Origin of the sequence: uncultured Cocleimonas sp. (assembly GCF_947495625.1) — a bacterium.
GTDB lineage: Bacteria > Pseudomonadota > Gammaproteobacteria > Thiotrichales > Thiotrichaceae > Cocleimonas.
In genome coordinates this window covers 1-57,671 of sequence record NZ_CANLZW010000024.1, presented here as the reverse complement: position 1 = coordinate 57,671, position 57,671 = coordinate 1, and the positions used below count along the sequence as shown (strand labels likewise).

General features: G+C 40.1%; 54 protein-coding genes (1 of these 54 running past the window's edge). 34 read left to right on the top strand and 20 right to left on the bottom strand.

The window, feature by feature from the left end:
- A protein-coding gene (locus Q1A31_RS13950) for a hypothetical protein (RefSeq protein ID WP_299877803.1) crosses the window boundary here: on the bottom strand, positions 1-2,992 show its 5' portion. It extends 341 nt beyond the left edge of the window; 2,992 of the gene's 3,333 nt are visible here — the first part of the coding sequence; its start codon is at positions 2,990-2,992; its stop codon lies off the left edge, out of view.
- A 332-nt stretch (positions 2,993-3,324) separates the two neighbouring features.
- Here Q1A31_RS13950 and Q1A31_RS13945 point away from each other — a divergent pair, with 332 nt between their 5' ends.
- Complete coding sequence (locus Q1A31_RS13945) at positions 3,325-3,855, top strand: DsrE family protein (protein ID WP_299877802.1); 531 nt, start codon at positions 3,325-3,327, stop codon at positions 3,853-3,855.
- A gap of 104 nt (positions 3,856-3,959) precedes the next feature.
- Here Q1A31_RS13945 and Q1A31_RS13940 read toward each other — a convergent pair whose 3' ends face one another.
- The 5 genes from Q1A31_RS13940 to Q1A31_RS13920 form a co-directional block, all read right to left on the bottom strand.
- A complete protein-coding gene (locus Q1A31_RS13940; protein ID WP_299877799.1) occupies positions 3,960-4,808 on the bottom strand; it encodes a D-amino-acid transaminase in 849 nt (282 codons plus the stop codon).
- A 57-nt stretch (positions 4,809-4,865) separates the two neighbouring features.
- A complete protein-coding gene (gene dgcA / locus Q1A31_RS13935; RefSeq protein WP_299877797.1) occupies positions 4,866-5,858 on the bottom strand; it encodes an N-acetyl-D-Glu racemase DgcA in 993 nt (330 codons plus the stop codon).
- On the bottom strand, positions 5,858-6,856 hold the full coding sequence (gene dgcN / locus Q1A31_RS13930) for an N-acetyltransferase DgcN (RefSeq protein WP_299877794.1): 999 nt from the start codon (positions 6,854-6,856) through the stop codon (positions 5,858-5,860). Before dgcN ends, dgcA begins: the two co-directional genes overlap by 1 nt.
- A gap of 315 nt (positions 6,857-7,171) precedes the next feature.
- Positions 7,172-7,951 (bottom strand): peptidoglycan editing factor PgeF, encoded by a 780-nt coding sequence (gene pgeF / locus Q1A31_RS13925; protein WP_299877791.1) that lies wholly within the window; start codon positions 7,949-7,951, stop codon positions 7,172-7,174.
- Positions 7,952-7,990: 39 nt separating this feature from the next.
- Complete coding sequence (locus tag Q1A31_RS13920; protein WP_299877790.1) at positions 7,991-8,914, bottom strand: LysR family transcriptional regulator; 924 nt, start codon at positions 8,912-8,914, stop codon at positions 7,991-7,993.
- Positions 8,915-9,134: 220 nt separating this feature from the next.
- Between Q1A31_RS13920 and Q1A31_RS13915 the strand changes: the two genes are divergently transcribed.
- Both Q1A31_RS13915 and Q1A31_RS13910 read left to right on the top strand, forming a co-directional pair.
- The gene (locus Q1A31_RS13915; RefSeq protein ID WP_299877789.1) at positions 9,135-10,595 is read left to right on the top strand and encodes an NAD-dependent succinate-semialdehyde dehydrogenase; all 1,461 of its coding nucleotides are present in this window, start codon (positions 9,135-9,137) and stop codon (positions 10,593-10,595) included.
- A gap of 414 nt (positions 10,596-11,009) precedes the next feature.
- Positions 11,010-12,971: an EAL domain-containing protein gene (locus Q1A31_RS13910; protein ID WP_299877787.1), complete on the top strand. Its 1,962-nt coding sequence runs from the start codon at positions 11,010-11,012 to the stop codon at positions 12,969-12,971.
- A gap of 46 nt (positions 12,972-13,017) precedes the next feature.
- Here the strand turns inward: Q1A31_RS13910 and Q1A31_RS13905 are convergent, their stop codons facing one another.
- The 3 genes from Q1A31_RS13905 to Q1A31_RS13895 form a co-directional block, all read right to left on the bottom strand.
- Positions 13,018-13,785: an ABC transporter permease gene (locus Q1A31_RS13905; RefSeq protein ID WP_299877785.1), complete on the bottom strand. Its 768-nt coding sequence runs from the start codon at positions 13,783-13,785 to the stop codon at positions 13,018-13,020.
- The gene (locus tag Q1A31_RS13900; protein ID WP_299877783.1) at positions 13,775-14,761 is read right to left on the bottom strand and encodes an ABC transporter ATP-binding protein; all 987 of its coding nucleotides are present in this window, start codon (positions 14,759-14,761) and stop codon (positions 13,775-13,777) included. The genes Q1A31_RS13905 and Q1A31_RS13900 overlap by 11 nt, the downstream gene beginning before the upstream one ends.
- A 122-nt stretch (positions 14,762-14,883) precedes the next feature.
- Positions 14,884-15,267 (bottom strand): hypothetical protein, encoded by a 384-nt coding sequence (locus Q1A31_RS13895; RefSeq protein ID WP_299877781.1) that lies wholly within the window; start codon positions 15,265-15,267, stop codon positions 14,884-14,886.
- A 368-nt stretch (positions 15,268-15,635) separates the two neighbouring features.
- On the opposite strand from Q1A31_RS13895, the gene Q1A31_RS13890 reads away from it, so the two are divergent.
- On the top strand, positions 15,636-16,463 hold the full coding sequence (locus tag Q1A31_RS13890) for a universal stress protein (protein WP_299877779.1): 828 nt from the start codon (positions 15,636-15,638) through the stop codon (positions 16,461-16,463).
- A gap of 290 nt (positions 16,464-16,753) precedes the next feature.
- On the opposite strand, the gene lysS is transcribed toward Q1A31_RS13890, so the two are convergent.
- Positions 16,754-18,262, bottom strand: coding sequence for a lysine--tRNA ligase (lysS, locus tag Q1A31_RS13885; protein ID WP_299877777.1), 1,509 nt, complete (start codon positions 18,260-18,262; stop codon positions 16,754-16,756).
- A 76-nt stretch (positions 18,263-18,338) separates the two neighbouring features.
- Positions 18,339-19,434 (bottom strand): peptide chain release factor 2 gene (gene prfB, locus Q1A31_RS13880; protein ID WP_299877775.1). Its coding sequence is split into 2 segments (ribosomal slippage): positions 18,339-19,361 and positions 19,363-19,434, totalling 1,095 coding nucleotides; the frame shifts between segments, so codons are not numbered across the junction.
- Between the two features lie 223 nt (positions 19,435-19,657).
- On the opposite strand from prfB, the gene Q1A31_RS13875 reads away from it, so the two are divergent.
- Positions 19,658-19,948: a hypothetical protein gene (locus Q1A31_RS13875; RefSeq protein WP_299877772.1), complete on the top strand. Its 291-nt coding sequence runs from the start codon at positions 19,658-19,660 to the stop codon at positions 19,946-19,948.
- A 79-nt stretch (positions 19,949-20,027) separates the two neighbouring features.
- Complete coding sequence (locus Q1A31_RS13870; RefSeq protein WP_299877770.1) at positions 20,028-20,363, top strand: hypothetical protein; 336 nt, start codon at positions 20,028-20,030, stop codon at positions 20,361-20,363.
- A gap of 102 nt (positions 20,364-20,465) precedes the next feature.
- Here the strand turns inward: Q1A31_RS13870 and Q1A31_RS13865 are convergent, their stop codons facing one another.
- The 4 genes from Q1A31_RS13865 to Q1A31_RS13850 form a co-directional block, all read right to left on the bottom strand.
- Positions 20,466-21,323 carry a DUF2189 domain-containing protein gene (locus tag Q1A31_RS13865; protein WP_299877767.1) on the bottom strand — a complete coding sequence of 286 codons (858 nt, stop codon included), beginning with the start codon at positions 21,321-21,323 and terminating at the stop codon, positions 20,466-20,468.
- A gap of 347 nt (positions 21,324-21,670) precedes the next feature.
- On the bottom strand, positions 21,671-21,853 hold the full coding sequence (locus Q1A31_RS13860; protein ID WP_299877764.1) for a DUF2970 domain-containing protein: 183 nt from the start codon (positions 21,851-21,853) through the stop codon (positions 21,671-21,673).
- Between the two features lie 9 nt (positions 21,854-21,862).
- Complete coding sequence (cyoE, locus tag Q1A31_RS13855; protein ID WP_299877761.1) at positions 21,863-22,774, bottom strand: heme o synthase; 912 nt, start codon at positions 22,772-22,774, stop codon at positions 21,863-21,865.
- Between the two features lie 5 nt (positions 22,775-22,779).
- Entirely contained in the window at positions 22,780-23,361 is a 582-nt protein-coding gene (locus tag Q1A31_RS13850; protein WP_299877758.1) for a hypothetical protein, read from the bottom strand.
- Between the two features lie 644 nt (positions 23,362-24,005).
- Here Q1A31_RS13850 and coxB point away from each other — a divergent pair.
- From coxB to Q1A31_RS13810, 8 genes are all read left to right on the top strand, one after another.
- Positions 24,006-25,202, top strand: a complete 1,197-nt coding sequence (gene coxB, locus Q1A31_RS13845; protein ID WP_299877756.1) for a cytochrome c oxidase subunit II — start codon at positions 24,006-24,008, stop codon at positions 25,200-25,202.
- A gap of 11 nt (positions 25,203-25,213) precedes the next feature.
- Positions 25,214-26,875 (top strand): cytochrome c oxidase subunit I, encoded by a 1,662-nt coding sequence (ctaD, locus tag Q1A31_RS13840; RefSeq protein ID WP_366943025.1) that lies wholly within the window; start codon positions 25,214-25,216, stop codon positions 26,873-26,875.
- Positions 26,876-26,877: 2 nt separating this feature from the next.
- Positions 26,878-27,021, top strand: a complete 144-nt coding sequence (locus Q1A31_RS13835; protein WP_299877751.1) for a hypothetical protein — start codon at positions 26,878-26,880, stop codon at positions 27,019-27,021.
- Between the two features lie 16 nt (positions 27,022-27,037).
- Complete coding sequence (locus Q1A31_RS13830; protein WP_299877748.1) at positions 27,038-27,595, top strand: cytochrome c oxidase assembly protein; 558 nt, start codon at positions 27,038-27,040, stop codon at positions 27,593-27,595.
- 18 nt (positions 27,596-27,613) lie between these two features.
- Positions 27,614-28,486 (top strand): cytochrome c oxidase subunit 3, encoded by an 873-nt coding sequence (locus Q1A31_RS13825; protein WP_299877745.1) that lies wholly within the window; start codon positions 27,614-27,616, stop codon positions 28,484-28,486.
- 68 nt (positions 28,487-28,554) lie between these two features.
- A complete protein-coding gene (locus tag Q1A31_RS13820; RefSeq protein WP_299877743.1) occupies positions 28,555-28,755 on the top strand; it encodes a twin transmembrane helix small protein in 201 nt (66 codons plus the stop codon).
- 3 nt (positions 28,756-28,758) lie between these two features.
- The gene (locus Q1A31_RS13815; RefSeq protein ID WP_299877740.1) at positions 28,759-29,547 is read left to right on the top strand and encodes an SURF1 family protein; all 789 of its coding nucleotides are present in this window, start codon (positions 28,759-28,761) and stop codon (positions 29,545-29,547) included.
- Between the two features lie 24 nt (positions 29,548-29,571).
- Positions 29,572-30,708 carry a cytochrome c5 family protein gene (locus tag Q1A31_RS13810; RefSeq protein ID WP_299877737.1) on the top strand — a complete coding sequence of 379 codons (1,137 nt, stop codon included), beginning with the start codon at positions 29,572-29,574 and terminating at the stop codon, positions 30,706-30,708.
- 135 nt (positions 30,709-30,843) lie between these two features.
- Here Q1A31_RS13810 and Q1A31_RS13805 read toward each other — a convergent pair whose 3' ends face one another.
- Positions 30,844-31,176 carry a DUF1820 family protein gene (locus Q1A31_RS13805; protein ID WP_299877734.1) on the bottom strand — a complete coding sequence of 111 codons (333 nt, stop codon included), beginning with the start codon at positions 31,174-31,176 and terminating at the stop codon, positions 30,844-30,846.
- A gap of 589 nt (positions 31,177-31,765) precedes the next feature.
- Here Q1A31_RS13805 and Q1A31_RS13800 point away from each other — a divergent pair.
- Both Q1A31_RS13800 and Q1A31_RS13795 read left to right on the top strand, forming a co-directional pair.
- On the top strand, positions 31,766-33,067 hold the full coding sequence (locus tag Q1A31_RS13800; RefSeq protein ID WP_299877731.1) for a DUF1800 family protein: 1,302 nt from the start codon (positions 31,766-31,768) through the stop codon (positions 33,065-33,067).
- 161 nt (positions 33,068-33,228) lie between these two features.
- The gene (locus Q1A31_RS13795) at positions 33,229-34,395 is read left to right on the top strand and encodes a DUF1501 domain-containing protein (RefSeq protein ID WP_299877728.1); all 1,167 of its coding nucleotides are present in this window, start codon (positions 33,229-33,231) and stop codon (positions 34,393-34,395) included.
- Between the two features lie 25 nt (positions 34,396-34,420).
- Here Q1A31_RS13795 and Q1A31_RS13790 read toward each other — a convergent pair whose 3' ends face one another.
- Positions 34,421-35,836 (bottom strand): YiiX/YebB-like N1pC/P60 family cysteine hydrolase, encoded by a 1,416-nt coding sequence (locus Q1A31_RS13790; RefSeq protein ID WP_299877725.1) that lies wholly within the window; start codon positions 35,834-35,836, stop codon positions 34,421-34,423.
- A 174-nt stretch (positions 35,837-36,010) separates the two neighbouring features.
- A complete protein-coding gene (locus Q1A31_RS13785; protein ID WP_299877722.1) occupies positions 36,011-36,445 on the bottom strand; it encodes a Rap1a/Tai family immunity protein in 435 nt (144 codons plus the stop codon).
- A gap of 592 nt (positions 36,446-37,037) precedes the next feature.
- Between Q1A31_RS13785 and Q1A31_RS13780 the strand changes: the two genes are divergently transcribed.
- The 9 genes from Q1A31_RS13780 to Q1A31_RS13740 are packed head-to-tail and all read left to right on the top strand — an operon-like array spanning position 37,038 to position 44,440.
- Positions 37,038-37,523, top strand: coding sequence for a Na+/H+ antiporter subunit E (locus Q1A31_RS13780; protein ID WP_299877719.1), 486 nt, complete (start codon positions 37,038-37,040; stop codon positions 37,521-37,523).
- Between the two features lie 35 nt (positions 37,524-37,558).
- Entirely contained in the window at positions 37,559-37,795 is a 237-nt protein-coding gene (locus Q1A31_RS13775) for a monovalent cation/H+ antiporter complex subunit F (RefSeq protein WP_299877716.1), read from the top strand.
- Positions 37,796-37,801: 6 nt separating this feature from the next.
- Positions 37,802-38,140 (top strand): monovalent cation/H(+) antiporter subunit G, encoded by a 339-nt coding sequence (gene mnhG, locus Q1A31_RS13770; RefSeq protein WP_299877713.1) that lies wholly within the window; start codon positions 37,802-37,804, stop codon positions 38,138-38,140.
- Positions 38,137-39,120, top strand: a complete 984-nt coding sequence (locus tag Q1A31_RS13765) for a Na(+)/H(+) antiporter subunit B (protein WP_299877710.1) — start codon at positions 38,137-38,139, stop codon at positions 39,118-39,120. The genes mnhG and Q1A31_RS13765 overlap by 4 nt, the downstream gene beginning before the upstream one ends.
- Positions 39,117-39,491 (top strand): cation:proton antiporter subunit C, encoded by a 375-nt coding sequence (locus tag Q1A31_RS13760; protein ID WP_299877707.1) that lies wholly within the window; start codon positions 39,117-39,119, stop codon positions 39,489-39,491. Before Q1A31_RS13765 ends, Q1A31_RS13760 begins: the two co-directional genes overlap by 4 nt.
- Entirely contained in the window at positions 39,488-40,972 is a 1,485-nt protein-coding gene (locus Q1A31_RS13755; RefSeq protein ID WP_299877705.1) for a monovalent cation/H+ antiporter subunit D family protein, read from the top strand. The genes Q1A31_RS13760 and Q1A31_RS13755 overlap by 4 nt, the downstream gene beginning before the upstream one ends.
- Positions 40,969-42,453, top strand: a complete 1,485-nt coding sequence (locus Q1A31_RS13750; RefSeq protein ID WP_299877703.1) for a monovalent cation/H+ antiporter subunit D family protein — start codon at positions 40,969-40,971, stop codon at positions 42,451-42,453. Before Q1A31_RS13755 ends, Q1A31_RS13750 begins: the two co-directional genes overlap by 4 nt.
- Positions 42,453-42,743 carry a hypothetical protein gene (locus tag Q1A31_RS13745; protein WP_299877701.1) on the top strand — a complete coding sequence of 97 codons (291 nt, stop codon included), beginning with the start codon at positions 42,453-42,455 and terminating at the stop codon, positions 42,741-42,743. Before Q1A31_RS13750 ends, Q1A31_RS13745 begins: the two co-directional genes overlap by 1 nt.
- Positions 42,740-44,440: a Na(+)/H(+) antiporter subunit D gene (locus Q1A31_RS13740; RefSeq protein ID WP_299877699.1), complete on the top strand. Its 1,701-nt coding sequence runs from the start codon at positions 42,740-42,742 to the stop codon at positions 44,438-44,440. The genes Q1A31_RS13745 and Q1A31_RS13740 overlap by 4 nt, the downstream gene beginning before the upstream one ends.
- 124 nt (positions 44,441-44,564) lie before the next feature.
- Here the strand turns inward: Q1A31_RS13740 and Q1A31_RS13735 are convergent, their stop codons facing one another.
- Both Q1A31_RS13735 and Q1A31_RS13730 read right to left on the bottom strand, forming a co-directional pair.
- Positions 44,565-45,350 carry an ABC transporter substrate-binding protein gene (locus Q1A31_RS13735; RefSeq protein WP_299877696.1) on the bottom strand — a complete coding sequence of 262 codons (786 nt, stop codon included), beginning with the start codon at positions 45,348-45,350 and terminating at the stop codon, positions 44,565-44,567.
- A 166-nt stretch (positions 45,351-45,516) separates the two neighbouring features.
- On the bottom strand, positions 45,517-46,158 hold the full coding sequence (locus tag Q1A31_RS13730; protein ID WP_299877694.1) for a uracil-DNA glycosylase family protein: 642 nt from the start codon (positions 46,156-46,158) through the stop codon (positions 45,517-45,519).
- Positions 46,159-46,320: 162 nt separating this feature from the next.
- Between Q1A31_RS13730 and Q1A31_RS13725 the strand changes: the two genes are divergently transcribed.
- From Q1A31_RS13725 to Q1A31_RS13685, 9 genes are all read left to right on the top strand, one after another.
- Complete coding sequence (locus Q1A31_RS13725) at positions 46,321-46,887, top strand: peroxiredoxin (protein WP_299877691.1); 567 nt, start codon at positions 46,321-46,323, stop codon at positions 46,885-46,887.
- A gap of 225 nt (positions 46,888-47,112) precedes the next feature.
- Positions 47,113-47,841: a GntR family transcriptional regulator gene (locus tag Q1A31_RS13720; protein WP_299877688.1), complete on the top strand. Its 729-nt coding sequence runs from the start codon at positions 47,113-47,115 to the stop codon at positions 47,839-47,841.
- Between the two features lie 65 nt (positions 47,842-47,906).
- The gene (gene prpB, locus Q1A31_RS13715; RefSeq protein WP_299877685.1) at positions 47,907-48,782 is read left to right on the top strand and encodes a methylisocitrate lyase; all 876 of its coding nucleotides are present in this window, start codon (positions 47,907-47,909) and stop codon (positions 48,780-48,782) included.
- Complete coding sequence (gene prpC / locus Q1A31_RS13710) at positions 48,782-49,936, top strand: 2-methylcitrate synthase (protein WP_299877680.1); 1,155 nt, start codon at positions 48,782-48,784, stop codon at positions 49,934-49,936. Before prpB ends, prpC begins: the two co-directional genes overlap by 1 nt.
- Positions 49,937-50,030: 94 nt before the next feature.
- The gene (gene acnD / locus Q1A31_RS13705; protein ID WP_299877677.1) at positions 50,031-52,637 is read left to right on the top strand and encodes a Fe/S-dependent 2-methylisocitrate dehydratase AcnD; all 2,607 of its coding nucleotides are present in this window, start codon (positions 50,031-50,033) and stop codon (positions 52,635-52,637) included.
- A gap of 11 nt (positions 52,638-52,648) precedes the next feature.
- Entirely contained in the window at positions 52,649-53,875 is a 1,227-nt protein-coding gene (prpF, locus tag Q1A31_RS13700; RefSeq protein ID WP_299877674.1) for a 2-methylaconitate cis-trans isomerase PrpF, read from the top strand.
- Positions 53,875-54,540: a nitroreductase gene (locus tag Q1A31_RS13695; protein ID WP_299877671.1), complete on the top strand. Its 666-nt coding sequence runs from the start codon at positions 53,875-53,877 to the stop codon at positions 54,538-54,540. Before prpF ends, Q1A31_RS13695 begins: the two co-directional genes overlap by 1 nt.
- 145 nt (positions 54,541-54,685) lie before the next feature.
- Entirely contained in the window at positions 54,686-56,557 is a 1,872-nt protein-coding gene (locus Q1A31_RS13690) for a propionyl-CoA synthetase (protein ID WP_299877668.1), read from the top strand.
- A gap of 9 nt (positions 56,558-56,566) precedes the next feature.
- The gene (locus Q1A31_RS13685; protein WP_299877665.1) at positions 56,567-57,526 is read left to right on the top strand and encodes an MBL fold metallo-hydrolase; all 960 of its coding nucleotides are present in this window, start codon (positions 56,567-56,569) and stop codon (positions 57,524-57,526) included.
- Positions 57,527-57,671: the final 145 nt, after the last annotated feature.

Here is a 57,671-nt window from a genome sequence, read left to right as displayed (position 1 = left end):
GACGATCTTCGAAAGTTGTTTCAGAATTCTCAGGCTTCGGCATCTGTTGTAAACGTTGTGCCATTTTTACGTATATTTTTTCATTACTAATATTTGACGCTCTTTCTAATACAATTGAAATTGCTGTATTTGTGTCTTCATACCCTAAATCTTCGTAAAACATATCGAACATGGGCACCAGTAAATAACTCTTCTTCCAAGTATTTTTATTCATTTCAGCTTCTTTCACAAAAAGTGACTGCCACTTACTTTTATCGTTTTCTTTTGTCGTTAATATACGAAGAAATGAGAATCCAGGCTGATAAGGGTGATTATTTAGATAGTCATTTACCTTATCCCATTCCTTGTTTTTGTGAAGATCATTGATGAGCTCAAGCACTCTATCCGGCTGCTTTTCAAATTGTGACATCGTATATTCGACGTGATCATCTTCTGGCAACATCGCTTTTTTTATCTGTACTTTATGATGGATTATTCTTTGATTAAACAGTGTCGTGTTGTTTTTATTATCAATTTTAATTGGATAGGATTTTGTTTTTTGGAGTTCAGCAAAGAATAGCAGCGCACCCTTGATTAAGGGGTGATCACTATCCTTCATCAATGATTGTATCTCTTCAAACCGCGCATCTTCGAGCAACCCAAAATGCATTATCCAATACAAGGCTAAATGCGGATCGCCTTTGAAATACGGTTTACCATTGTTATAGCGGGTATCAATGGCTTCAACGTTTTTCCAATAATCCATGGGACCATCACTTCTGTGCTTCCAGTTTGAAAAAGTCCACATTATCCAGAAGAAACGATAGGCTAGGTCATTTGAAGCTACATGATCTCCAATTATTGGTTTATCTGCTTTTACTAACTCCAATGAATAGTCATCATGGCTCATAAGATACATCCCAGTGCCATGACGTTTGTCTTCAACTATCTGATCACTCTCAATGTAATGACCAAAGTGTTCTCCGAATTCAAGTTCCTGTAATTCAAAACCAGCGAAGTTATAGTAAAGTGAATGCCAGTTTCGTAAATACCCTTTAAAGGCAGTTAAGAGTAAGTCATCATCAATCTGATCTTGATTGAGGTTATCTTTTAGAAGACTTTTGTCCTGCTTCAATAGATTAAAAAGTGAATCTTCATCAACCCTATTTTTTTCATTTAAAACACCATCAACGAATACATTTTTATTCGTTGTACTGTATTCATAATTAAATATCATTTTTTCATCCAGGCCCTTAACACTATGATCTTTTGCATGAATCAGTACATCAGTCTGCAGATTACCTGCTACCTCTATAAACCATGATCTCGAAGCAGCCGGTAAATAGGTAAAATTATTAACCAGAAAATCCTGTGCGAACAGTATGAGTGCAAAACCTTTATTTTGAACATAATTATCTACACGTACATTTCCAGCAACAATTAGAAAAGTATTGCTTTGAAAAAACGTTTCAGTTTCTGCCATCAAAGTTCCATTGACGATTAAATCACCCGTAATAAATAGCGAGGTTTCATCGGCGTTTAAGCGCAAAGATTCATCAACAACTAAATTCCCCTCTATCACTTTTAAGGGTGAATACTTCATAAAGGATTTGTAGTTCTTATCGCTGAATTTTTCTTTCAATCCTGGGTGCTGTTTTAACAGCGCTTCCTTTTCAAATTTCTGCTCTTTATATTTTTTATTTAATGCATCTACAGATTTATAATGCTGTAAAAGCGCAGAACGCTCTTTTTTACTGCTAACGTCAAGATCATAGCTTTTCTGCTTTGCTAGTTCTTCCTTAAACCAGCTGTCTCGTTTTTCTTTCGAGTCAAAGAAAAGAGTGTGATAAGTGAAATCTTCTTTATCTGGACCTTCTGCCCAATGCTGCACCATATTTTCATATAAATCATAAACATGCTGATCCATATAAACCGAATTATCGATAGTTTGAGCATAAATTTCGTTTGTTTTTTTTGCTGTCAAAATTTCAATGATTTCTTCTTGAGATATTTCTACAAAGCCTTTACTCACTCTATTTCTTAAATGTTGAATTTCATCAGACATAGAATATGTCATCAGACTGTTGTCCCGATAATGACTTCTAAACCCGCCAAGTTTGCAAGACCCAACGACGTAACCGTTTATTTTACGATTCTGTAATACGAAGTAATTAATTTTTGATTTTGAAATTGATTCCGCGCTCTTTTTAATCCAGAAATATAGCCGCCCTTCTTCAATATCCGTTTCATCAAACGGTTTAAATTCACTTTGAGGTATCGGAAGCTTAAGCTCTGAAATGTCTTCAGAGAGGTATGATTCTGTTTTGACTAAATGCTCAAAAATAATGCCTTCTGGCTCGAACCTGATCTGCTCATGTTCATCAATCTTTCTAACTTCGCTGGCAAAAGATTCAAAAGTATATGATTTCGTTTCTTTAACCGCTAATACAGAACTCATAGCCTGTTCTGATGCTTCAAGATTGGGATACCACAAGGTATAAAAGTCTTCATAGATAAATGTATTATTTTTTATCTTATCTTTACTGGCCTTAATCGCTGTTTCATAAACTTCATAACGGATCGAATGATTTTTTGCTGTTTCAATAGTATAAATAGCTGTCGCACTTTCAGGATCATAATCCACATAAAGGACACCTGCTGTTATCTCTGATATATATTCATCTTCCTCATAATAATACTCATCTGTGCCTAAAAATATCTCCGAATATCCAGTCGAAAATGATATTTCAAAGAACTTGTCAAGTTCATCATATAGCTGTTCTTTAGAAGCTGACTTTATTAAAGTAATGGGATTAATTTTTTCAAAATCCAGAGGAGAAATCTGAAAAGGCACATTGGGTATCAACGTTACTATATAGCTTTCTTTCTTTTGTTTCTGTGACCTTGTGACAACAAGAACTTTGTATAAACGCTCTTTTTTATTAGTGAAAAAGTATTTTGTATTTGTTGAAATACTTTCTATAAAATCTAATTTTTTTTCTTCGTTGGTCATTTAGTACCTTTACAGTCAGCTTATAAAATTTGATAGATTACATTTGTGCCTTACTCTATCTCTTAACTAAATATAAAGTAACTTTTCATTTAGTTAACCTATTGAAATACCTTAATTAACTATCAATTTTTAAAAACGGCTTATAAGTGGGGGGGTGTATTTATTTAACTGAATGCAACAAAATCAAAGTTACTTAAACAAAATACATCTAAAATACTAATTCATACGTACAAAGTTCGAAGCTGTTGCTGAGTACTCAAAAACTATTAATCTCAACGGCTTCTTTATTCAAGTATATTTTGATAAATTTCAGGATAACTCAGGAAGATATAATGCTAAAAACTCATAAACTTAAAGTTATTTTCTTATTTACGTTCTCATTGTTAAGCGCACTTTTTATCGCATCTACGAATGTTTTTGCTAACAATGATAAGACAACGAGTGTTACTCAGGATAGCTTGCAAATTGCTGAAATACTCAGCCATACAAAATCACCAGACGGCATAGTCTTTGAATTGATTGGAAGTGAAAATAATGACTATCTTCCGAATGCATTAGAAAAAATTGAAACGTACAAAAAACAACTTCAAGCTAAATTTCCTGAACTTGATATTGCTGTTGTATCACATGGTGCAGAACAATTTAAACTAACCAAGAACAAAGCCAGCAAATCGATGAAATCACACACACTGGTTCAACGATTGGTCGCGGCAGACGTGCCAGTATACATTTGTGAAACTCATGCTAACTGGCGTGGCGTTACCCCAGAAGATTTTCCTGAATACATTACCACTACCCCACAAGGTCCAACGCAAATCAGACAGTATCAGGAACTGGGTTATACTTTAGTGGTCGTTGAATAGCTGAGTAGCTGACTGAGTAGTTGAGTAACTGAATAAGTAAATAACTGAGGCTACTGTTAAAAAGTAGCCTCAGTTATTGGTCAATTTCCGGTGTAAATATTAGACTAAGCTTTTGTCGCTTCGTCAATATAGATTGCACGCAGTTTCTTCGCTATCGGACCTGGCGTACCATCACCAATCTTCTGACCATCAATTGCTACTACTGGCGTTACAAAAGTGGTGGCAGACGTTACAAATGCTTCAGCAGCCGCCAAGGCTTCGTCGACAGTGAAAGATCTTTCTTCGATTTTAATGCCTTCTTCTTCAGCGAGTCTAAGTGCTGATTTACGCGTGATACCTGCAAGAATTTCATTACCCAAATGACGGGTAACAACAGTTCCCTCTTGAGTTACGATATAGGCATTATTAGAACTGCCTTCAGTCACAAAGCCATTTTCAACTAACCATGCATCATCAGCTCCAGCAGCTTTTGCCTGCATTTTAGCCATGCTCGCGGCTAATAACGATACGGTTTTAATATCTCGACGCTGCCAGCGAATATCCGGTGAAGTGATGACCGTTATACCCACTTTAGCCTGTGGACTCTCCAGCAAATTCTTTTTCTGAGTGAACATTACTAAAGAAGGTTTAGTGTTTTCAGGGTAAACAAAATCTCGATCCTGAGAACCACGTGACACTTGTAAATAAACCAAACCTTCAACAACATCATTTTTATCGATCAAGGTTTTTTGAATGGTCTCAATCTCTTCGGATGTGGCTGGATGTGGCATTTCCAGTTCATCCATAGAACGCTTTAAACGCCCCATATGGCCTTCGTTATCAATTAGTTTGCCATTGATTACTGATGAAACTTCGTAAACGGCGTCGGCGAATAGAAAGCCTCTATCAAATACAGATATTTTGGCATCTTCTTCTGGGACATACTCGCCATTTACATAAACGATTCTACTCATTTTTCATACTTCCTATGTTCTTATTGCCAGGTTCTTACTACTAGCGTATTTAATGTGTTATCCCCAGAGTTCTGGCTCTGGTGGGAATAATTCACTTTCATCAAAGCGTAATGCGTTCTCTCTATCACTGGCTAATAACAACGGACCATCTAAATCAACAATTGCCGTATCTTGTGCGACTAATATGGCAGGAGCCATTGCTAGAGATGTCGCTAACATACAGCCAACCATAATGCTTAAACCGTTAGCCTCAGCTTCTTCTTTTAAAGCTAACGCTTCAGTTAAACCACCGGTTTTATCCAGTTTGATATTGATCATGTCGTACTTGCCGATAATGTCTTTTAAAGATTCACGATCATGGCATGACTCATCTGCGCATAAGGCAATTGGGCGATCTAGCGTTTTAAGAATCTCATCATCACCCGCAGGAAATGGTTGCTCTATCATCTCAACACCCAGCTCATGTAACCTAGGGACTAGTTTTTGATAGGACTCAGCTGTCCATCCTTCATTGGCATCTACGATCAAACGTGAATTTGGAGCGCCAATACGAACGGCTTGCACACGCTGAATATCACCTTCTCCACCCAGTTTTAATTTTAATAATGGACGATGAGCATTCTTTTCTGCCGACTCCCGCATTTTCTCAGGTGTTTCTAGAGATAAGGTATATGCAGTCGTAAGCGTTTTCATATCCGCTATCCCAGCTAAATCATAGGCACGTGTATTTTTCTGCTTTGATTCAAGATCCCAAAAGGCGCAATCCAAGGCATTTCTTGCTGCACCGGAAGGTAATTTACGCTGTAAGCTTTCTCTATCTAAACCATTCTTCACATCATCTTCTAATGACATGATCAGTTCGATAACAGAATCAATCGATTCCCCATAACGAGCATAAGGAACACATTCGCCACGGCCTGTATGTTCGCCATCATTTATTTCAACGATGACAACATCCACTTTTGTCTTACTACCTCGTGAGATAGTAAAACGGCCTTCGATAGGAAAGGATTCAGATTTGGCAGATAATGTTACTGTCGATGCAGACATTAAACTAATTGCTCAACAATGCGTGATACACCTTGACGCACTGGGTCTACCGCGACCAAACCATGTTCTTTCTCAATTTTTGCCAAATACTCAGTAGCTTCTTCTTCAGATAATTTAGAGGTATTCACTGAGATACCCACAAACTTAGCATCTTTGTTTGTAAGTTTTGCTGCACGCAAACAGGCATCCATACACTCATCTAATTCAGGCAAACTGAATGTCGGTAATCCACGCATATGAGTACGTGTTGGCTCGTGACATAAAACCAATGCATCGGGTTGTGAACCGTGGATTAGACCCATTGTTACTCCAGAATATGAAGCATGGAATAAAGATCCCTGACCTTCGATAATGTCCCAATGATCTACATCATTCTCAGGTGATAATGTTTCTACTGCACCTGCGATAAAGTCTGCGATAACTGCATCAATAGAGACGCCCTCACCCGTAATTAAAATACCTGTCTGGCCTGTCGCTCTAAAATCTGCATTAGCTCCTTGTTGACGTAGTTCTTTTTCAATCGCTAATGCGGTATACATTTTTCCACAAGAACAATCAGTACCCACTGGCAACAATCTTTTTCCAGTACGTTTTACTCCAACAGCTATAGGGTAAGTTGCTACAGGGTGGCGTACATCGAATAAAGTACGACCATATTTTTCAGCATCGTTAACAAGTTCCTGGATGTCATTCAGTTTATTGTGCAAACCTGCAGCAACATCCAAACCTTTAGATAATGCCTCACGTAAGATTTCTATCCATAATTCAGAAATCACGCCACCACGATTGGCAACACCAATAACTAATGTTTTAACACCTGCTTCAACAGCTTCATCAATACTCATATCAGTCAAACCCAGATCAGCTTGACAGCCTTCCATTCTGAATTGTCCTAATGCATTTTCTGGACGCCAGTCACAAATACCTTGAGCTACTTTAGCTGCAAGTGGGTCAGCGGCATCGCCAAGGAATAATAAGTAAGGAGTTTGTATATGCATAGCTTGAATCTCATAGTAAATCGTTTAAGTGTAATAACTGCGTGTCTTAGAAAATCTGTATCCGGTTTGAAACTGGGTATCTTTTTAAGACTTTAATCAGAGTCATCATTTTTCAGTGTAAATATTAGTAAAATAATCACAGAATCTTCTTGTGTTTTTTATACTATAAACTGCGATAAACAGAATATATTTTTGCTTAAATATAATTTTGCGAAATATATTTCCAATATTTCATTTTAATGACACATATTTTAACAAGCTAATGCGCTATTTAAGTGAAGATCGAAAAACCCATGCAGTGTTAGCGAAAAACAATCAAGCGAGGCAAATTACCGAGATCTGTCGCCCATACTCAGTTAATCCCTGATGGGTATTTCGACGAAAGCTGAAAAAAGAATCGTCTAACTCGTAAGTATCTAAACCCAGGTTCTCACCCTGTATCTGGCTTCGTTTGCATTGTTCTAAAAGATACGCGGGTAAATCAAAGAAGAATTGTCCCTGCACTTCTTTCTCCCCTTTTTTGATAAATTGCTCTGTTGCAAAGCCACTTAATGATTCGAGTTGCTGAATAAAATCTTCACGTACTTCATAAGATTTCTGGTGAATAGTTGGGCCGATACAGGCGTGGATGTTTTCTCTACTCGCTCCAATGACGCACATACTCTCAACCATGCTTTCGATGATTCCAGAGACTGAGCCTTTCCAGCCAGAATGAGCTGCACCAATAACACCTGCAGTTTTATCTGCAAACAGAACAGGAGCGCAATCCGCACCCAGAACGCTCAATGCCATTCCTTTTTCTTTGGTGACTAAACCATCACCAGGGTGATAATCGTCCGAGCTTTTTTTATCGATGGTATGGACTTTTGTACTGTGAATTTGATTCAGTCCAAATAATTGAGATTCTTGTAAGCCCAGTGCAGAGATTGCTCGCCAGCGGTTTTCAATGACATTGTCTAAAGAATCGGCGGATGCTGGGCCACAATTCAAAGAATCATAAATACCTGATGACACCCCCCCACTTTTAGTGAAAAATCCGTGTCTAACTCCGCGAACAGCACTTAGTTCTATGCTTTGTTTATACTCAACGCCCATCGTAATCAATCCTGTTTAATTATCTTATTGTATGGTTTTTTAATCTTGTAACGCACTATATAAAGCCGCCACCAAATGAGCCTTGGGATCTGCCGTTCTCTCTATCAACCCCGTTGTCAGGCGCATTGGATTCTGTCCTAATTTATAGATTCGTATGTTTCGTGGTTTTTGTTTTTCGTGCGGGCTTTGGTTATCTTTCTTCTTATCCTTTTCAACGTTAGTACTCATAGTTGAAATCTCGTGTTCTGCAATATTTTGCGGAACAACAGCTGCACCCAAACCGCATGAAACCATTTCCCAGATAGAATCAATATGGTCAGTTTCCACCACTGTTTTCACTTTAATTCCCAAGTCTTTCAGCTCAGTGTTAATCAGCTCCCCCAGCCATGTAGATCTTTTAAAACGAATGTAGGGATTAGATTCCAACACCTCGATAGCATCCTTACCTTTTGCTTTGTTTTGCGCAATCACAACCAGTGCTTCTGATGCGAAAGGCTTCCAGCTCATTCCAGTGGGCAATTTAGTCGGTTCGCTGACGATGGCAGCATCTAATACGCCGCGATAAACACTTCGTGATAACTCATCAGATAAACCAGTCGTCACACTAATAAATAATTCTGGGTGATCTTTAAGTAAATGCTTCAAAGCCACGGGAACAAGCGTTCTTTGAACAGCCGGATGAGCACCCAGTTGTAACGACCCTGAAAGTTGCTCTTTATTAAATTCACCCAAATCATTACACAAACGTAAAATTTCGCGGGCTTTTTGTGCCAGTGCTATAGCTCTTGCCGTAGGTATCGGCGGCCTTTTACTGCGATCGAATAACTCTTCACCAAATTCTTGTTCGAGTGCTTTAATTTGCAAGCTTACCGCAGATTGCGTCAAACCCATTGAATCCCCTGCAGCAGCAAAGCCGCCGAAATCCAGAATGTTAACTAACGTTTTAAGTTGACGAATTTCCATAAGTGCTCAATTTAAAAATGTGTAGCACGTATTATAGTAAATAATTTTAATTATATATTTAAAAAACATTCGTTTGACTAATATTAATAGCGATACTACGCTTGTGTATTATCAATTTATGCATGCTTACTAGTGCATATTTTTTTAGTTCATAACAGTTTACTGCATGAGTATATTACTGAACTGCAACATTAAGCATAAACCCAACAACGAGACCACTATGAAATTAAACGATAACAGCTTATTTCGCCAACAAGCCTATGTAAACGGAAACTGGATTGATGCTGACGACGGTAAAACTTTTGAAGTCACTAACCCTGCAAATAATGAAGTCATCGGAACGGTTCCTGACCTCGGTGCTGCAGAGACTAAACGTGCCATTGAAGCGGCAAATGATGCATGGCCTGCATGGCGAGCAAAAACAGCCGCAGAGCGATCAGCCATTCTAGAAACATGGTTTGATCTCATCATGGAAAACCAGCAAGATCTAGCGGCGATAATGACCCTGGAGCAAGGCAAATCAATTGCAGAAGCAACAGGTGAAGTAGCATACGGCGCATCTTTTATTAAATGGTTCGCAGAAGAATGTAAACGCGTTTACGGCGACACGATTCCTTCAAAAAATAATGACCAACGTATCATTGTCACTAAAGAACCTATTGGTGTTTGTGCGGCAATTACACCGTGGAACTTCCCGAATGCAATGATTACGCGTAAAGCAGCCCCTGCTTTTGGTGCCGGTTGTCCGATGGTGGTAAAACCAGCTGAAGCAACACCATTCTCAGCGCTTGCACTTGCTGAATTAGCTGAGCGCGCAGGATTCCCTGCTGGTATTTTCAGTGTCGTTACAGCATCACAAGGTAAGGATGTTGGCGAAGAAATGACCACTAATCCTATTGTTAGAAAAGTCACATTTACGGGCTCAACAGCGGTTGGCAAAATATTGATGAAACAATGTTCCAGCACCTTGAAGAAAATGTCTCTTGAACTTGGTGGAAATGCTCCCTTTATTGTTTTTGAAGATGCAGATCTAGATGCCGCTGTAGAAGGCCTAATGGTTTCCAAATACCGTAACAGTGGTCAGACTTGTGTCTGTACTAATCGCACTTTGGTACACGAAAGTGTATATGACGAGTTTGCAGAAAAGCTAGCTGCAAAAATCGGTGATTTAAAGGTAGGCGATGGTTTTGAAGAAGGCGTTAATCAAGGCCCATTAATCAATATGGCGGCAGTAGAAAAAGTGGAAGACCATATAAGTGATGCCGTTGGAAAAGGCGCAAAAGTGCTCGTCGGCGGCAAACGCCACGCTTTGGGTAAAACATTCTTCGAACCAACATTACTTGCAAATGTGACTACAGACATGAAAGTCACTTATGAAGAAACGTTTGGTCCGGTTGCTCCACTATTCAGCTTTAAAACAGAAGCAGAAGCGATACAAATGGCTAATGATACCGAATTTGGTTTGGCAGCTTACTTCTTCTCTCGTGATATCGGACGCTCATGGCGCGTATCAGAAGCGCTTGAATACGGCATGGTAGGTGTTAACTCTGGCCTTATATCAACCGAAGTGGCGCCATTTGGTGGCGTAAAAGAATCTGGATTAGGTCGTGAAGGTTCTAAATTCGGACTAGATGAATACCTCGAAACCAAATACATCTGCATGGCGGGGGTTTCATCTTAGTAACATTAGATAAACACATGAAAAAGTAGTGTGTAAAGACATAAGTCACCCCCCTACTTATAAGCGCTTTTTTATCTGTTTTTAACAATATAAATTCATCAATGGGTTGCCGCAATGGCAACCTTTATTAAAAGTTGGTCCTTGCGCTTCTACTTTTAACGATATTTAGGCTAGATCAACTTAAATTTTCAATTGAGTTCTTTTAATATTTGTTTCTTATTTAAGCGATTAAAAACTCAGTTTTTTGTATTTAATATCTTTCCTTATAGCTAATCATATACAGTGATTAGACAATATAAATAGCCGTCTTTAGCATCTTATACCGTATGTCCTGTTTTTATATTGCATGCAATTTATTAGTGATAGTATTTAAACATTCTTAGCTAGTAAAACTAATAAAAAAATAAACCACTGATGCACAGAATTTTATCAAAACGATTTAAAGGCTTACTACCGTTAGGCTTCGCTATGATCATCGCAATGATGATCTTGACTTCGCTAGTGGCTGCTTCACAAATAAAGCAGGGCGCAGATTCAATGCTCAGTGCTATTCAACAACATTCAAAAAATAATAAGCAGTTAAGAAATATGTCTCATGCCGAGTCCTCCAGATCTACTATCCTAGTGAGCATGATTCAAACGCAGGACCCTTTCCTTTTGGATGAGTTGTATTTTGATTTAAATGCACAAACCACTAAATTTAATGCTGCACGAGAAATATTAATGATGCAGGAAATGGATGACAATTTGAAAGAGATGTTAGAGCAGCAACGCAAGCTTTCTCAAATCTATGAGCCCATGTTAAATGAGGTGTATAGCTTATTAGTGGAAGGAAAAAAAGTGCCTGCTACATTGCTATTAACTCAACAAACCTTGCCTAGACAAAAAGCTGTACTGGATCTGTTTAAAGACATGGCAGATTTTCAATATAATGTTGAATCAGAGGCTAATACTAAATCAAAAAGTGACAACCATAAGGTACTCACAAATGTCATAATTTTTGATATTGTCAGTGTTTTTATTAGTATCATCCTCACCAGATTTATTCTAAGAAGACAAAGAGAGCAGGATAAAGAACTGGCATATCTTGCAACTACTGACATTCTTACCGAATTACCAAATCGAACTAATCTGATATCAAACATATCCTTACATATTAAGAAAAAACCGGTAAAACCATTTGCCGTTATCTTTTTTGACATCGATTACTTTAAAAGTATTAATGACAATTACGGGCATGAAGTCGGTGATGAATTACTTAGACAATTTGCTAATAAAATTAACTGGTTTATCAAGCCACAGGATGTTTTATCGCGCTTTGGCGGAGATGAGTTTGTATTACTGTTGCGTAGTATTAAGAGTGAGCAGGAAGCAGTAGATCTAGTCAACAAGCTATCAAATGAATTAGACACATCAATTACGATTAATGAAAATGAAATTTTCATGTCAGCAAGTATTGGGGCTAGTTTATATCCTCTGGATGGTAAAGATGCAAAAACGCTGTTAACCAATGCCGATATAGCGATGTATTCCGCAAAAGAACTAGGAAGAAATTGTTTTCAATTTTTCTCTAAAGAAACCAGTGATCAACTTGAACGTGAACATGCCATGTGTCATGCACTTCATTCTGTACTTAAAAACCAGAATAAAGACAATCAATTATGCTTGCAGTACCAACCATTACTAAACATCAAAACAGGTGATACAACCGAATGTGAAGCGCTTCTTCGCTGGAAAAACCATAACGGAGAAAGCATTGCAGCAGATGAGTTTATCCCGTTAGCTGAGAAAACAAATTTAATCGAGAAACTGAATTTATTTGTTATTGATGAAGCATGTAAGCAACAGAGCTTGTGGCAAAACACAAGAAATAATGGCATGCGTATCAACATCAACTTATCCGGCAATAAGATTATTTTCCCTAAACTTTTAAAACGATTTATTGATAATGTGGAGTTCTATAATCTCGACCCAAAATTGTTTGGCATTGAGTTAACCGAAAGAACCATACACGAAGTCTCTAAAGGTACTATTAAACACCTTGAGAAAATGAGAGAGAAAGGCGTAAAAATATCTATCGATGACTTTGGAACGGGATATTCATCACTGAGTTACTTGAAGAAATTACCTATTACTACCTTAAAAATAGATAAGGAATTTATCGTCGGCTTACCTGATGACAGAGCGGATCATGCACTTGTAAAAGCAATAATTACACTCGGCCATTCATTGAATTTAGACGTAGTTGCAGAAGGCGTAGAAACCTATGAGCAATTCGTGTTCTTGAAGAAATATTCATGCGATATCGCACAAGGTTATTATTACCACCGCCCCCTCCCAGGCAACAAAATATCACATCTGCAACTGGCTGCTTGATAGTTGTAATAAAAATCTAATCACAGCTATTTGATAACTACAGTCATTATTCCTTCAATCGATAACCCGTTTTAAACATCCAGCTAATAACCAGTAAACAAGCGACCAGAAACACCACAATCATCCCTAAACTTAGCCCGACATTCACGTCTGATACTTCGAAAAAGCTCCAGCGAAAACCACTCACTAAATACAAAACGGGATTAAACAAGGTCACTGTCTGCCAGAATGGTGGCAACATGCTCACTGAATAAAAACTTCCGCCCAAAAAGACCAGAGGAGTGATGATCAACAAAGGAATAATCTGTAACTTTTCAAAATTATTCGCCCATAGCCCGATTATAAAACCAAACAAACTAAATGATATACACGTCAAAATCAGGAAGGTAGCCATCCACACAGGGTGAGCAATTTTTAAATCTACAAAAAAACTGGCTGTTATTAGAATCACCACACCTAAAATAAAGGACTTAGTCGCAGCCGCTCCGACGTAACCGACCATGATTTCGAAGAATGAAACAGGCGCCGATAGTACTTCATAAATACTCCCGGTAAATTTCGGGAAGAAAATTCCAAACGAAGCATTCGCAATACTCTGTGTTAATAATGACAGCATTGTTAAACCTGGCACTATGAACAATCCGTAGGAAACACCTTCAATAGTATCAATGCGTGATCCTATTGCTGAACCAAACACCACAAAATAGAGCGCAGTGGAGATTACCGGAGAAGCCAAACTCTGAAATAAAGTCTTCCATGCGCGCAGCATTTCATATTTATAGATGACCTTGATTGCCTGAAGATTAATGCGCATCAGGTTTCTCCTCTTTTGCAGTTTGGTCAATATTTTTTTCTTTCTGATCAAAACCATCATCGTGAACTAAATGTACGAAGATATCTTCCAGTGAACTTTGTGTGGTTTGCATATCTTTTAAAACAAGTCCTGACTCATTGATTGCCTGAAGTAATGACGTTATGCCTGTTCCATCGCCTCTGGTATCGTAGGTATAGGTAATTTTCGCGCCATCTTGGGATAAGCTAACATTGTATTTAGAAAGTAGATTTGGCAAATTCTCTGTCGGTTCTTTTAACTCTACAATTAACTGTTTTTGACCAAGCTTATGCATTAGCTCTTTTTTATCTTCTATCAGTAGCAGTTCGCCATTATTGATAACACCAATACGATCAGCAATCTCTTCAGCTTCTTCAATGTAATGCGTGGTTAAAATTATGGTAACGCCAGATTCTCTCAGCCTGCGCACGATATTCCACATATCTTTGCGTAGCTCTACATCCACTCCTGCGGTTGGCTCATCCAGAAACAGTATTTCAGGCTGATGAGACAATGCTTTGGCGATTAGAACGCGTCTTTTCATGCCGCCAGACAAGGTTCTAAGCTCGTTTGTTTTCTTATCCCACAGCGATAATTCTTTTAATAATTTTTCGAGATAAGCATCGTCTCTCTTTTTACCAAACAGTCCACGGCTGAAATTTATGGTATTCCAAACCGTTTCGAAGGCTCCCAGTGTCAGCTCCTGTGGAACCAGCCCTATCATTTGTCTGGAATCACGATAATTTTTAATTATATCGTGACCATTTACTTTAACTGTTCCGCTGCTGGGAGAAACAATACCGCAAATCGTCGAAATTAACGTTGTCTTGCCAGCACCATTCGGCCCCAGTAAAGCAAGGATTTCACCTTTTTTGATTTCCAGATTAATTTCTTTGAGGGCTTGATGACCGCCTTCATAGACTTTTGATAGGTTTTGTATTGATACTATTGAATTCATTGCGCGATAGTACGTGCTTTGTTAAATCGCTTCAATTAACTTATGTGTCTATTAATATGACCTTTTAGCAGGCATAAAAAAAGCGCTCTTTTGAGCGCTTCTTCAAAATATTTCTGTTTCAATTAATGAATAGATTCAGTACTCTTTATTTCAACTGACTTAAGCAAAGGACCTAATCGTACAGGTTTGTTTTGCATTTCACGTGCTAATTCTTCGATCGTTTTTTCAGCAGTATCTTGGTCATTACGAACAAACACATCGTTGTATTGCGTGAATTCAATATTGATGGTCTCATCAACATTGGTTATAAATAAACATTGAATTAGTGGGTGTTCTCTCTTTCTAGGCGTTGAAATGCTAATAGCATTCAAGTTTTCATCTAAGTGCGTAAAACCAGATACCTTTCTTTCGAATCCACTTTCATCCTTCAGATGAAATGTCATTTTTCCTTCTGTGTCAGAGAGTTGTTCTTCTTCTTTTCTAATTAGGGTAAATGTCTTAAACATAATAATTCCTATTTTTATTGTTTATTCGTTTTTATGCGAGTTTGTATACGATGTTTAAATGTATTGCAGATAAATTCTACAGATCATTTTTTATTATTGTAATTGGCATTTTAAGCATATAAATGCACTTATGGAAATCTATCCGACAAATGGAAAGATACACTTGAAAATCTCTGATGCACTTACATATAAGCTGATTGGTTAACCTAAATGTTTAGCCCACCTGATTTTCTCATGATTACTTAAAGTCAGTGGTTTACTGATAGATATCAAACTTAAGCGTTAAAACCTTGATACTCGAGAGTTAAATTATTTTTCTATTATAGAAAATGCTAGAATATTTGTGAAAATTATAATGGGAAAATAATATGCACTACAAAGATATTCTGGTTTACCTTGATGATGGCAAATCCAATGCGGAACGTATCACAACTGCCTTTTCACTGGCAGAATCACAAAATGCACGTTTAACAGGCGTGACGCTTGCCGCGTTAAAACCTTATCATATGCGTGCATCAGATAAGAAAATGCAACGTACTATCTGCATGCAAGAAGCTGAAAAAAGAATTGCCGAATTCAATGCTTTGGCAGCAGAAACGAGTCTGGAATTTGCGAGTAAAATAATTCCTGGTGGAAAAAAAGAAGCGCGTACAAGACTTTCTCAATATGCACGTAATTTTGATTTGGTCATTTTCAGACAAGCTAACCCTGAAAATAAGAATTTTGAATTAGTAGAGAAAATAGCCAGTAAAATAGTCGTACTGTGTGGACGCCCTGTATTTTTCATGCCTTACATTGGCGCACATCATATTCCCTGTAAAAACGCCATGATCGCATGGGATGGGACTCCTGCAGCTACTCGTGCAGTGCATGATGCTATACCATTATTAAGAGATATCAACAAAGTCATTATTACGGTTGTTAGGGAAGGAAAAAATAAAACCGCTAAAGGTGAATTGCTCGCTGATGATTTAGTCGCACATTTAAAACGACACGATGTGAATGCAACCGTAAACCGAATTAATGCGGGTACATTTGATGTAGCAACCGTTTTACTCAATGAAATTGCTGACCACAGCATAGATCTTTTAGTTATGGGCGGTTATGGAACACCTGGTCTTAAACAAAAGGTTTTTGGTGGCGTGACTGAAACAATGTTGAAGACGATGATTACGCCATTAATGATGTCTCACTAAGTTAATTATTTGTTTGGTTTTAGGAAAACTTCAAACTAAAGAAATGACTATAAATCATGGCTATAAGTAGGGGGGTGACTTTCCTAGGTTCTTTAAGAACTATAATAGTCACCCCCCTACTTTTAAGCGAATTTTGTATAAAATATATGTAATACGCCTCTGTGTATTTATATTTCGCGATAAATCAAGGCGCCCTCGCGCGCAGAGCGTGAGCATACATTAGTATGTGATCGCTCGAGCACGAAGGCAACGAAGAGTTAGCGTGTAAGATGAATACACAGTGGCGTTATTTATTCAGGTCGCATATGCGGGAATAAGATCACGTCTCTAATTGATGGCGAATCCGTCAGCAACATAACCAATCTATCGATTCCTATACCTTCTCCAGCCGTTGGTGGCATACCGTACTCTAGGGCACGAATATAATCAGCATCGTAATGCATCGCTTCATTATCACCCGCATCTTTCTCAGCTACTTGTTTTTGGAATCTCTCCGCTTGGTCTTCAGCATCATTAAGCTCAGAGAAACCGTTTCCTATCTCACGACCACCAATGAATAATTCAAAACGATCAGTAATAAAATCATTGTCGTCATTACGACGCGCTAATGGTGAAACCTCTGCTGGATACTCAGTAATAAATGTAGGATTCAAAAGCTTCTTCTCTACTGTTTCGTCGAAGATTTCCATTTGAATCTTTCCAAGACCCCAATACTCTTGTAGATGAATACCTAAATCTTTAGCTACTTTTTGAGCGCCAGATTCAGTATTGATATCATCTTCGGTTAGATTAGTGTTGTACTTAAGAATTGAATCCCTCACCGAGATACGATCAAAGGTTTTACCAAAGTCAAAAGTCTCACCTTGATAGGTCACTTGGGTATTACCAAGCACATGCTCAGCCAAACCTCTAAGCAACTCCTCTGTGATATCCATAAGGTCATGGAAAGTTGCATACGCTTGATAGAATTCAATCATCGTGAATTCAGGATTATGACGTGTTGATAACCCCTCGTTACGGAAGTTACGGTTAATTTCAAACACACGCTCAAAACCACCCACGACCAATCGCTTCAGGTAAAGCTCAGGCGCGATACGCATATACATATCAATACCTAATGCATTGTGATGTGTTTCGAATGGTCTTGCAGTAGCACCACCTGGAATCACTTGTAGCATCGGCGTTTCAACTTCCATGAAGTCTTTCGACTCAAAGTAGTTACGAATATAGCTAATCACTTTAGAACGAACCTTGAAGGTATCACGCGTTTCTTCGCTCATGATTAAATCAAGGTAGCGTTGTCTATAACGCTGTTCTTGATCACTCAAACCGTGGAATTTTTCTGGTAACGGGCGTAAAGATTTAGTCAGTAATTGAAGTTTGTCAGCTTTAACCGTTAACTCACCTTTCTGAGTCATGAATAACAAGCCTTCAACACCTACGATGTCACCGCTATCCCAGCCTTTGAAAGATTCGTAAAGGTCATCACCGAGTAATTTAATTTGAGCATAAACCTGAATACGTCCAGACATATCGGAGATCGTAATAAAGCTCGCCTTACCCATAACTCGCTTAAGCATAATACGGCCAGCAACAGATACGCGTACTTCGTTTTCATCGAACCACGGCTTCTCTTTATCCCCGTACTCATCTTGCAAATTTTGCGCATAATGATCACGTTTAAATGCATTAGGGAATGCGATTCCATCTTCACGCATTTGACCCAGTTTTTCACGGCGCAATGCGACCAACTGGTTTTCATCTTGTTCAGGGGCTGTTGTATTTTGTTCTTCGCTCATGTGACTTCTCTGTTATTTACTTCTGCAGTGTACTGCTGTTATTTCGGGTGTTATATACGATATTAATTCGTATTAATTAAAGACCAGATTTTAAGCTGGCGGTGATAAATTGATCGAGTGAACCGTCAAGTACGGCCTGCGTATTTCCTGTTTCTACGCCAGTGCGTAAATCTTTGATACGTGATGCATCTAATACGTAAGAACGTATCTGACTACCCCAACCAATATCAGATTTATTATCTTCCATCTGTTGGTTTTCAGCGTTACGCGCCTGCATTTCCTGCTCGTACAATTTCGCTTTCAATTGCTTCATTGCTGTCGCTTTATTTTGATGCTGCGAACGACCATTTTGACATTGCACAACGGTATTGGTTGGTAAGTGAGTTAAACGTACCGCAGATTCTGTTTTGTTAACGTGCTGACCACCTGCGCCTGAAGCACGGTAAACATCGACACGAACATCAGAAGGATCGATCTCTATTTCGATATCATCATCAATTTCAGGAGAAACGAATACAGCACAGAAGGATGTATGACGACGTCCGCCAGAATCGAATGGCGACTTACGCACCAGGCGATGTACACCAATTTCAGTACGCAACCAACCAAAAGCATATTCGCCTTCAAAGCGAATAGTGGCAGACTTGATACCCGCAACATCACCCGGAGATGCTTCCATCAATTCGACTTTGAAACCTTTTGCTTCACCCCAACGCAGATACATGCGCAGTACCATTTCCGCCCAGTCTTGGGCTTCTGTACCACCAGAACCTGATTGAATATCGAGGAAAGCATTATTCGGGTCCATTTCACCAGAGAACATCCGGCGGAATTCCAAACGTTCTACACCCTTAGTTGCAGCATCAAGATCTTGAGTGACTGCTTCAACGGTTTCTGCGTCATCTTCCATTTCAGCCATTTCGAGTAAATCATTGGCATCATCTAACTGAACGGTTATCTCATCGATGGCGAGAACCACATTCTCGTAGGTAGATTTATCTTTACCTAGCTTGCGTGCTTTTTCAGGATCATTCCAGACTTCAGGATCTTCTAATTCTCGTGACGTTTCCTCTAAAAGTTCTTTCTTGGTGTCGTAGTCAAAGGTACCCCCTCAACGCGTCAATGCGTTGCTGTAAATCTTTAATCTGCGTGTAGAGAGGATTGAGTTCCATAGAAATTCATTTATGCTAAAAAATGGCAATGATACAGGGATTGTCTAGAGAAAATAAGCCCTTAAACGAGTCAAAAGTATATTTGTTTTAGTTAATCACGAGCGTATTAGTTAAAGGTCACCCCCCTACTTTTAGGCCTTTTTTATTGATTGGATAGTACCGGCTGAACTTTAATGCGTCAGATCACTTCTTATAAATAAATATTCAAGGGTGAAACAAAATTATGCATGCATTCCTGATTAGCATATTATTGATTAACCGTTTGTTCTTCATCGTGATGATTATTGTAACGAAAGTTACGTTAGTAACCATAGCGGCGCCAGCATATGCAAAAACCACCAGTGCAGTCGCTGAGTTTACTCAAGCTGAACTTCAACAGTTTAAAGGCCATTATTCTACCAAGTTTGGTTATCTGTTTATTCAGGCGCATAAGAAATATGCTTCTGTGACCGTTGATGGGATATTTATTCGATTAATCAAAAAAAGCAAATGGTCGTATCTATCCACAGTGTAAATTTCTGGGTCTCTTTCCAGTCAAATTGGGTGAATTATCATTTTCCTTAGCGACACACAAAGGAAAGAGACAAGTTGTATTGCACTCCCAAAAACGCAGGCCAAAAACAATCGGACAACAATTTATATCAAAACCTATCCCACAAAACTGGAAAAACAGGCTGGGTCATTACAAAGCTAAATTAATTAAAGGTAAAGCCAAGATTAACAGCATACGCTTAGGTATCTTAAACGGGGTATTAGTGACTTATGTAAATAAGATAAAGTACCCCTACCCATTACTGGCAACGTCAAACACCAGCTTGTATTCACCTAGTGCTGGTCATAATTCAAACCAGCAGATCAAAGTGTCTAGCAATAAGAATAAACTGATTCTGGAATATGGCAGGAACAAACTCGAACTCACTAAAATTTAAAAACAGATCAGTAAAAGCTAAAAAAAGAAAAGTGAATAAGACATAAAAAAGGCCCTGATATCAGGGCCTTTTTTATAAACTAAGTTACTTCGAACTGAGTTGTTATTTAAGTTTTCCCCTCATGAAAGGAAATACTGGTAAATCACAATCGTCAACAGTCATGACTCTATCATCAACCACAAGCTCTCTATAAGCATGCCAACTTGCATGACCAACGATAGGTAGTGTAATTGCCACACCAACAAAAGCAAAAGCAAAGCCTAATCCAATTAATGCGACTATGGCGAATGCCCAGGTAAGCATCACAACAGGGTTCTTTTTAACGGCTCTAACGCTGGTTACCATGGCCGTAACAATATCTGCTTTTCTGTGCGTCATTAACGGAATTGAAATAGCACTCAATGAGAAACAAACTACCGCAAAAAACAAACCAATAATGCCAAGCAATGCAGCAAAAGGAACAATTTGTTTATTTGCCATCAAGGTTCCAAAGAAATCTCCAGTGATGGTCATACTCCCAAAGTATACGGCAAACAAAGCTGCAGTAATGACAGACCAAAATACGATAAGCATGCCAATAACGATGGAGAATCCAATAACCCCAACAGGGTTGTAACACATCGCCCTACAACCTTCATTAAAGGTAGGTTTGACCCCTGCTTCTATATGTCGACTCATACAATATAGACCTACAGCAATAACAGGGCCGGCGAGATAAAAAATTGTAACCATACCGAATGTATATATAGGATTATGATAGGTTAAATACATCAGCACTAATCCAATCGCTGCATATAACACACCGTACATTAAACTTAGCATTGGAGACACTTTAAAGTCGGCTACACCTTTGCTCAACCAACGCATTGGTGCACTGCTATCTACTTTTCTGATTTCTATTTTTTGAGAGTAATCAAACTCTTCTTCTTCATGAAGTATGTCTTGCTGAACTGCAGTCATATATTGGGTCTCCTAGAGCTTAATGAAATTATTATTTTTGCCGCTTTCCTTTTGGTCTTGTTGATAGCTTCATCTTCTTAACAGCGTAAGTTGACAGCTAAAGTTAAAAACATATAAAGAATATATTAGTATTTTTTAACTAGTGGTAAATATCTTTTCGCACATAGTTTGATAAATATCAAAAATCTACTTAACATCATTTATAGCAAATGCATTTATTTCGGTCTACTAATATATACAAATTATTAAAATAACTTGGGTATATTGATTTGTAATATTATTTGTTTCGTGTCATTAGAATTAATGTCACAGAGAATTCGACTGGAAAATCACAAAGAGACCAGGTTTTATGCATTAAGTGCCAGATTAACTACCGCATACACGGCAAGGATAAAAACAATCGTCATGATAATGCCTGCAATAATGAATGGCATTGCAGTTGTCTTGGAGAAGTCTTCTTCCAGGTTCTTTTTCTTTTGTACGCCAATCATGGCTGACATTACGCTTTTAATTGCTCGTAAAAATTCCATATTCAAACCTTACATTAAATTAAAGAGACTGATTGAGTAGTAATGATCGACCAACAGAACGACGAATAAAATCATCAGGTAATTAATTGAATAACCAAAAGTTTTCATCGGTAGTTTTTTATTATCTGGCTGTCTTACCAATTGAATAGCATAGTAAAGAAATCCTCCACCTAGTAATAAAGCACCTACCAGATATATCAAACCACTCATGCCTACCAGATAAGGCATAATGGTAACGATTACCAATAAAATGGTGTAAAGCAATATCTGAATTCTGGTGAAGTGATGTCCGTGGGTAACAGGCAACATCGGAATATTAACTTTTGCGTATTCCTTTTGACGATGAATAGCTAAGGCCCAAAAGTGGGGGGGTGTCCAAATGAAGATAATAGCGAATAAAAGCAATGCACCTAGTTCGATTGAATTAGTTATCGCAGCCCAACCTAGTAATGGTGGCGCAGCACCTGCAGCTCCACCAATGACGATATTTTGTGGTGTGGCACGTTTTAGATACATGGTATAAAAAACAGCATAACCAATCAGGGCAAGCAAAGTAAGAACGGCAGTTAGTACATTAACCCCAATCAATAAAATACCTATACCAACCACACCCAATATGATGCCGAAAGTCAAAGCTGTTTGAGTTGAGATCTTACCCTCAGGCAAAGGTCTGTTCTCCGTACGGCTCATCTCATTATCTATTTTCTGATCAATCACATGATTAAACACCGCAGCAGATGATGAAGCGAAGGCAATACCAATAGAGGCCATAACCACAAGATGTAGTGGCGGCAAACCAGGCACTGCTAAAAACATACCGACGACTGCGGTTAACATTATCAAAGCAACCACTTTGATTTTACACAGCGTTAAAAAATCTGAAATAGTTGGGTCACAGGTTAAAGAGGTAGAATTAGGCATATAATTTATCCAAGATGTGAGTATTTAAGCAGTCGACGAATGTCTTTAATCATCTTCTTTAAATCAGGCTCTGGTTGCGGGTAATACATCATTAAATTTCCAAACGGGTCTATTAAATATATAGGCTTTAGTTGCTGTTCGGGAAATTGTTTTAGAAAATTCGAGTTTGGCGTTACTTCAGTCATGACTAAATCAGGATTGTCCTTAGACGATATTGATTTAGCGACTTCATTATTACTCACTAAAACTGTTCGGACTCGACGCATTTGCTCATTCATTAACAACCGAATTCTTTTGATATTGCTTAGGCGCGCTAAACAAAAATCATCACAAACCGCACTTTCACTATTTTCTATATATAGCATAGTCCATTTTTTGGTTAATACCTCTTCTTCTACCGCAAGATCATTATCTTGTTTTAAATCTTCCAGTTTTGTCGGTTGAGCGGGCTGTACCAGAATACCATAATTAACACTACCCTTCTCAAACCCGAGTCTTTCAAGATTAAAAAACAATAGTGTCCCAAGTAAAATTGGAGCCACAAATATTGTGACTAACCAGAGGAATGATTTTTTTCCTGAATCCATTTTTTTTCCTGATAAGTATCCTAGCGTATTAGCTAAAATGTATTAATTCTGTGGGTTATAGCGAGCATCGTCAATAACAGTAAAAACATTTAAGGACAGCATAAAACCGCAATCTGTTAGACGAGTTTTAGCTCCAAGGACTATTACATTAGGGGCTAATAAAACGGCATAACTCAATTTTTTGAGTGATTCTTGGGATTTATCGTTAAATTTACACTATATAAATAGTTAAAACGAAGCTGATATTAACACTCTTGCAAAAATTGGATAATAAATAATGAAAATCACACATCAGTATTTTTTATCATATCATCGAGTTTATTTAACTCTTGTTTAACAGATTAAATATTCATCATCTATCTCTTCAATCAAGCATATTTTGTATATTAGCAAACCTATAATTTAATAAATTACAGTAACTTATAGCATAGAACATACCCAAATATATAAATATACAATCCTGACTAGCAATAATTTTTACTTGGCTGTAGACTTGGCAAAAAATATTTAGTGTTTATTGATATTTATCAATGAACTTTTAAGAATATTAGTAACTTCTTATGTTTCGTCTATATCTGAAAATTTGAAGTTAAGCATTTTCATTACCTTGCAATGAAAATACTTACTTACTCAGAGGAGGCTGTATGCCAAGTAAGAGCACTTTCAACGATCTATCGTACTTTATGAAACTTACGACTATCGTTAATTCGTTCCTAAATAAAATAAAAAATATATCCAACTTATATCTACTACCTTTATTTTTCACTCCTCAATTAGCCTTTGCAGAATTCGGTTTGAATCTGACCGAAGGTGTGACATCTGTTAGTAGAGATATCTACGGCTTACATATGCTGATATTTTGGGTATGTGTAGGTATTGCGGTAGTAGTTTTTGGTGTGATGATTTGGTCAATGGTGTTTCACCGTAAATCTAAAGGGGCTAAAGCATCTAACTTCCACGAAAGCACCGCAATCGAACTGGTATGGACGCTCGTGCCACTCGCAATATTAGTTGCAATCGCGTTTCCTGCTACCAGGGTTTTAATCGACTTAGAAAATACTGACGAAGCTGATATGACAGTTAAAATCACAGGTTATCAGTGGAAATGGCAATACGAATACATAGGTCAAGACGTTAGCTTTTTTAGTAATCTAACAGACGTTCAGAAGAAGGCTACTAATGACAGCGCTACTCGAGAAGGCATGAAGCACTATCTTCTAGAAGTTGATAATCATCTGGTTCTACCCGTAGGCAAACGCATTCGCTTTCTCATGACTTCAAATGATGTTATTCATTCATGGTGGGTAAGAGATCTTGGTGTTAAACAGGACGCCAACCCTGGTTTTATTAACGATGCATGGGCAAACATTGATGAACCTGGTATCTACAGAGGTCAATGTGCTGAGCTTTGTGGCAAGGATCATGGTTTCATGCCGATTGTTGTAGAAGCTAAATCAGAAGCAGACTATCAAATATGGCTGGGCGAACAGAAAGAAAAACAAAAAGCACTTGCTGCCGCTTCTGGCAAGGAATGGTCAAAAGAAGACTTAATGGCACAAGGCCAAAAAGTTTACAGCACAAACTGTGCTAGTTGCCACGGTGTAACAGGTGGTGGTATTCCGGGCGTATTCCCTGCAATGACAGGAAGCCCAATAACAACCGGTGATGTAAATGCGCACATTGATATTGTATTGAATGGTAAAGCAGGCACTGCAATGCAAGCCTTCGGCAAGCAATTGAGCGATAGCGACCTGGCAGCGGTAATTACCTATGAGAGAAATGCTTTAGGTAATAGCGTAGGTGACATCGTGCAACCATCATCAATTAAATCTGCAAGATAGGAGATTCTATAATGTCTACAACAACGACCGACTTACAAGACGAGATCGATGAAATAGAAGGATCTCACGACTCTCATGATGATCACCACCATGGCCCTGAAAAAGGACTAATGCGCTGGGTTAAAACAACTAACCATAAAGACATTGGTACTCTCTACATTTGGTTTGCATTTAGTATGCTGCTGATTGGTGGAGCAATGGCAATGGTCATTCGTGCCGAGCTATTCATGCCAGGCATCCAACTTGTTGATCCAAACTTCTTTAATCAGATGACAACCTTGCATGGTTTAATAATGGTTTTCGGCGCTATCATGCCAGCCTTTGTTGGACTTGCTAACTGGCAGATTCCACTCATGATTGGCGCCAAAGACATGGCATTACCAAGAATGAATAACTGGAGCTTCTGGATACTTCCTTTTGCAGGAATGATGTTAATCAGTACATTATTCATGGAAGGTGGCGGACCAGCATTTGGCTGGACATTCTATGCTCCTCTATCTACTACCTTTGCACCAGATAGCACTGACTTCTTTATTTTTGCGGTTCACATGCTTGGCTTCTCATCAATCATGGGAGCGATTAACGTCATCGCAACTATTATGAATATGCGCGCTCCAGACATGAAGTATATGGATATGCCATTATTCGTATGGACCTGGTTGATTACAGCATTCTTATTGATTGCAGCAATGCCAGTTCTTGCAGGCGCTGTAACCATGATGCTGACAGACCGTAACTTCGGCACCAGCTTCTTTGATGCAGCAGGTGGTGGTGATCCAGTTATGTTCCAGCATATTTTCTGGTTCTTTGGTCATCCTGAAGTTTACATCATGATCCTTCCAGCATTTGGTGTCGTATCCCAAATCATACCGACCTTCGCCCGAAAACCGTTGTTTGGTTATAGTTCGATGGTTTATGCAACTGCTTCAATCGCACTACTTTCGTTTGTCGTTTGGGCGCATCACATGTTCTTAACGGGTATGCCTATCGCGGGTCAGTTGTACTTTATGTACGCGACGATAATGATTTCCGTCCCCACTGGTGTAAAAGTCTTTAACTGGGTTACTACCATGTGGCGTGGCTCAATGACATTTGAAACCCCGATGCTATGGGCTGTAGCTTTCGTAATTCTCTTCACTATCGGTGGCTTCTCAGGATTGATGCTTGGTATCGCGCCAGCAGATATTCAATATCACGATACCTACTTCGTTGTGGCTCACTTCCACTATGTATTAGTCACAGGCGCCCTATTCTCCATCATTGCAGCAGTATTCTACTGGTTGCCAAAATGGTGTGGAAATATGTATAACGAGAGACTTGCCAAGATTCATTTCTGGTGGGCTGTTATTTCGGTGAACGTATTGTTCTTCCCGCAGCACTTCTTAGGTCTTGCTGGTATGCCACGTCGTATCCCTGACTACTCATTACAATTTGCTGATTTTAATATGATTTCAAGTATTGGTGGATTTGCCTTCGGCGCATCTTTCATTCTTCTTACTTACATCATTGTTGACTGTATCCGTAACGGTAAGCCAGTGAAAGAAGACCGAGTTTGGGACAGTGCGAAAGGACTAGAATGGACGGTAGCAACACCAGCTCCTTACCATACCTTTGATACTCCACCTTCAAAGAAAGTAATTCTTGAAGAATCAAGTCATATTGGTGAGCACTAATAATGACTTCTTCAAACAAATATAGTCATTTAACAGAAGAGCAACTCCTGGCAAAACAACGCGCAGGAGCAAAAATCACAGCCATTATTGTGGGTGTGATTGCTCTCGCCATATTTATATTCACACTTTATATGCAAGGCAGATAGGACTTTACAAAAACACATGAGTCAGCAAAAACAAACAATTACTAAAGCATTTTGGGTGAAACTTTTTTTAGTCCCATTAGGTATGTTTGCTTTTGCCTTTGCTCTTGTGCCTTTATATGACACATTTTGTGATATCACGGGATTGAATGGTCGTACCAGCAGTTCCAGTTATGAAGGACAACCAATAGAAGTTGATGAAACAAGAACAATTACGATTGATTTTCTAGCCGCAACCGCTCCAGGTTTTCCTGTTAAGTTTTACCCAATGACAACCAAGATGAAAGTTGTACCAGGAAAACTTTATACAATTAATTACTACGCAGAAAATAGATCTAACGAAGTAATTGTAGGACAGGCTGTTCCCAGTGTTGCACCAGGTGAAGCGGCATCTCATCTAAAAAAGCTGGAATGCTTTTGTTTTAATAATCAAAAATTTGAACCTAAACAACCTATTGAAATGCCTGTTAGGTTCTTTGTGGATAGTGAGATAGGAAAAGAAGTTTATAACATCACTTTATCTTATAACTTTGTAAAAGTTAAAAACACGGCCACAGAAGGTGTGGCTGGGCTCTAATAGGAGGAGATTTATAGCATGCAATCTAGAGAAGACTATTACGTACCAGATGGAAGCTACTGGCCTATTGTAGGATCAGTAGGCATGTTCGCCTTATTAGGGGGATTTGCTGGTTCTTTGCATGGCAGCATGGCTGGTACTGTCGGCATGATTCTTGGTTTCGGTATCATTATATTCATGGTATTTGGCTGGATTGGTCAAGTCGTTCATGAAAGCGAAACGGGGCATTACAATAAACAAGTTGATCACTCCTTTAGAATGGGTATGGGCTGGTTTATTTTCTCAGAAGTAATGTTCTTTGCCGCATTCTTTGGTGCACTATTTTATGCTCGCCAACTATCTGTTCCATGGCTTGGTGGCGAAGGAAATAATGCTTTCACCAATGAATTTCTCTGGCCTGAATTCAAATCAGTATGGCCTTTGCTACAAATGCCTGATACTTCAAACTTCTCTGTACCCAAAGGCATTATTGATGCCTGGCATCTTCCCGCAATTAATACCTTGACCCTATTGACCAGTGGCGCCACATTAACCTGGGCACATTGGGCTTTAATGAATAAAAACCGCAATCAATTAATTGGGGGTTTAATCGCAACCATCGTATTAGGTGTCATTTTCCTTGGATTACAAGTTTCTGAATACATGGAAGCTTACCAGCATCTAGACCTAAAACTTACCTCTGGAATTTATGGTAGTACCTTCTTCATGTTAACCGGATTTCATGGTTTCCATGTAACGCTTGGTGTACTGATGCTGATTGTCATTTTGATGCGTTGTATACGCGGTCATTTCAATAATGAACGTCACTTCGGATTTGAAGCTGTCGCATGGTACTGGCACTTTGTAGACGTAGTTTGGCTGGGCTTGTTTGTTGTTGTTTACTGGTTGTAAGTCAGTAAACATAATCATCTGAGCATTTAGATTAGATTTTTAGATACAGTGAGAGTTAAACGTAATTAATGAAGTACCTGATTCTTGTTTTTTTTATCTTCATTTTTTATAGCCTCGGCTCTGCATTGTATTACATGATGAAAGACGGCGATGGTTCAAAACGTATGGTTAAAGCATTAACCTTGCGAGTTGGAGTATCCGTCGCCCTCTTTATATTTTTACTTTTTGCATTCTGGATGGGGTGGATAAAACCAACAGGTGTTGCATAGAAGATGGCAGGTTTTCAACTTCGAGTATCAAATTATCTTTTTACTCCAAAATTAATACCGGCACTTGCCACACTCATTCTATTTCCATTTCTAATTTCTCTAGGTCTATGGCAATTAGATAGAGCTGATGAAAAAAGAGAGATTGATACCGGTATTCAATTAGCCATAGCAAAGACGCCACTTAAATTAAATGAAACAACATTAGGAACTAAAGAATCTGAACAAGCACTCCTCAAAGAAGCATATAGACCAGCAACCATTAAAGGCAAATACGACAATAACAATCAGTTTTTACTAGATAATAGAACACATCTGGGTAAACCTGGATACCACGTTTTAACCCCTTTTATATTTGAAAGTACATCAGATTCAAACAGTAAAAGTTTAAGTAACGCAGTTTTAATAAATCGTGGATGGATAACGTATAACGGCACAAGAGATAACATACCTAGTATAGAGATCGAGAATAACACTCGTGAAATACTCGGACAGATTAAACAAGTATCAGAAGCAATTGTATTAAACGATGATGATAAAAATGCAGTACAGAAGAGTAATAATCCTAAACTAATTCAGTCGATTCAGATAACTGAGCTAAACCAGGAGTTAGATTACCAATTACTACCCATTATTATCGAGTTAAACAAACAAGAAAAAGATGGTTTTATTAGAGAATGGCAACCCTACTACGGCAGTATCGATAAACATAATGCCTATGCCTTACAATGGTTTGCGATGGCCGCAATTCTGTTGTTTTTATTTATTAGATTAAATACTAAAAAAACTGAATGACATATTTTTTAAAGGAGAAGACCTATGTCGGGTTCACACGAAAAATTACCTAAGTTATTTTGGGTGCAGATTATTCTGGTAGTCATAGTAGGTGTCTTATATCTACTCGCACCAGAAGCAACACAGCATGTTGCCGAAGCAACTACAGAAGTTAAGCCTGTAGTCAAAAAAGCCCAACAAACACTTGCCCCCATAGGCAAAGTCGAAGCTAAGGTTGATGTCTCTGCTGGGTCATCAGTGGCTCGTTCAGGAGAATCTATCTACAAAGAAACCTGTGGAGTCTGTCACAATGCCGGTATCGCCAATGCACCCAAGATTGATGACAAAGCCGCATGGGAAACGCGTATGACCAATGGCATCGATGGTTTGGTTAAAACAGCCATTGCAGGTAAAGGCGCTATGCCAGCTAGAGGCGGTAATCCTTCAATCACTGATGAAGAAATAAAAAATGTTGTTTTGTATATGGCAAAATCTGCAGGTATTGAAGTTGCTGATGTAGCAAAAGAAGAGACAACTGCCTCATCAGAAACGGCAACTAATGAAACAGCATCAGCGACTACAGAAACTATCGCAGCTCCTGTTGCAGCAGCGGCTACTACAATGGCTAAAGCACCAGAAGCTCCAGCGGCACCTGCTTCTCCAGCATCACCCGCTGCGCCAGAACCTTCCGTGGCTGTTACAGAAACACCCGAAGCACCTGAAGCTGCAGTAACCAAAACTGAAGCACCAGCTGCCCCTGAGCCTGTAACACCTAAAGTAACAGAAACTGAAGCCCCCAAAGCTCCTAAGCCTGCTTTAGCACAAGCAGAACCGGAAGCGCCTGTAGCAAAAGAAACACAGGACGAGACACAAAAAGTCGCACCAAAAGTTCCAGAACCTATGGCAGTCGCGCAAACTGAAGAAGCCCCTAAAGGTGATTTGGCTAACGGTGAAAAAGTATACAAGAGTTCATGTTTTGCCTGTCATGCCTCTGGTGTAGCTGGCTCGCCTAAACTCGGTGATACTGTCGCATGGGCTCCACGTTTAGCGATGGGCAATGAAACCCTCTATGCATCGGCCATCAACGGAAAAGGTGTAATGCCTCCTAAAGGTGGGAATCTGGGTCTTTCTTATGAAGATGTTAAAGCTGCCGTTGATTATATGACAAGCAGTTTAAAATAAGATCTAGCTACAATAGCAGCTTATTCTTGACCAAAAACCAAGACATAAAAAAGCCCCGGAGAAATCACTTTCTCCGGGGCTTTTTTATGTCTAAATATTAGTTATATGACCGTAATATGACAATGATATGACGAATTAAACCCTATCTCTACCGCCCTTATTACCACCTGGAAAAGAAGAAACATTTCCGGTATTTTTTGTATCTTTAATTTTACACATGCCCTGCTCTTTCACTTCGTCAATGCGAATGACTGCATGCATCGGAATAAAACTTCTTTTTACAGAATTAAATTCAGCCTTTAATTTTTCTTCAGAAGGATCAATAACTAACTCGCTCTGACTACCAAAAACAATCTCTTCAATGGTAAGAAAACCATAAAGATCAGACTCATACACTTGTTTCGCATAGAGCTCATAAACCTTATCCTGGTTATAGTAGGATATTTTAAATAATCTAGATTCTTCCATTGTGCCGTACTTTTCTTGCAAACCGTTATTGGATCGCCTTTGTATCAGAAATAACGACTTAATGCACTCTTATTAAACACCTGTTTTAGCTAATTACTTTTTACGATATTTTTAGATCAACACCAAATATACCCCTATAAGTAGGGGGATGTGTTTTGCTTATATAACATAGCATTATATAAACAGACGGCTAATTACGGCTTAATTAGAGTTGAACATTATTTGCCATGCGTCTATATTGTTAGTTAATACTATTCAGAAATATATTAGTAAAAATGGAACTATCCATTAACATTACAATCAGAATAACAATCAACTGTAGCGGCTAAGACTATAGTCAAATATTTTCAACTTGATAAATAGCTGGGGAGCTATTCATCCTACGAACAACTTTTAACTTTAAATAAGCAATAGCGAAAAATACACTTCAAAAAAATAATGCATACAGGGTGTTCCTTTACTTTTCCGCTACGTGTTTATTTAGACAATAGTTCAAATAGAGTTTTAGTCGTTGTTCATTAAAAAGTTGCAACTTAACGATTATATAAAAGTCCTCAGAACGAGTATTTAGAAAAGAGTATAAAAATAAATGGGCAAACTAAGTTTCGATGAAGCACGTCATCTCACTGCGCGAACAGGGATAGGAGCAGAGTGGGAAACGATCCAGCGTTTTCAAACTATGACGCGACAGCAAGCAATAGAATTTCTGCTAAAAAATCGCAATATGCGTACACCGCCTCCACCGGGGATGAGTCCCTGGCCTAAAATGGTTAGTTTGCGCGGTAATATGCGCCGCAGAAAAATGATCAAACGTATTTCTCGCGTTGAAGGTAAATCATTACAAGATTGGTGGGTTAAACATTTAATGGATACACCTGCGCCCTTCTTGGAACGAATGACTTTGTTCTGGCACAATCATTTTCCGTCATCGATTATGAAAACCACCCAGCCTAGCATGCTCTACCAGCAGAATTTAATGCTACGTAAACATGCATTTGGTAATTTTGGAAAGATGCTACATGCAGTAGCTAAAGATCCTGCGATGTTGCTATATCTTGATGGTTACGAGAATATCAAAGAAGAGCCCAATGAAAATTTTTCTCGTGAGTTACTCGAACTATTCACCCTTGGGCTCGGTCATTATTCTGAAAATGATATGCGCGAAGCCGCCAGAGCGTTCACAGGCTGGAGTATCGATGATAGAAACGGTCGTTTTATTAACAATGTCGCTGATCATGACAACGGTGTTAAAACCTTTTTAGGAAAACGCGGTAATTTTAAAGGCGAAGACATCGTCAATATTCTGTTACAACACCCAAGAACGGCCGAAAGAATTTCCGAAAAAATGTGGAAAGAGTTTATTAACATCTCGCGCCCTGATGCCCGCTTCATAAAACAATGGGCGAATACCTTCCGTAAATCCAACTATGATATTGCTACCCTATTGCGTGCAGTACTTACTAGCGAACCTTTCTGGGATAGAAGAAATCGTGGCGCATTAATCAAGTCACCCATAGAGCTCACAATCGGAACTTTACGAACACTTCCTTATTCATTGGGCCGTGGCCGAATGGACCTCGCACATAATCTTAGCATCATGGGGCAGGCAGTCTTCGAACATCCAAGCGTGAAAGGCTGGGAAGGTGGGACAGACTGGATCAGTACACAATCAATTCTAAGAAGAAATTCGATGATGACGAATCTCGCGCGCGGAAACTTAAACGAAAAGAAAAACCGTGGTGGTATTGCGCACAAAATGCCTGATATTCCACCCCAGGTTTTACGCGAATGGTTGCTGGCTATCGAACCGTTACAAGCCATGCCCACTCAACCGGGAAAACAACGTCTAGCCCGGGCTTTTGTACTCGACCCTGCTTATCACGTGACATAAAACGCAGTTTGATAAGGTAGTTAAAGAGTACATATGTATATAGATAAGTCTATTTGCACAAAATTAAACAAATATAGTCACCCCCCTACTTTTAGGCACTTTTCTAAACACTTTATAGAAAAGCAAAGGTTGAGGAGGACAATAAATAATAAGAGAATAATATGGATCGCAGAGAGTTTTTAAAATACGCAGGATTAGTCTCAGCTTCTGCAGCAGTACCACTAGTCACACCAGAACTGGCATTTGGTGCGAATGGAGCCGGACAAAATAGGATCGTCGTTTTAGTCGAACTCAAAGGTGGCAACGATGGTTTTAATACACTGGTTCCTTACACTGACGAGTTGTATTACCAATATCGCCCCAGAATCGCCATCAAGCAAAGACAGGTTTTAACGCTAGATAAAGCAATGGGTCTGCACCCACGCATGAAAGCACTGATGCCTACCTGGAATGCTGGCGAAATGGCCTGGGTACAAGGCGTTGGCTATCCACATCCGGTGTTATCGCATTTCAGATCGATGGATATCTGGGACTCTGCCTCTAATGCGAATCAAGTCATTGAAGCGGGCTGGTTATCACGTGTGCTACCTAATTATAAAAAAGGTTTACACGGAATCGCACTAAATAAGGGACAAGCAAAGCTAGGGCCGTTATACGGCAGTCACCTAAACAGTGTTACCATGCAAAATCCCAAAACATTTTTAAGTCAGATTAAACACATCGAAGATGTGAAACCGAGCAATCTAACCCCCGCGATAGCACACGTCAGCCAAACACAACATCAGCTATTTGGCGTGGGTGAGCAGTTAGCCACTAAAATGGGAAATCGTCCTAAACAAACAGGCGTGAGTTTTTCCAAAGGGGTTTTCGGACACAGCCTTGAATCGGTCGCAGAAATGATTATCAGCGGCGTTGACTCACCTGTGTACAAAGTCACTCAAGACGGCTTTGATACACACTCAGGTCAACGTGGTGCTCAGGACAATGCCTTATATCAGGTAGCAAATGGACTTGCTTCATTTCGTCAGGCAATGTTAAAAGCAGGGCTATGGGATAACGTATTAGTGGTCACATACTCCGAATTTGGCCGTCGTGCTAAGGAAAATCGTGGCGGTGGGACGGATCATGGCACAGCTTCTGCGCAAATGATTTTAGGTGGAAAAGTGCGCGGCGGAATTTTTGGTACACATCCGAATATGGCGCAATTAGATGCAAACGGAAACGTGACGCATACGGCAGATTTTCGTGCAATATATGCGACGCTGGCACAACGCTGGTGGAATCAACCTAACCCCTGGAAAGGCGCTCCATTAATTCCATTTGTTTAGTTTAGTTTTGTTTTGTTGAGGTATATTAGGTAAAGGCTATTTTTGAAGAGTAGCTCGTTCTGACCAGCTCATGTGCTTTGTCAGCCACAGTTAGCTGATTAACACAGCCCTGAAAACCAAATGCGGCAACCACATTAAATCCGCGTTGCTGCATAGCCATATCCAGAATATCTTCTGCAGATAGGCTAAATCGACCTGCTCTTTCAATCAATTTGAATTCGATTTTTTCAGGAGTACCTGTATCTAAAGAAACGTCATCTAAAGGAACGTCTTGATCATTAATATCTAAACCATCAAAGGCACGATAAATCACTTCGGTACATACCAACTGATCTGAACGGAAAAAATCAAAATCAAAGTTATACCCTTTGCCTTCATGTCGACTAACGCGTTGTAACGCTTTTGCCATTTCAGCGTTGTCAATATTTGGTCGTAACACCACAAATTCATCAACTTGCAAGGTTTCACTCAAAGGGCGAAACAGCACACCATCTTTTTTAGCTTCTAAGGTACGGATTTCACCCATCCAGCGATTAGCAATATCATCATCAAGCACTATGCCCAATTGCTGACGCTGTGCTTCAGTACCTATATAAAGTGCAGCATGTGGCCAATAACCCGGTAAAAAGAGATTACTTGCGACAAAGTCATGTCGGGTAATAATCACATCGCCAGGCTGCATAATCGCTAAAGCCTGTTGCTGAATATCTGCGGTTACGCGCTTGTTGTGACTATCACCAATATCCGCAATGACACGTCCTGCTTTTTCTAATATGAAAAAGGTCGATAACTGTTTACTCACGGCAAAACGACGCGTTATTGCATGGCGTAAATACTGCATTCTCAGTTTAATAAATGCACGTTGACTAGGATGCAATGAAGTTTCTAATTCATTTAATTCTTGCACTATCGGCCCAATAAAATCATCGGATTTGAGTCTTTCAATATAGTTACGATTAGCATCGACAAAATTCATCATGTATTGCATTTTTATCGCATTATCTGCATCGCTCAATGATTGATAGATATTGGTGAATACCCGGTTTGAGATTCTATTTTGTGGCGAGCCTTCATTGATTTTTCGTTGTACCAATTTGTGTTTCGCCAACACATCAACCAATAATCTTGCCATACCTACAACCTGACAAGAAGAGGCATAACCCAATAAGAAATAGCGCCAGTCATCCTGCGTTTTAACATTGTAAGTATCATCCGAAAAATGCGCAGACATCTCGTTGATAAGTTCCCAAAAACCATTTCTAATGGTTAGATAACGAGAGACTAAAGACCATAAACTGTCATCTTCTTCTGGCAGAAAATAACCACGCGCAATCGCCGTATCGATAGTAACCTGTTCTGGCTGTTGTTTTTTGAATTCAGTTAATGCATCACTTAAAGAATTGTAAGCGCGCAAAGAATTGCTGAAAGGATGTTCAAACATAGGATTAATGCTAACCCTTAATGTGATTTATGACCATAAATAATGGATAGACCGCAATTAGATAAACAGTAATAAAATAAGGTCACCCCCCTACTTTCAGGCACTTTTTTACTGAATTGAGAATGCGACCTGTCAATCAAACTATCGATATAACTAATTGCGTTTGTTATTAGTTTACTTTTTCTTGCACGGATAATTATTCAGGAATGATTGGTAAACAACATCGCGAGCTAATTTAGCATTATCAACTATCGTATTATTCATAAGGTCTGCGACTACTTTTTCTACCGCTTCATTCAATTTGATCGGATCGTTCAAACAAAAGTCCGCATAATAAGTTGATTCGTATAATCTCAACTTACCGAGTCTGGTGCGCATCGCTCTTTCTGAAAATGTTTCTTCCTCTTTGCCTGTGACGATGTTTGATACAACTCGCTCATCAGTGGCCACAGCCCCATCGATAAACCCTTGAATGTAACGCACACAAAAAACAGCATCTATTCCTTTAGGATCTTTATCATAATGAGAACAATGTGATGCCAACTCCTGAGATGTTAATGCTTCAACAGCTTGAGCAGAACTCACAGAGAGTGATAAAGAAATAAGCAAGAGACATATCATTATCAGTTTCATCATAAAACTCCTAATATTTACGTTTTACAAGATACGTACGTTTTTATTATTGTAGAAATAACTTCAAAGTATATCCATTTTAAATCAGTGGAATTATTTGAAATATGAGTAATACACAATCTAGCACTATTGATTATCAGGATGTAAAAAAACTATAAGCAATCAGTAAAATTTGACAGTAATGTCCGCATTATCGGGTGCAAATAGTGACGTAAACAGATAGTCTATAGCTGTATGTGAATTTTTGTTTTGGGGATGATTTCTACTGCTAATAAATAATGATGTTTTGTCAGATTGCATTTCGCTTTAGGAATCAGTTTTTAAATTTTTGATATTTAAATTAATCCCGGCTTTTAGGGACTTTTATCTGATACCATTTTTAACAGGATAAAATGACTAAAATTCAACAAAGCAAAACAATGAATTCATTGCTATATTTAAACAAACAAGCAAACAGAAATATCTCTAAAATTATAGAAATAGAGAGATTCATACATTAAAGTACTTTTAAAAAGTACACATAATAACGATAGTTAAATTTTAAACTTGATGGAGACATTCAAATACAATGCCTTACCGTTATCTATTGATTATCGGACTTACACTATTTTGGTTGCTGCTCTCGGGGTATTGGACTAACCCGCTTATCCTGACTCTTGGCGCAGCCTCAGTGGCACTCGCAACCTGGATGGCGATGCGTATCGAAAAGAAGTATGCCTTCAATGAAAAAGGTATCGCAATCCTTTCTAAACAGCACACATTTTGGCCCTGGTTATTTGTTGAAATCGTAAAATCCAATATCTCTGTTTTAAAATGTATCTGGATGCCAAAAACACACCCTATTTCTCCACTTATACGCCAACTCAAAATGCAACCACAAACGCGTATTGCCAGAACCCTTTATGCAAATTCAATCACACTGACACCTGGCACTGTTTCTATTGAAGTGCGAAATGATGAGGTGCTTATCTATGCCTTATTAGAAGATGCTATGAAAGATTTAGAAGATGGTGAAATGGGCGAAAGAGTTTATAAGCTGGAGGTCAATAATTGATGTTTGCAGTAACCTGCCTGGCTATTTTAGTAGTTATGGGCATCGCACTCGCGCGCGCTTTTATTGGACCAACTATTTACGATCGTATCCTGGCGGTCAATATGTTTGGTACAAAGACGGTGCTATTTATTGCGGTATATGGCTTTTTGACCGAACGACCAGAATTTATGGATATCGCGCTGATATACGCTTTGATCAATTTTGTCGGGGTGATTGTGGTACTAAAGTTTGTTGAACGCTATCCACCCAATTCAGCCCACAGTGACGAGTAATCTACTATGAATTTTATCATTGATGCCCTGAGCTGGGGATGCCTTCTTTTGGGTAGCTTTCTAGGTATTAGCGGCGCAATCGGCATTTTTAGTTTTAAAGAATTTTACAGCCGTGTTCAAGCAGCCAGTGTCACCGACACACTGTGTGTATTCTTTATAATGTTAGGGCTGATCTTACAATCGGGTTTCAATCTGGTTTCAGTGAAACTAATCATTGCTGTAGGGTTACTGTGGTTAACTGGCCCTTTGGCAACCCATGCACTGGTTCGCTCTGCATACCTTACTGGTTTAAAACCTAAATTATCAATCACCCGCAAAGAATCAGCAAAGCGTGGTAAATCATGAGCAATATAAATCTGCTGATTGATGTCGTTTTGCTCACCATGTTGGTTTTGACAACGATCGCTATCGTTCGATTAGACAGCTTATTTGCGATTGTGATGCTAACGGGTGTTTTCTCGCTTCTCGCGGCGAATATTTTTGTCGTTTTAGATGCCGTTGACGTAGCCTTCACCGAAGCGGCAGTAGGTGCGGGTATTTCTACCGTTTTGATGTTAGCCACCATTGGTATAACCGGTTACGAGCAAAAACGGCGGCGAAAAATTAGCTGGATAGCCCCTTTGACGGTGGTAATGATTACCGGCGCAGTATTGGTCTACGGTACCTTAGACATGCCTGCTTTTACGGATCCAACAGCGCCAATACATCAGCATGTTGCACCGCGCTTTATCAATGAATCACCCACTGAAGTTGGCATTCCTAATATGGTTACATCAGTACTCGCCAGTTATCGTGGCTATGACACTATGGGTGAAGTAATAGTGGTTTTTGCTGCGTTAATCGGTGTGTTGTCGTTACTTGGTATCCGTCGTAATACTGAGGAATATGAATATTCTGAACCACCAGCGCGTCCTGTTTTACAAGTTATGTCTAAATTCCTGATTCCTTTTATTATCCTGTTTGCCTTATATGTGCAATTCCATGGGGACTTTGGACCCGGTGGCGGTTTCCAGGCAGGCGTGATCTTTGCGGTCGCTATCATTCTTTATGCATTGACGTTTAGTCAACAAGACGCCATGGATCTAGTTCCTCCAAAGTTACTAAAAATTCTTGCTTCGCTTGGGGTACTTATTTATGGCGGAACAGGAGTTGTTTCGATGCTCAAAGGAGGCAACTTCCTTGATTACAATGTATTAGCTCATGATCCGATACATGGTCAACATTACGGAATTCTGGTCATCGAATTCGGTGTAGGCCTCACTGTTGCCTGTGTGATGATGTTGATCTTTTTCGCGTTTATTAGCCGTGGAGATAAAAACCCATGATGACTTTAGAACTATATAACTACTGGGTAGTTATTTTCCTCATGATGGCAGGCTTTTATATGCTAATCGCCAGTAATCATCTAATAAGAAAAATTATCGGGTTGAATATCTTCCAAACCTCCGTATTCATGCTCTATATTTCACTGGGTAAAGTAGCAGGTGGCACTGCACCTATCGCAGCAGAAGGTATTGACACTTACTCTAACCCACTACCTCACGTGTTGATTCTTACAGCAATTGTAGTTGGCATTTCAACGACATCGCTAGCATTAGCTTTGGTAATCCGAATTAAAGAGTCCTACGACACCGTTAACGAAGATGAAATTCTCGAAATCGACCGTATTGCAGATGAAGAAGGGTCGTCAGCATGATCAATGAACACTTGCCTGCTCTTCAGGTCGTCGTTCCGCTACTCGCAGCACCTATATGCTTTATGATCTTCAACAACCGCTTATCCTGGTTGTTTGCGACATTGGTTAGCTGGTTAAGTTTTGCTATGGCCATCTTGCTGGTGATGGAAGTAAGAGATGGAACGGTCTTGCATTATGAGTTTGGAGGTTGGGCACCACCCTGGGGAATTGAATACAAAGTCGATATATTAAACAGCTACGTTCTGCTTATCGTCACTGCTATTGCGGCCGCTGTTTTTCCATATAGCTGGAAAAGTATTCAGAAGGAAATTCCAAAAAGCCATCATCGAATCTACTTAACGGCGATGTTACTATGTCTAGCAGGTCTTTTAGGCATGACCATTACCGGTGATGCGTTTAACCTGTTTGTGTTATTAGAAATATCTTCATTATCCAGTTATACCTTGATCAGTCTGGGTCGTGACCGACGTGCGCTAACAGCCTCATTCCAATACCTGATTATGGGAACAATTGGTGCGACCTTTATTTTGATAGGCATCGGTTTGTTATATGCACTAACGGGCACCTTGAATATGGCCGACCTGGCATCCCGAATTCCTGCACTCGAAGGTTCTCGCACCTTACAAGCGGCATTCGCATTCCTGATTCTTGGCTTTGGTCTGAAACTCGCCATGTTCCCGCTTCACTTGTGGCTTCCCAATGCCTATGCCTATGCTCCATCGGCAGTCTCGGCATTCATTGGTGCAACAGCTACCAAGGTTGCGATTTATGCATTACTTCGCTTCCTTTATACCATTTTTGGTTCAAGCTTTAGCTTTGATTATATGCAAGTCCAATGGTTGTTAATGCCATTAGCTATAGCCTCTATTTTGTTCGCTTCGATGGTGGCAATTTTTCAGGATGGGATTAAACGCTTACTGGCTTATTCATCAGTTGCACAAATCGGTTATATATTGCTGGGAATCTCTCTGGTAAATGTCACTGGTCTAACTGCCAGTCTGTTGCACATGTTTAATCATGCCTTGATGAAAGGTGGTTTATTCTTAGCCCTTGGCGCAATCGCTTACCGAGTGGGTAGCACACAAGTTAAAAGCATTGCTGGAATTGGGCAAGCGATGCCATATACCATGGCTGCATTTGTCGTCGGTGCTTTAAGCTTGATCGGTGTACCGTTAACTGTCGGCTTTATTTCCAAGTGGTATTTGATACTCGCTACCTTGGAAAAGGGTTATTGGCCACTAACAGTATTAATCATTATCTCTTCCTTGATGGCAGTCGTTTATACATGGCGCATTATTGAAACGGCTTATTTTCAGGAAAGACCTGCAGGTGCTGCACCTGTCACAGAAGCTCCAATGAGTTTATTGATTCCTACATGGATTGTTATTTTTGCCAACTTGTATTTTGGTATTAATTCATCGTTAAGTACTGACCTTGCATCTCGCGCCGCAATAATTCTATCTGGAGGAAGTCTCTTATGATGGGATTGATGCCTGTTGACTTAATTATACTTGCGTTATGCATTCCGCTATTCACAGCTGTAGGTATCTACCTCGCTGGCAATAGCCCGAATGTGCGTGAAGGTATCACCTTAGGCGGCTCCTTATTACTGTTTCTCACTATTGTCGCTTTAACACCCCATATACTGGATGGTGAGCGACCCTCTTTTGAATTGATTGAAATACTACCTGGCCTGAAATTAAGCTTTACGGTTGAACCACTGGGTATGATTTTTGCACTGGTTGCAGCCACACTTTGGCCGATTAATTCGCTGTACTCAATTGGTTATATGCGCAGTAATAATGAGCGTAAGCAAACACGCTTCTATATCTTTTTTGCTATCGCATTATCCTCAGTAATGGCAATCGCATTTGCTGGCAATTTATTGACCTTATTTGTCTTCTACGAAGTACTGACACTCTCAACCTATCCATTAGTGACTCACGCCGGCACTGAGAAAGCGCGTAATGCTGGTCGTGTATATCTGGGTATATTGATCAGCACCTCTATAGGTCTGTTACTACCAGCCATTATCTGGGTATGGTATCTCGCAGGTACTACAGATTTTACTGCAGGCGGCATCTTGACCGGCCACATCAGTGGCCCATTATTAACGGTACTTGCCGCACTATTTATTTTCGGTATCGGTAAAGCAGCTGTGATGCCAACACACCGCTGGTTACCTGCAGCTATGGTTGCACCTACGCCTGTTAGTGCCTTACTTCACGCAGTTGCGGTTGTAAAAGCAGGTGTATTCAGCGTGGTTAAAGTAGTTGCTTACATCTTCGGTTTAGATCTTCTGATAACCGCACCGGGTATCGAATGGTTACTCTATATTGCATGTTTTACTGTAGTCGCTGCTTCGATTATTGCATTACAACAAGATAACCTGAAAAAACGTCTCGCGTATTCAACTATAAGCCAACTATCTTATGTTGTCATGGGAGCGCTAATTCTTGCACCACTTTCGCTGATTGGCGCATCGCTGCATATTGCGGTTCACGCTTTTGGTAAAATCACCCTGTTTTTTGCAGCGGGTTCGATTTATACCGCCAGCAAAAAAACCAATATAAGCCAACTCAACGGCATTGGTCGACGCATGCCTTGGACAATGGCTGCTTTTAGTATCGGCGCATTGTCGATGATTGCCTTACCACCTGCAGCAGGCTTCTTATCAAAATGGTATTTACTACTAGGTGCAAGTCAGCAGCAACAATATATCGCTATGGCGGTGATTGTGATGTCGACGCTACTCAATGCAGCCTATTTTGTACCAATCATTTACGCGGCCTTCCTTAAGCCAGAAGATCCTGATCAATTAATTGAACACAAACGTGATCATAAAGAAGCACCACTACCGATGGTTATTGCTTTAACTATCACCGCCGCTGCAACTCTCTTAATATTCATATTCCCTGGACTTGCTTTAGAGCTTGCCCAAGCCGTTGGAGTACCCGTTTAATGAGCCAGAATCAAAAACCTAAAAAGCAAAAGCATTGGTTATATCGCGAAGAGAATCGACGAAAACTTTGGTTGATTCAATTCGGGATTCTATTTGTTGCTATTTTGCCTGAGTTTTTTATGCATCATCACGCTAGCTTTGAAGCTCAAGGTATTCACTTAGATGCCTCTCCTACTTTCTATGCCTGGTATGGTTTTCTAACCTGTGCGGCGATGGTGTTAGCGGCCAAGCTGCTTGGATATGTTCTTAAGCGTAAGGATGACTACTATGATGATGAGCAGCAAAGATGAGTAGCTTGATTCTTCCTCCCGGCTTAATACTCATTCTTGGTGGTTTACTACTGCCGTGGGTAGCCCCACGCTTTAAAAGCCTTATTGCGATTGGCTTTCCACTATTGACTCTAATGATGGTCTGGCTAGTTACCGCTGAAGACAGCATGACGCTGACCTTCCTGGAATATCAACTGGATATCCTACACCTGACTCCCGAAGGCCGTGTGTTCGCTACCGTATTCTCGATGATGGCAGGCATCGGCGCGCTTTACGCACTTAAACACGCTCGCACCCTAGAACTCAGTGCCGCCTTTGTTTACGCAGGCTCTGCGGTTGGTGTTACCTTCTGTGGTGATTTAATCAGTTTTTTCGTATTCTGGGAAATCATGGCAATCGGCTCAACATTGGTCATTTGGGCAAACTGTTATCAAAACGATCGGGCGTATGGCGCAAGCATGCGTTACTTGCTGGTACATTTGCTCGGTGGTGTGATTTTAATGATTGGAATCGCATTCCATGTCGCCAATACAGGCAGTATTGAATTCACTGCAATGAAAGCAGATAACCCAGCAACCATACTGATTATGATTGGCTTTCTGATCAATGCAGGTGCACCACCATTCTCTGCATGGATTGCGGACGCTTATCCTGAAGCAAGTGCCAGCGGTACGGTCTTCTTATCTGCGTTCACCACTAAAACAGCGGTGTTTGCTTTATTGATGGGCTTCCCCGGTGAAACCATACTTATCTACGTGGGTATGTATATGGTGTTCTACGGCATCATTTATGCACTACTCGAAAATGATATGCGTCGTATCCTGGCCTACAGTATCGTCAATCAGGTTGGCTTTATGGTGGTCGCTATTGGCATCGGTAGCGAACTCGCTTTAAATGGCGCAACCGCTCACGCCTTTGCTCATATCATTTATAAAGGCTTACTGCTGATGTCAGCTGGCAGTGTGCTGTTGATGACTGGAAAGCGCAAATGTACGGATCTTGGTGGGCTGTTTCAGACCATGCCCGTCACTGCCATCAACGGCATTATTGGTGCGCTCGCCATATCTGCCGTTCCACTGACTTCAGGCTTTGTCACAAAGTCATTAGAAACAAGTGCTGCCGCAGAAGCAGGCATGCCTTGGGTGTGGTTCATGTTAGTCGCAGCCTCTGCGGGTGTTTTCCTTCACGCCGGTATCAAATTCCCGTGGTTTGTATTCTTTCAGAAAGACTCTGGATTGCGCCCACCTGATCCACCGTGGAATATGCGCCTAGCGATGTGGATTATGTCATTCCTGTGTATTTTGATCGGTATCGTGCCTGCCATTATTTATGGCATATTGCCTTACACACTGGACTACGAACCATACACGGCAGATCACGTAGTTACTCAGTTGCAGTTACTGTTGTTTGCAGGTTTTGCATTCTTTGCTTTGTTAGCACTAATGAAACGAACACTGACTATTAGTCTCGATCTGGATTGGTTCTACCGCAAACTTATGTTTGGTGTAGTTGTCTGGATTAAAAATCACATTCCTCAGTTAATTGCCCCAGTAATGTTAGGCCTCAAGAATTTTGGTCAAAGAAAATTTGATCGCTTGTTTAAAGTACATGGTCCTCAAGGTATTCTTGCGCGTACCTGGCCGAGTGCCAGTATGGTGTTATGGGTTGCGGTATTATTAGCCGTGATGATGATTCTTCACTATATGAGGCCATCATAAGAAGAACGAGTGAATAGGTCACCCCCCTACTTTTAACCCTTTTTTCGCATTGAGAAAAGGTGTTCTTGTGTAATTTCTTTTATTTTAATCTTTTTGTTCCAGAAAAAGTCGGGGTTATTTTAGCTTAGTTTATAACTGTCTTAACTCGCGAGGCGATATAGGATTCTATGAGTGATTGATATATTTCAGAATCGTTACTCTGTATTGCCTTTTCATAGCGATGAATAAATTCGCGATCTACTTTTTTAGAAAATACGGTGTAAACGGGCAAAACCGGACCAGCCAATCTTAATATTTTAATCTTTTCTGTCTGATTCAATTTTTCAATTTCATATCGAATCGTACTTCTTGGAAGAAACACCGCATCCAGTCGTTTTGCCAATAATTTTTTAAGATTATTTATAGGTGCATTCATGCCACTTAAGGCATCGATATGAATGGTAGAGTGAACCAATAATGGAGATACATAACTATCTTGCAAAATACCCACTCGAAATCCACTTAAATCTGTTACAGATGATACTTTCTCGAGTGGAAATTCTGCAGTTACCGCTACAGACGGGATGAGTTCAAAAAAGGGTTTTAATGGAAATTGTAGTTTAGTAGCGCGATCAGTATTTTTGGCTAAAAATAATGCCGCATCCAATCTTCCATTTTCTAAATATTGCAGTAAGCGACTTAAGGGATAAGCCTCATATTCAAAATTATTCAATCCCATACGTTCAGCGATAATATTAAAATAATCAACGGCAGCACCGCTGGCCTTATGATTTTCATGAAAAATATGCGGTGGAATTTTATAGATTCCCACTCGAAAAGGGGACGCTTCCAAATCAACACTAGTAAAGACTGAAAGACAACTAAATACAGTCAGTAAGAAGGCAGATTTAAAAAAAAATGGAATGTTCATTTGTTTCTTGAGTCAGCTCTTGAATATGTTAGAAAGTTAGTAGAAGTAAAAGAAGCTGATGCTTAAAATATTACATATTATAATTAGCAAACTATTGACGCATGAACGAAGCTAACTATCAAGTTTTATCCTAAAAAATCTATTACCAACAATAAAGACAAGTTTATTATTTATCGGGTTTAATCTGCTTCCAGCTCTTATGTGCCTCTATTAAATTTAAGGCATCTTTTAATAAAGTCTTGCCTGGTTCCATATTAAACCAGGTAGAAAGACCCGATGGATGCGGCAAAGGGATACAATCTGCCTGCAATAAAGGCGTATCAATCACAAATTGTTGACCAACCACATCGCTGAGTTTTTTATGCGGTAAGTATTGTGAGATGGCCAATTTACCAATAGGAATAATCAATTTAGGTTGAAGGATCTTGTACTCTTCTTCTATCCAGCTTTTGCAGGTCGCGATTTCCTGTTTATCAGGCACCCGATCACCACTACCTTTTGGATTTTTACCGGGAAAGCATCGGCATACAGCAGCCATATAAACCTGCTTTCTGAATTCATCTTCTTCAACACCAATTGACGCAAACCATTTGAACAATGTCTTACCTGCGGTCCAGCCAAAAGGTTTACCGACTCGTCCCTCATGTATTCCCGGAGCTTGACCTACTGTCATTATGTTCGAGCAAACCGTGTTTCCTGTAATCACAGGTTGAATCATATTCTCGCAGCGCGAACAGTTTGATAGTTCTTGTTGATGCACTTCAAGTTGCTTTATATTTTGCTTTAAGAGTTCAGGGTTATTAGTCACTTTATTGCGTTTTCTTTGAAAAAAGCCTCTATAAGTAGGGGGGGTGTATTTGTGTTTAACGTTTATATGGGGTTAACTCGATATTTATAAACTTTAAAGTTTAAATCAAAAACCATACATCTAAGTTTCATAAGATTATCAGTTACACAGGTTAAGCACACAATGTTCAAACAAAACAAAATCAGTATCGCTGCAATAGTTCTTTTATTAAGTTCTTTTGTAATAAGCAGTTCTGCGTTCTCTGCGCCTGATATCGATCTTATCGAATTGAAGCATAAACCACCAGCACCTGATTTTGTATTACCGGATATGCAGAATAAGGCACACAGCCTTTCAGATTATCTGGGTAAACCGGTGATTGTGACATTCTGGGCGACGTGGTGTCCTCCGTGCATCAAAGAACTTCCATCCTTCAACCGAGCCTGGGCCAAGCTCAAAGATGAGGGTATTGTCGTGCTCGGCATCAATATTAATGAAGATATAGAGACTATTGAATCTTTTAAACTTCAGTATCCAATTGACTTTACCATCTTGCGAGATGAAGCCTCCGAGCAAATTGAAAACTGGAATATGACGGGGCTTCCGACGACTTTTATCGTCGATGCTGAAGGCCGTGTGGTTTATCAGGCGATGGGTGAACGGGAATGGGATAACGATAATATTATCAATAAGGTAAGAGCACTTAAAAGAAAAAACAAACAGATCAAGACGGCCAAAAGACCATCATAAACAGATTCGAATATGATCATAAATGTCTATTTAATAAATACTCACCCCCCTACTTTCAGGCACTTTTTAAGTGCCTTTTTGATGTCTTTTCATTGCAAAAATTTAATTAATTATCCTCATTATAAATTTACCAATAGTTAAAATTAAAATTAGTTTGTTGACAATTTCTACCAAAACACTAAATTACGGGCACGAAAAACGACATAACGAGCAACATTGTTAACAATGCCAATTCAACCTATCGTTACATTATCCGAGCGCCAGACGCTTTCCGAACAAGTTTATAATGATCTTAAGGAAGCGATTATCGCTGGTGATATAGCGCAAGGTGCGAAAATCACTGAAGACGAGTTAGCCAAGAAATATGGTATTAGTCGTGGTCCACTTCGTGAAGCATTACGTCGATTAGAAAGCATTCGTCTTCTTACCAAAATTCCACACGCAGGTATGCGCGTCATTACTCTCACTCCTGAAATGATCGAAGAGATCTATATAGTGCGTGAAGCACTCGAAGGGATGTCAGCCAGACTAGCAGCCGAACGTATGACGGATGAAGAAATAGAAGCACTACATCTTTTATTACACAGACACGCTAACAACATCGACAAGTCAGATGGAAAGCTTTATCTACAACGCGAAGGCGATCTAGACTTTCATTTTCGCATCGCACAAGCCAGTAACAACCAATGGTTGATGGATTTATTAAGTAGTGAGCTTTATCAACTATTAAGAATGTGCCGCCACCGCACCAGTCAGGCTCCTGCAAGACCTATCAAGGCACTTGCAGAGCATAAACAGATTGTTGAAGCGATTGCATCTCGCGATGCAGAACTCGCAGAAATGCTAATGCGCCGTCATATCAGCGGCGCATGGAAAACAGTAAAACAGTTATTAAATGAAGAGCTTTCAGAAGAAATAGTTGAAAGTGATCAAGACAATAAAACACGACATTGACTCTTAATTAAGCGTCAATAAACAGACTAATATCTATAAACAAATTTAAAGAAAGGTAAATTATCATGAGTATGGGCAAAAAATTTCGTCAAGCAGTTGATGACAACAATCCACTTCAGGTCGTTGGCGCAGTAAACGCGTATATGGCAATTATGGCAGAGAAAGTTGGTCATAAAGCAATCTACCTTTCTGGTGGTGGTGTAGCAGCATGTTCAATGGGTATTCCTGATCTTGGAATCACAACCATGAAAGATGTACTTGAAGATACTTACCGTATTACTGATGCATCTGAGTTACCACTTCTAGTCGATATCGATACTGGTTGGGGCGGATCTTTCAATATTGCACGTTGTGTACGTGAATTTACACGTGCTGGTGCTGGTGCAGTACATATTGAAGATCAGGTAATGCAGAAGCGCTGTGGACATCGTCCAAACAAAGCGATTATCAGCCAAGGTGAAATGGTTGACCGTGTTAAGTCTGCGGTTGATGCAAAAACAGATTCTGATTTTGTAATCATGGCGCGTACAGATGCACTAGCAGTTGAAGGCATGCAATCTGCAATTGATCGCGCTATCGCTTGTGTTGAAGCTGGCGCAGACATGATCTTCCCGGAAGCAATCAATACACTTGAGCAATACGAAGAATTTGTAAAAGCAGTAAATGTACCAGTATTAGCTAACATCACAGAATTTGGTGCAACTCCCCTATTTTCATCAGATGAATTAGCGTCAGTTGGCGTTAAATTACAGCTTTATCCTTTGAGTGCTTTCCGCGCGATGAGTAAAGCAGCACTTAATGTATACGAGCATATTAAAGAAGATGGTCATCAGAAAGAAGTCATAGATACGATGCAAACCCGCATGGAGCTCTACGATTATCTTGGATACCACGAATACGAACAAAAACTTGATCAATTATTCGCAAGTGAGGACAAGTAATGAGCGAAACGACTAAAACCGGATTCAAGCCGAAAAAATCAGTAGCGCTATCGGGAACAGCTGCAGGAAATACAGCGGTATGTACCGTCGGTGTTACAGGTAATGATTTACATTACCGTGGATACGATATTCTTGAATTCGCTGAACAAGCTGAGTTTGAAGAAATTGCTCATTTGATTATTCACGGCACATTACCTACCACATCTCAACTTAAGTCTTACAAAGCTAAGCTTAAAGGAATGCGAGGATTACCGGCTGCAGTTAAAACGATTTTAGAAAATATCCCACCATCAGCTCATCCAATGGATGTAATGCGTACTGCTTGTTCTGCAATGGGAACCTGCATGACAGAGAAAGAGAGTCATCCAGAAGCTGAAACACGCGAAGCCTTAGATCGTTTAATGGCGAGCTTTGGCTCAATGCTACTTTACTGGTACCACTACAGTCATAACGGCAAAAAGATCGATACTGAAACGGATGATGATTCAATCGGCGGACATTTTCTACACATGCTTCATGGTGAAAAGCCACCTGAAGAATGGGTTAAGGCGATGCACATTTCATTGACGCTTTATGCAGAACATGAATTCAATGCATCAACCTTTACTTCTCGTGTAATAGCAGGAACAGAATCAGATGTTCATTCTTGTATTACCGGTGCAATCGGCGCATTGCGTGGCCCTAAGCACGGTGGCGCTAACGAAGTAGCCTCTGATATTCAGAAGCGTTACAACAGCGCAGATGAGGCTGAAGCTGATATCCGCGAACGTATGGCGCGTAAAGAAATCATTATTGGTTTCGGACACCCTGTTTATACCGTTGCTGATCCGCGTAACGAGGTTATCAAACGCGTTGCCAAACAACTGTCTGAGTCTAACGGAAACTCTACAATGTTTGATGTTGCAGAGCGTATTGAAACAGTTATGTGGGACGAAAAGAAAATGTTCCCGAACCTGGATTGGTTCTCGGCGGTTTCTTATGAGCAGATGGGTGTACCAACAGCGATGTTCACACCTTTGTTTGTAATCGCACGAACCACTGGTTGGGGCGCGCATATTATCGAACAACGTCAGGATGGAAAGATCATCCGTCCATCAGCGAACTATGTTGGCCCAGAAAACATGGAGTTTGTACCGTTATCTGATCGCGGCTAAACACAGTATATCAAGCACAGTATGTATAGATTGCTTGTTGCATAGCTCAAGCAATCTAGATGTAACACATAAAAATTATCACGGGACATATTTAATGAACACAGAATACCGTAAACACCTTGAAGGCACCGACCTGGATTACTTTGATACGCGCGCAGCGGTCGAGGCAATAAAACCAGGATCATACGCAACACTTCCCTACACTTCTCGTGTATTGGCAGAGCAGTTAGTGCGTCGTTGTAATCCGGAAACACTAACAGACTCACTGAAGCAACTTATCGAAAACAAACAAGATCTGGATTTCCCGTGGTATCCGGCACGTGTTGTATGTCACGATATTCTTGGTCAAACAGCGTTAGTTGATCTGGCTGGTTTACGTGATGCAATTGCTGATCAAGGTGGCGATCCATCTAAAGTGAATCCTGTTGTTCCAACGCAGTTAATTGTTGACCATTCACTAGCTGTAGAAGCACCCGGTTTTGATCCTGAAGCATTTGAGAAAAATCGTGCCATTGAAGATCGCCGTAATAAGGATCGTTTTGATTTTATCGAATGGTGTAAAACCTCTTTCCAAGATGTCGATGTGATACCAGCGGGTAACGGCATCATGCATCAGATCAATCTGGAGAAAATGTCTCCTGTGATTCAAGCCCGCGGTGGTATTGCATTCCCTGATACTTGTGTTGGTACTGATTCACATACACCACACGTTGATGCGCTAGGTGTAATGGCAATCGGTGTAGGTGGCTTGGAAGCAGAAACAGTTATGTTAGGTCTTCCTTCAATGATGCGTCTTCCTAATATTATTGGTGTAGAGCTAACTGGTAAACGTCAGGAAGGCATCACTGCTACTGACATAGTTCTAGCAATCACTGAATTCCTACGTAATGAGAAAGTAGTTTCTTCTTACCTTGAATTCTTTGGTGAAGGTACTAAGAGTTTAACCATTGGCGATCGTGCAACGATCTCAAATATGACACCTGAATACGGTGCATCAGCGGGCTTATTCTACATCGATGAGCAAACCATTGATTACTTAAAGCTAACAGGTCGTGAGCCTGAGCAAGTCGCATTAGTTGAACAATACGCAAAAGAAACAGGTCTATGGGCTGATGATCTTAAAGACGTTAAATACGGACGAGTACTTACGTTTGATTTATCGTCTGTAGAACGTAACTTGGCTGGACCTTCAAACCCACATCGTCGTTTAGCCACTGCTGATCTAGCATCTAGTGGTATCGCTAAAGATATGGACAAAGTACTGGAAGAAGAAGCCGAAGGCAAAATGCCTGATGGTGCAGTAATCATTGCTGCAATTACTTCATGTACTAATACTTCAAATCCACGTAATGTGGTTGCGGCAGGACTTATTGCACGTAATGCCAACAAGCTTGGTTTACTGCGTAAGCCTTGGGTTAAAACGTCCTTTGCACCGGGTTCTAAAGTAGCAGAGCTTTATTTAAAAGATGCCGGTTTACTCACAGAGCTTGAAAAATTAGGTTTTGGTATCGTGGGATTTGCCTGTACTACCTGTAATGGTATGTCAGGTGCACTCGACCCTGTTATCCAAAAAGAAATTGTTGATCGTGACCTTTACGCTACTGCCGTTTTATCTGGTAACCGTAACTTTGATGGTCGTATTCATCCATATGCAAAACAGGCATTCCTTGCGTCACCGCCATTAGTTGTAGCTTATGCAATTGCCGGCACCATCCGTTTTGATATCGAAAAAGATGTATTAGGAAAAGACCAGAACGGTAACCCAATTACATTAAAAGATATCTGGCCTTCAGATGAAGAGATCGATGCAATCGTAGCATCTAGTGTTAAGCCTGAAATGTTCCATCAAATCTATAACCCAATGTTTAACTTAGGTGTGATAGAAGAAGCACAAAGCCCATTATACGATTGGGATGAAAAGAGCACATACATCCGTCGACCTCCTTATTGGGAAGGTGCATTAGCAGGCGAGCGTACGATGAAAGGTATGCGCCCTCTTGCGGTTCTTGGCGACAATATCACCACGGATCACTTATCACCTTCAAACGCGATTATGCTTGAAAGTGCTGCGGGTGCTTATCTGCACAAGATGGGATTACCTGAAGAAGACTTTAACTCTTATGCAACACATCGTGGTGATCATTTAACCGCACAACGCGCGACCTTTGCGAATCCTAAATTGTTGAATGAAATGTGTTTAGACGACAATGGTGAAATCAAGCAAGGATCACTCGCACGTGTTGAGCCAGAAGGCGAAGAAATGCGTATGTGGGAAGCGATCGAAACCTATATGGATCGTGCACAACCATTAATCATTATAGCGGGTGCTGATTACGGTCAGGGATCATCTCGTGACTGGGCAGCGAAAGGAGTTCGTCTTGCCGGTGTTGAAACGATTGTTGCAGAAGGTTTCGAGCGTATTCACCGTACCAATCTAGTTGGCATGGGTGTATTACCTCTTGAGTTTATCAATGGTGAAACCCGCAAAACTTACAATATCGATGGTACGGAAACGTTCGATGTAGAAGGTGAAATTGCACCTGGTTCTCAACTCACTGTAAAAATGACAAGAAAGAATGGCGAAGAAGTAAATATCCCAGTGAAATGTCGCCTCGATACTGCTGAAGAAGTACATGTCTATGAAGCAGGTGGCGTATTACAACGTTTTGCTCAAGATTTTCTTGAATCAACAGCGGCTTAAGGAGCAATAGAATGGCATTTGCACCACAGATAAAAATCCCCGCTACCTATATGCGCGGCGGCACCAGTAAAGGCACTTTCTTTAATCTGGAAGACCTACCTGAAAAATGTAAGGTAGCTGGTAAAGCTCGCGATGCGATGCTGCTTCGTGTTATCGGTAGCCCAGATCCATACGGCAAACAAACCGATGGCATGGGTGGTGCAACGTCTAGTACCAGTAAAACGGTAATTCTGGCGAAAAGTACAAAAGCTGATCACGATGTTGATTACCTTTTCGGACAAGTTTCAATCGACAAACCTTTTGTCGATTGGAGTGGCAACTGTGGAAACCTGACTGCTGCTGTTGGCTCTTTTGCCATCAGTAACGGCATGGTTGATGCTGATCGCATTCCTGAAAATGGTATCGCTACCGTTAGAGTTTGGCAGGCGAATATCGAGAAAACGATTACCGCTCAAGTCCCTATCACCAATGGTGAAGTACAGGAAACCGGAGATTTTGAACTGGACGGTGTGACTTTTCCTGCGGCTGAAGTTCAAGTTGAATTCATGAACCCTGTGGATGCATCAGAAGCAATGTTCCCAACGGGTAATCTGGTTGATGATTTGGAAGTGCCTGGTATAGGGACTTTCAAGGCAACCATGATTAATGCAGGTATTCCAACGATTTTTTTGAACGCTGAAGATATCAATTTCAATGGCACGAGCTACAACGGTACTGAATTACAAACAGATATCAATAGTGACGAAAAAGCACTAGAAATGTTCGAGACCATTCGTGCTTACGGTGCGATCAAAATGGGTTTGATTGAATCCATTGAAGAAGCGGCAACTCGCCAACATACACCTAAAGTCGCTTTTGTGGGTAAACCACAAAGCTATACCTCATCCAGTGGCAAAGAAATTAAAGCTGATGATATCGATTTGAATGTGCGTGCCTTATCGATGGGTTTATTACACCACGCGATGATGGGAACCGCTGCTGTTGCCATCGGAACGGCTGCAACCATACCAGACACTTTAGTTAACTTAGCGGCGGGTGGCGGTGATCGTGACTCTGTTACTTTCGGGCATCCTTCAGGCACCTTGAAAGTAGGCGCTGAAGCCCTTCAGAATGATGGAGAATGGACAGTTAATAAGGTAGTTATGAGCCGCAGTGCACGTGTATTAATGGAAGGTGCTGTGAGAATTCCGGGTGACGTTCTTGATAATATTCCAGTTGATGATATGGAGAATACTTAATGAATGTCAGTGATGCATTAAAACAGAGAAAATCTGTTCGCGCTTATATGGATAAGCCCGTCGAAGATGAAAAGATCCAGGCGATTCTTGAATCTGCCAGACATGCTCCCTCAGGTACAAATACTCAGCCTTGGCAAGTTGCCGTAGTTACGGGCAATTCTAAATTATCACTGCAAGATAAAATCGAAACAGCTTTCAGAGGTGGAGATCGCGGCAAAGCTGATTACGATTACTACCCTACTGAGTGGGTTTCACCTTTCAAAGATCGTCGTAAAGAATGTGGTCTTTTGATGTATTCAACATTAGGCATTACCCGCGAAGATACAGATCGTCAAATGGATCAATGGGCTGCTAACTACCGATCATTTGATGCGCCAGTCATGCTGTTATTCTTTATGGATAAGATCATGGAACGTGGCTCATATATGGATTATGGCATGTTCCTGCAATCCATCATGCTAGCAGCTGAAGAACAGGGATTAGGTACTTGTCCGCAAGCGTCCTTAGGTGATTACCCGCACATCATTAAACCAGAACTTGGTTACGATGACGACACCGTTTTACTCTGTGGAATTGCACTTGGTTATGAAGATAAAGAAGCTTTAGTAAACAGTTATCGTACTTCAAGATTAGAAGTAAACGAGTTTACAAAATTCTATAAATAACAATTAGATAGCGTTTAAAACTGTTTAGATCAACTAATACAAATAGAAATATGATAGTAAATTAAGAAAAGTCACCCCCCTACTTTTAGCCTGTTTTTTTTGCTTTAGTCTGGGTGGTATAAATAGTTCAACATAGGAGATTAATGTGAGTTACCGACAAGAATTTGATGCTGCAAAAAATGACCCGGAAGGTTTCTGGAAAGAAAAATCAGAAGCTTTGGAATGGTTTAAACCACCGCAGAATATTTTAACGCAGGACAATGATGGGATTCACCACTGGTTTGCAGATGGTGAAATGAACACCGCTCACATGGCACTTGATTATCATGTTAATAATGGCCGCGCTGACCAGGCGGCGTTGATCTATGATTCACCAGTTACTGATACGAAGAAAGTTTATACCTACCGTGAATTACGCGATGAAGTAGCGCTTGCTGCTGGTATGTTAAAAGACCTAGGTGTAGAAAAAGGTGATCGTGTCATCGTCTATATGCCGATGATTGCAGAAGCCGCAATTGCTATGTTGGCATGTGCCCGTATTGGTGCAATTCACTCAGTAGTATTTGGTGGTTTTGCTGCACCTGAATTGGCTGTACGTATCGACGATGCCAAACCAAAAGTTATTCTAAGCGCCTCTTGTGGTATAGAAATCAAACGTGTTATCGAATACAAGCCACTAATTGACAATGCGATCAAAATTTCTGAACACACACCACAAAACGTCGTTGTATTCCAGAGACCAGAAGCGACTGCTGACCTTTCTCAGGAAGGTGATGTTGATTGGTCAGAAGCGATCAGTAAAGCACAACCAGCAGAATGTACGCCTGTTAAAGGTTCTGACTTACTTTATATTCTTTACACTTCGGGTACTACGGGTAAACCAAAAGGTGTGGTTCGTGAAAATGGCGGCCATGCGGTTGCTTTAAAATACAGCATGAAAGCGGTTTATGATATTGATCCCGGTGATGTGTTCTGGGCAGCATCAGATGTTGGCTGGGTTGTTGGACATTCATACATCGTCTACGCACCGCTTCTACACGGTTGTACTACTGTTCTTTATGAAGGTAAGCCAATCATGACCCCAGATGCAGGCGCATTCTGGAGAGTGATTAGCGAATACAAAGTCAAAGGTTTGTTTACCGCTCCTACTGCTTACAGAGCCATCAAAAAAGAAGATCCTGAAGCAGATTTAGCAAAAAAATACGATATATCTTGTTTAGAAGCACTCTATTCTGCGGGTGAGCGACTAGACCCTGCCACATTTGATTGGCTCGACGAAAAATTTGGTTTGCCAATTGTTGATAACTGGTGGCAGACAGAAACAGGCTGGGCGATAGCTTCAAACATGACAGGTATCGAAAAAATGCCAGTTAAGCCAGGTTCTGCAACCGTTCCTTGTACGGGTTTCAATGTCCAAATTTTGGATGAAAACGGCAAAGAATTAGGTCCAAACGAACAAGGTAATATCGCTATTAAACTACCGATGCCTCCGAGTTGTTTAACCTCTGTCTGGGGTGACTTAGATCGTTTCAAAGCGAGTTATCTTGAAACGTACCCTGGTTACTACGTAAGTGGCGATGGTGGTTATATCGATGATGAAGGTTATTTATTCGTAATGGGACGTGTTGATGATGTTATCAACGTCGCTGGTCATCGTCTCTCAACCGGTGAAATGGAAGAGATTATCGGCAAACACCCAGCCATTGCAGAATGTGCGGTTATTGGCCGAGACGATGCTTTAAAAGGTCAGATGCCAACCGGTTTCGTCGTGCTTAAAAATGGCATTACCATGTCTGATGAAGATATCACCAAAGAATTAATTACTTTAGTTCGCCAGGAGATTGGTGCTGTGGCATCATTCAAAGAAGTACATGTTGTGCCACGTTTACCGAAAACTCGCTCTGGTAAAATTCTTAGAAAAACCATGCGTCAAATCTTCAATGGTGAAGAATATATTATTCCTTCAACCATCGATGATCCTGATTCACTGAGCGAAATTCAAGAACTAAAAGGATAATTAACAAGAATGAAAGCTACGTTTCAAGATCTAGGGAATGGAATCACAGTTGTTGACGCCGAATACACACAACCAGGTATCGCTGCTCTTTATTTAATCGAAGAAGATGGTGATGTGGCGATTGTCGAGACGGGTACTAATGACAGTATTCCGTATATTCTTGAAGTTCTTGAATCGAAGCAACTCAGTTTTGATGATGTGAAATACATCATTCCTACGCATGTTCATCTGGACCACGCCGGTGGTGCAGGTGAACTCATGCTGAAATGTCCTAATGCTAAATTGGTCATTCATCCTTATGGCGCGGCTCACATGATTGACCCAAGCCGTTTAATTGCAGGTGCATCAGCGGTATACGGTGAAGAAGCCTTTAAAAAGCTCTACGGTACGATTCAACCTGTCGATGAAGATCGAGTCATCGAAGCACCCGATCTATTTACTCTCGACATGAATGGTCGTGTTTTAGAATTTCTGGATACACCGGGCCACGCCAATCATCACTTTAGTATTTACGATAAAAAGAGCGATGGTATTTTCACCGGAGATACCTTTGGCTTATCCTATCCGCAACTAACCACCGCAGAAGGTCGATTCATTTTCTGTACGACTACGCCTGTGCAGTTTAATCCTGATGCATTACTAGCAAGTATCGATAAGATTTTAGCGAAAAACCCTGAGAAGATTTATCTCACACACTTTGGTGAAATCAAACCAACAGAGAAAGTCATCGAGCAACTCAAGGCGAGTGTGAATGCTTTTGTAGAGATTTCAGAAGCTGCCAAAGATATGACTGAAAATCGTATCGAACATATTGATCAGAAAATCAGAGAGTATTTACTCAAAGTCTTAGCGGATATGGGCTGTGAACAGGACGTAGATTTTCAAAACAAAGTTATTAAATTTGATAGTTTGTTAAATTCGCAAGGTCTGGATTTCTGGCTAACAAAGCTAGCAAGAAAAGCAGCGTAAAAGCTGATTTTGCTTTATTACTTAACATTTAAAAGTAAAAATCCACGTTCTAAGAACGTGGTTTTGTATTCGCCCTAGAAGGGCGTATGAAGACTAGCCCTCTTAGAAGGCTAGTCAGAGTTATCGCACTTCGCTTTAAATGATT

Bases quoted from the DNA above. Each gene is read 5' to 3' on its own strand.
- Q1A31_RS13945 (WP_299877802.1), top strand. From the start codon at position 3,325: ATGCTAAAAACTCATAAACTTAAAGTTATTTTCTTATTTACGTTCTCA.
- Q1A31_RS13940 (WP_299877799.1), bottom strand. From the start codon at position 4,808: ATGAGTAGAATCGTTTATGTAAATGGCGAGTATGTCCCAGAAGAAGAT.
- dgcA (WP_299877797.1), bottom strand. From the start codon at position 5,858: ATGTCTGCATCGACAGTAACATTATCTGCCAAATCTGAATCCTTTCCT.
- dgcN (WP_299877794.1), bottom strand. From the start codon at position 6,856: ATGCATATACAAACTCCTTACTTATTATTCCTTGGCGATGCCGCTGAC.
- pgeF (WP_299877791.1), bottom strand. From the start codon at position 7,951: ATGGGCGTTGAGTATAAACAAAGCATAGAACTAAGTGCTGTTCGCGGA.
- Q1A31_RS13920 (WP_299877790.1), bottom strand. From the start codon at position 8,914: ATGGAAATTCGTCAACTTAAAACGTTAGTTAACATTCTGGATTTCGGC.
- Q1A31_RS13915 (WP_299877789.1), top strand. From the start codon at position 9,135: ATGAAATTAAACGATAACAGCTTATTTCGCCAACAAGCCTATGTAAAC.
- Q1A31_RS13910 (WP_299877787.1), top strand. From the start codon at position 11,010: ATGCACAGAATTTTATCAAAACGATTTAAAGGCTTACTACCGTTAGGC.
- Q1A31_RS13905 (WP_299877785.1), bottom strand. From the start codon at position 13,785: ATGCGCATTAATCTTCAGGCAATCAAGGTCATCTATAAATATGAAATG.
- Q1A31_RS13900 (WP_299877783.1), bottom strand. From the start codon at position 14,761: ATGAATTCAATAGTATCAATACAAAACCTATCAAAAGTCTATGAAGGC.
- Q1A31_RS13895 (WP_299877781.1), bottom strand. From the start codon at position 15,267: ATGTTTAAGACATTTACCCTAATTAGAAAAGAAGAAGAACAACTCTCT.
- Q1A31_RS13890 (WP_299877779.1), top strand. From the start codon at position 15,636: ATGCACTACAAAGATATTCTGGTTTACCTTGATGATGGCAAATCCAAT.
- lysS (WP_299877777.1), bottom strand. From the start codon at position 18,262: ATGAGCGAAGAACAAAATACAACAGCCCCTGAACAAGATGAAAACCAG.
- Q1A31_RS13875 (WP_299877772.1), top strand. From the start codon at position 19,658: ATGCATGCATTCCTGATTAGCATATTATTGATTAACCGTTTGTTCTTC.
- Q1A31_RS13865 (WP_299877767.1), bottom strand. From the start codon at position 21,323: ATGACTGCAGTTCAGCAAGACATACTTCATGAAGAAGAAGAGTTTGAT.
- Q1A31_RS13860 (WP_299877764.1), bottom strand. From the start codon at position 21,853: ATGGAATTTTTACGAGCAATTAAAAGCGTAATGTCAGCCATGATTGGC.
- cyoE (WP_299877761.1), bottom strand. From the start codon at position 22,774: ATGCCTAATTCTACCTCTTTAACCTGTGACCCAACTATTTCAGATTTT.
- Q1A31_RS13850 (WP_299877758.1), bottom strand. From the start codon at position 23,361: ATGGATTCAGGAAAAAAATCATTCCTCTGGTTAGTCACAATATTTGTG.
- coxB (WP_299877756.1), top strand. From the start codon at position 24,006: ATGCCAAGTAAGAGCACTTTCAACGATCTATCGTACTTTATGAAACTT.
- ctaD (WP_366943025.1), top strand. From the start codon at position 25,214: ATGTCTACAACAACGACCGACTTACAAGACGAGATCGATGAAATAGAA.
- Q1A31_RS13835 (WP_299877751.1), top strand. From the start codon at position 26,878: ATGACTTCTTCAAACAAATATAGTCATTTAACAGAAGAGCAACTCCTG.
- Q1A31_RS13830 (WP_299877748.1), top strand. From the start codon at position 27,038: ATGAGTCAGCAAAAACAAACAATTACTAAAGCATTTTGGGTGAAACTT.
- Q1A31_RS13825 (WP_299877745.1), top strand. From the start codon at position 27,614: ATGCAATCTAGAGAAGACTATTACGTACCAGATGGAAGCTACTGGCCT.
- Q1A31_RS13820 (WP_299877743.1), top strand. From the start codon at position 28,555: ATGAAGTACCTGATTCTTGTTTTTTTTATCTTCATTTTTTATAGCCTC.
- Q1A31_RS13815 (WP_299877740.1), top strand. From the start codon at position 28,759: ATGGCAGGTTTTCAACTTCGAGTATCAAATTATCTTTTTACTCCAAAA.
- Q1A31_RS13810 (WP_299877737.1), top strand. From the start codon at position 29,572: ATGTCGGGTTCACACGAAAAATTACCTAAGTTATTTTGGGTGCAGATT.
- Q1A31_RS13805 (WP_299877734.1), bottom strand. From the start codon at position 31,176: ATGGAAGAATCTAGATTATTTAAAATATCCTACTATAACCAGGATAAG.
- Q1A31_RS13800 (WP_299877731.1), top strand. From the start codon at position 31,766: ATGGGCAAACTAAGTTTCGATGAAGCACGTCATCTCACTGCGCGAACA.
- Q1A31_RS13795 (WP_299877728.1), top strand. From the start codon at position 33,229: ATGGATCGCAGAGAGTTTTTAAAATACGCAGGATTAGTCTCAGCTTCT.
- Q1A31_RS13790 (WP_299877725.1), bottom strand. From the start codon at position 35,836: ATGTTTGAACATCCTTTCAGCAATTCTTTGCGCGCTTACAATTCTTTA.
- Q1A31_RS13780 (WP_299877719.1), top strand. From the start codon at position 37,038: ATGCCTTACCGTTATCTATTGATTATCGGACTTACACTATTTTGGTTG.
- Q1A31_RS13775 (WP_299877716.1), top strand. From the start codon at position 37,559: ATGGGCATCGCACTCGCGCGCGCTTTTATTGGACCAACTATTTACGAT.
- mnhG (WP_299877713.1), top strand. From the start codon at position 37,802: ATGAATTTTATCATTGATGCCCTGAGCTGGGGATGCCTTCTTTTGGGT.
- Q1A31_RS13765 (WP_299877710.1), top strand. From the start codon at position 38,137: ATGAGCAATATAAATCTGCTGATTGATGTCGTTTTGCTCACCATGTTG.
- Q1A31_RS13760 (WP_299877707.1), top strand. From the start codon at position 39,117: ATGATGACTTTAGAACTATATAACTACTGGGTAGTTATTTTCCTCATG.
- Q1A31_RS13755 (WP_299877705.1), top strand. From the start codon at position 39,488: ATGATCAATGAACACTTGCCTGCTCTTCAGGTCGTCGTTCCGCTACTC.
- Q1A31_RS13750 (WP_299877703.1), top strand. From the start codon at position 40,969: ATGATGGGATTGATGCCTGTTGACTTAATTATACTTGCGTTATGCATT.
- Q1A31_RS13745 (WP_299877701.1), top strand. From the start codon at position 42,453: ATGAGCCAGAATCAAAAACCTAAAAAGCAAAAGCATTGGTTATATCGC.
- Q1A31_RS13740 (WP_299877699.1), top strand. From the start codon at position 42,740: ATGAGTAGCTTGATTCTTCCTCCCGGCTTAATACTCATTCTTGGTGGT.
- Q1A31_RS13735 (WP_299877696.1), bottom strand. From the start codon at position 45,350: ATGAACATTCCATTTTTTTTTAAATCTGCCTTCTTACTGACTGTATTT.
- Q1A31_RS13725 (WP_299877691.1), top strand. From the start codon at position 46,321: ATGTTCAAACAAAACAAAATCAGTATCGCTGCAATAGTTCTTTTATTA.
- Q1A31_RS13720 (WP_299877688.1), top strand. From the start codon at position 47,113: ATGCCAATTCAACCTATCGTTACATTATCCGAGCGCCAGACGCTTTCC.
- prpB (WP_299877685.1), top strand. From the start codon at position 47,907: ATGAGTATGGGCAAAAAATTTCGTCAAGCAGTTGATGACAACAATCCA.
- prpC (WP_299877680.1), top strand. From the start codon at position 48,782: ATGAGCGAAACGACTAAAACCGGATTCAAGCCGAAAAAATCAGTAGCG.
- acnD (WP_299877677.1), top strand. From the start codon at position 50,031: ATGAACACAGAATACCGTAAACACCTTGAAGGCACCGACCTGGATTAC.
- prpF (WP_299877674.1), top strand. From the start codon at position 52,649: ATGGCATTTGCACCACAGATAAAAATCCCCGCTACCTATATGCGCGGC.
- Q1A31_RS13695 (WP_299877671.1), top strand. From the start codon at position 53,875: ATGAATGTCAGTGATGCATTAAAACAGAGAAAATCTGTTCGCGCTTAT.
- Q1A31_RS13685 (WP_299877665.1), top strand. From the start codon at position 56,567: ATGAAAGCTACGTTTCAAGATCTAGGGAATGGAATCACAGTTGTTGAC.